This window comes from Micromonospora sp. NPDC051924, from assembly GCF_055586005.1.
This window is the reverse complement of record NZ_JBVJJA010000053.1, coordinates 1-40,416: the sequence shown is the minus strand read 5'-3', so window position 1 is coordinate 40,416 and position 40,416 is coordinate 1. Positions and strand designations below refer to the sequence as shown.

The following is a 40,416-nucleotide window of genomic DNA, read 5'->3' as shown; positions in this document are numbered from 1 at the left end:
CGTGTTGGCCCAGGGACGCTGGGACAACTCAAACGCCTGTGGAGCGCAGGTAAGACCGGCACTCGTGCCGGCACCGCGCGGGGAAGCAGGAATCCCCCCGGACGCCGCGTGCTCCACGCGCAGCGCGGAGGGAATCTCCGTCCTTTAGGGCGGAGAGATCGTCAATGGGCCGTGATCATTCAGGCGTCCCGCGCCTGCAGCAACACACCCCCGGCGAGCAGCGCCCCCGCCGCCCACGTCGCCAGCACCGCGACGCCCTTCCACGGGCTGATCGGCAGCGTGTCCAGGTGCAGGGTGGCCTGGATGGCCAGGCCAGCCGTCGGGGATCCCTGCTGGACATGGCGCTTCCAGTCGGGGTCGGACAGCGCCTGGGTGATGATCGGCACGAGGTACAGCAGTGCCAGCATCACGCCGATGGACACGCCGGTGTCGCGTACGACGGTGGCGATGCCGAGGGCGAGCAAGGCGACCAGGCAGAGGTAGAGCACGGATCCGGCGGCCGCGCGCAGGGTCGGCCCGTCCGCCACCGACAGCCGGGCGAACCCGTGCGCGGCCGTGTATCCGCTGCCTGGCAGTAGAAGCCGCCCGGTCAGGACCGACGAGCCGATCGCCAGCGTCGCCGTCACCAAGGTCACGGAGGTGACCACCACCGCCTTGGCTGTCAGCACCGTGAGACGGCGGGGCACCGCGGTCAGACTCGTCCGGATCATGCCGGTGCCGTACTCACCGCTGATCACCAGCACCGCGAGGATCGTGACCACGGCCTGGCCCAGCTGCACGCCGGTGAGGCTGATCTTCGCCGGGTCGCCGAGGCAGGCGGAGGAGCGGCAGTATATGGTCGCCGCCGCCGCAGCGCTGACGCCGGCGGTCAAAGCGACCGCGGCCAGCAGGAGCCATGGTGTACCCGGCGAGGTCCGCAGTTTGGTCCATTCTGCATGCAATGCCGCCCTCATGCGTCCCTCCGGCGCAGCAGCGTCGCGGCCACCCCGAGTGCCAGCGCGGTCCAACCGCACAGCACGGCCAGGCCGGCCCACGGCGGCAGCGGGAAGTAGCCGTTGACCGGCGTGTAGATGTTGATCACCTGCGGGTACTCCAGCGTGCTCTGCTGCAGCGAGAAGGCGGCGGCCGGAGTCACCCTCAGCAGCCACTGTCCTGCTCCGGCCGGCAGCACCGTCATGGCCAGCAGATACGGCAGGACGATACCGAGGACAGCGGTGGTGACGGCGGCCGCGCTGCGGCGCAGGATCACGCCGAGCGCGAGGGCCAGCACCGACGCCAGCGCGAGCAGCGCCGCCGTGCCGACGATCACCCGGGCCTGCGTGAACGCCGACACGGAGTGCATGTACACGCCGTTGGCCTCCAGAACGTGCTGTCCGAGCGTCACCACCACCGCCGCGGACACCAGGCCCGTGACAAAGGTGACAGCGCCGATCACCAACGCCTTCGCGGCCAGGATCCGGCCCCGCTTGGGGCTTGCCGTCATGGTGGTACGCATCAAGCCGCGCCCGTATTCGACGGTCACGAACATCGTGCCGATCACGACGACGACGATCAGCCCGGCGAACGTGCCGACGAGGGTCTGCGTGATGGTGGTGCCCAGACCGGCCGCGCCGGACACGGCCGGTGCGATATCGCCGGACCCGGTGACCGTGACGCGGCCGTCTTCCTGGGTGACCTGGCTCTGCGGGCCGTTGTCGTCACCGCCGATCGCCTCGCCCTTCCACCTTTCCGTCGATGCGCCCGCCGACCAGCCGCCCTGCCGTTCGATCCGGTCGAAGACGCCGGTCGCCTGGGTGGGACCGCCCATCGCCCCGGTGATGCCGAACGCCTCGCTCGTCGACTCCGCGTACTGCGGCGACGTGACGAACATGCCGGCTTCCACTGTGGAGGGCAGGTTGGGCAGCCGCACGGTCGCGACCTTGGTCCAGGTGGCGCCGTCGGCCGACGCCTCACCCGTGACATCGTCGCCGGCCCGAGTCAGCCGGAGCCATTGCGGCGACTGGGCCGAGGCGGCCGGTCCGGCGACGTCGTGCGTGTAGTCGTACTGCATGCGTACGCCGTTGGTGCCGGTGAGCATGACCGCCGCGTAGCTCGCGCCCTGAGCGGTCCCGGCCTTCACGATGAGCCCGGCCTTGGTCCACGGCACCAGACCCGGACGTCCTTGCGCGCCCGAGGCCTGGGCTTTCGCCGGGCCGTTGCCCGAGCCCTGGTCGTCGCCCGGTTCCTGCGGCAGCAGCCCGGTCAGCGAGCTGAGCCGTGCCGTGATGCTGCCGTCGCCGGTCAGCGTCTGATGGGCGAACGTGAAGCTGTCGGTCACCTCGGTGCCGTCCGGACTGGTCGGCAGCTTGCATGTGTTGTCGTGACAGGTGCCCTGCATGCCCGGCATCACGCCGAATCCGATGACTGCCGCGGCGGCGACGGCCACCCCGATGACCCAACCGCGTACGGTGCGGAACTTGGTCCATTCCGCGTGGAGCAGCTGCCCGAAACCCGCGCTCATCGGATCGCCTCCCCGGAGCCGGCGGCCCGGTACTCCACCGCGTCGCGGGTGAGCTCGACGTACGCCTCCTCCAGGCTCGCCCGATGCGCCGACACCTCGGAGAACGGCACCCCGTTCGCGGCGAGCACCCGGGTCACGTCCTGTGCGGCGAGGCCGACGACGGTGACCGTGTCGCCGTGGATGCCGGCGACGGTCGCGCCGGCCCGGGTCAGCACGGCACCCGCGCTTTCGGACGGCGTACGCACGGTGACCCGGCCGTCGGAGGCGGAGGCACGCAGTTCGGCGACGGTGCCGTCGGCGATGACGCGGCCTCGGCCGACCACAACGACGTGGTCGGCGGTGTCTTGCAGTTCGCTCATCAGATGGCTGGAGACGAGTACGGCACGTCCCTCGGTGGCCAGCCCTCGCAGAAAGCCACGCATCCAGATGATTCCCTCGGGGTCCATCCCGTTGAACGGCTCGTCCAGCATCAGCCCACGCGGATCGCCCAGGAGGGCCGCGGCGATTCCGAGCCGCTGGCGCATGCCGAGGGAGAACCCGCCGACCCGCCGTCGGGCGGCCGCGCTCAGCCCGACGCGTTCGAGCACCTCGTCGACCCGGCGCCAGCCCAGGCCCTGCGAGTGAGCCAGCCACAGCAGGTGGTTGCGGCCGGTCCGGCTCGGCTGCAGCGCCGAGGCGTCCAGCAGCGAGCCGATGCGGGTCAGCGGCCGGCGCAGGCTGCGGTAGGCCCGCCCGTCGATCAGCGCCGTGCCCTCGTCGGCCGCGTCCAGGCCGAGAATGACACGCATGGTGGTGGACTTGCCGGCGCCGTTGGGACCGATGAAACCGGTGACCTGCCCCGGCGTCACCGTGAGGGACATCCCGTCCAGGGCGGTCTTCGGGCCGAACCGCTTCCGCAGCCCGCTCACGACGATCATCTTGCGTCTCCCTTTCTCCACATCCGTTCGTTTGCGGGCTCAGGTCTACGCGCCGGCCGGTGCCAGCCCGGTGTCGCCGGATGACACCTGGCTGACACCCGGGGACCTGGCAAGGTAGGAGCATGCGGGTGCTGGTGGTGGAGGACTTCGAGATCCTGGCGCGCACGATCGGGACCGGCCTGCGCCGAGAGGGCATGGCGGTCGATGTCGTCCTCGACGGCGCCGACGCGCTGGAACGGCTCGCGGTCAACCGCTACGACGTGGTGGTCCTCGACCGTGATGTGCCCACCGTGCACGGCGACGACGTGTGCCGACAGATCGTCGCGGGACACGGCCACAGTCGGGTGCTGATGCTCACCGCCGCCGGATCGGTCGCGCAGCGCGTGGACGGGCTCAGCCTCGGCGCCGACGACTACCTGCCCAAGCCGTTCGACTTCACCGAGCTGGTCGCCCGCGTACGTGCTCTCGGCCGGCGCAGCGCCCCCGCCGTGCCGCCCACGCTGGCGTACGGGGACCTCAGCCTCGACCCCGCCCGCCGGGTCGCCACCCGGGCCGGCCGCCGCCTCGACCTGAGCCCGAAGGAATTCGCGCTGTTGGAATGCCTGCTGGCCGCCGACGGCCGGCTCGTCTCCGCCGAACAGCTGCTGGAAAGCGTCTGGGACGAGGCGGCCGACCCGTTCACGACGGCGGTGAAGACGACCGTACGCCGATTGCGGGCCAAGCTCGCTGATCCGCCGATCGTCCACACCGTCCGCGAGGGCGGCTACCGGATCGGTGAGCCGTGATCCGGCACCGGACCCTGCAACTGCAGCTCACCCTGCTCTACGCCGTCCCGTTCATGATTTCCGGCGCACTGCTTCTGGCGATTCCGCTGCTCGGCTTCAACGAGACCGTCCCGGCGGACGGAACCGGCGGCGCCGCGCCCCTGGCGCAGGAGGGGTCGGCCGTGCACCCGCTGATCGGCTGGACCGCGTCCGGGTACGCCGCAATGGTCGTGGTGTCGCTGATCCTCGGCTGGTTCATCGCGGGCCGGTTCCTGCGGCCGCTGCGGGTGATCACGGCGACCGCGCGGGACATCTCGGCCTCGAACCTGCACCGCCGCCTCGGGATCGAGGGCCGCAAGGACGAGTTCGCCGAGCTCGCGCACACCCTGGACGACTTGTTCGAGCGGTTGCAGCAGTCGTTCGACTCGCAGCGGCACTTCGTCGCCAACGCCTCGCACGAGCTGCGTACGCCGTTGACGGCCGAACGCGCGCTGCTGCAGGTCGCGCTGGCCGATCCGGACGCCGATGCCGAGACGCTTCGGGCGGTATGCCAGGAGACGCTGGCCCTCGGCCGGCATCAGGAGCGGCTGATCGCGGGCCTGCTCACGCTCGCCACCAGCGAACAGGGCGTCCAGCACCGGGAACCCGTCGATCTCGCCGACGTCGGGGCGCGAGTCGTGCGGGAGCGGCGCGCCGAGGCCGACCGGCTCGGCCTGCGGCTCGAGGCTGATCTCGCGGCGGCGCCCGTCTCCGGGGACTCCTCACTGGTGGAGAGCCTGATCGCCAACCTGATCGACAACGCGGTGCGCTACAACACGCCCAGCGGCCACGTCCTGGTGACCACCGGCGTCGACGAGACGCAGGCGCGGGTCACCGTGGAGAACAGCGGGCCGGTGATCGCTCCGGAGCAGGTCGAGCGGCTGTTCGAGCCGTTCCAGCGGCTGGGCGCCGAACGCCTACGCCACGACGGGCACGGCCTCGGGCTGGCGATCGTGCGGGCGATCGCGACCGCGCACGGCGCGACGGTCCTCCCCGCGGCGCGCCCCGACGGCGGCCTGCTCATCTCGGTCGCCTTCCCGCTGTCTTGATCACACCGCGAGCAGCAGCCGGACGATAAACGGGGTATGCCTGGGCTCGCTGGGTTTGGGACTGCGTATCGGCGGTGGGCAGGGTGACCGTGACGCGGAGACCGCCCCCGGCGTTCGGTGCTGCGGTGACGGTGCCGGCGTGGGCGTGCACGATGGACTTGACGATGGCCAGGCCCAGGCCGGTCGACTTGGGGCCGGCGTGGCGGCCGGATGCCAGCCGTTGGAACGGCTCGAACAGCCGGTCGACCTCCGTCGGGGGGATCACCTCACCGCTGTTGCAGATGATGACGACCGCACGACCTTCGCGACCGGTGGTCGTCACGTCGATCCAGCCGCCCGGATGGTTGTACCGGATCGCGTTCTCCACGAGGTTGCGCACCAGGTGTTCGAGCAGAACCGGATCGCCGTTGACCGGTGCCGAGCGCAGGTCGGTGGTGATGTCCAGGCCGGCGCGCTCCGCTTCGCCGTCGGCCTGGCTCACCGCCGCGCCGGTCGCGAGCGCCAGGTCGTGCGGTTCGTGGGTGATGACGCCGCCGTCACTGCGGGCCAGGGCGAGCAGGCCGTCGAGTAGCTGTTCGGTGCGGCCGGTCGCGGTCAGGATGCGATGACCGAGGGCCTGCCATTGCGCGATCGTGGTGCCCCGTTTGGACAGCAGCACCTCGGTGCCGGTCCGTACGATCGCCAGGGGTGTGCGCAGCTCGTGGGAGGCGTCGGCGACGAAGCGCCGCTGGCTGTTGAACGACGCTTCGAGCCGGGCGATCATCTCGTCGAAGGTGTCGGCGAGTTCTTTGAGTTCGTCGTGAGGCCCGGCGAGCGATATCCGCTCGTGGAGCCGGTCCTGGGAGATCTGCCGGGTGGCGGTGGTGAGCGCGCGCAGCGGCCGCAGCATGCGCCCGGCGACGATCCAGGAGACGCTGAACGCGAGCACGGCGGCGCCGGCCAGCCCGACGGCGGAGGTCCCGGCGGCGTGCAGCAGCGCGTCGGTGCGCAGCCGGGCGATCTCGGCCTGCTGCTCGCGGTATAGCCTAATCTTCTCGTCCGTCTGCGGGTTCCGCCCGACGCTGGCCCCGAACCCGGCCTCAAACTCGGCCATGCTGGGCGCGCCGGGTCTGGTGTAGAGGCTCCGGTACAGCAACGCGTAGTTGAGTCCGAGCAGTGCGGTGCAGATCCCGACCAGCACGACCGTGTACACGAGCGTCAGCCGCAGCCGGATCGACGGATGCTTCCAGCGCGGCCTCATAGCCGGTATCCCGCGCCGACGACGGTCTCGATCAGCGGCGGCTCGCCGAGTTTGCGTCGCAGCCGGGCGACGGTGACCCGCACGGTCGCGGTGAACGGGTCGGCGTGTTCGTCCCACGCCCGTTCCAGCAGGTCCTCGCTGCTGACGACGGCGCCGTCCGACCCCATCAGGATTTCCAGCACAGCTAACTCCTTCGTGGTCAGCGGGACCACGCGGCCGTCGCGGGTGACGACACGCCGGGCGGTGTCGAACGTCAGACCGGCACGCTGCAGCACCCGCGGGGCGTTGCTGGCCCGGCGGGCCAGCGCCCGGATCCGCAACACCAGTTCGTCGAAGACGAACGGCTTGGGCAGGTAGTCATCAGCGCCCAGCGTCAGGCCGGAGACCCGGTCCGCTGCCTCGCCGGCCGCGGTGAGCATGAGGATCCGGGCGTCGCCGCCGCTCGCGGTCAGCGTGGTGCACACCTGGTCGCCGTGCACGAGGGGCAGGTCCCGGTCGAGCACGATCACGTCGTAGCGGTTGGTGCCGGCCTTGTGCAGCCCGTCGAGGCCGTCGGCGGCGAGATCGACAGCGATGCCCTGGTCCCGCAGCCCGTCGGCGACCTGTTCGGCCAGCACCACTTCGTCCTCGATCAGCAACACGCGCACCGCGACATTCCCCTCCCACCTCGCCGCCCAGTCTCCGGTTTCCGGGGTTACAGCGGTGTTACACACGCTGTAACGGTGGTGTTGCGGGCCTGCTGTTTCACTCGAGCCGAACCGAACCGGAGGAGACAAAGCATGAGGAAGCGTGTTCTGGCAGTCTACGTGCCGTTGCTGGTGCTGGTCGCGGTAACCGGCTGCGCGAAAGGCCGAGCCAACGACGGTAACGGCGTTGCCTCGGTGCAAGGCACCGCCGCGCCCACCGCGACACACAACGTGAGCGTTGTGGAGCGAGGAAGGCAGCACGCGCAATGCATGCGCAGCCACGGCGTCCCGGAAGCCGACCCGCGGATCAACGCCGACGGCAGCGTGCGGACCGGCGGCGGGTACGACAAGCACACGCTGGACGACAACGTGCTGAAAAATGCCATCGAGGCATGTAAACGATACGAACGGATCCTGACCCCCGACGAGCTGGCGGGGAAGCTCCCGGGGGCGCGCCAACTCGCGAAGTGCATGCGGGATCACGGCGTGGAGGGCTACCCCGACCCGGACCCGAACGACCTCGGCAAGTCGCTGCCCGACGCGGTCCGCGACGACCCGCAGTACGACGCGGCGAAGGAGGCCTGCGACACGCCACAGACCTCCACGACCACGGCAAAGTGATGACCCCACCCATGACGAACCGGGCAGAGCGCCGTCGGCGCCGCGGCGGGCGGACCGTCGCCGTCACCGCGGGCGTCGTGGTCGCCGCGGGGGCGGTGACCGCCGCGGCCATCGGCTTCGGCGGCAACGGCGGCGACACCCCCACGGCCAGCAACCTCCCGCCGGGCACCACACAGATCACCCGTCAGACCGTCCTGGACACCGACGACGTCACCGGCCACCTGGGCTACAGCGCCCAAACCACCCTCGCCGGGCGGATCGACGGCATCATCACCAAGGTGCCGCTCGCCGGTGACGTCATCCGCCGAGGTAAGCCGATCTACCGGGTGAACAACCAGCCGATCGTGCTGATGTTCGGCGACGTCGCCGCGTACCGCACGCTCGGCCCGGGCGTCACCGGCCCGGACGTGCGGCAGCTCGAGGACAACCTGAAGGCCCTCGGCTACGGCTCCTTCGGCACCGGCACCGCCTACACGGCGACCACCGCGAACGCGGTGAACCAGTGGCAGAAGGACCAGGGCCTGCCACAGACCGGTCAGGTCGAGCTGGGACGGATCGTGTTCGCGCCGGGCGTGATCCGGATCGACTCCATGGCCGTCGGGGTGAACCAGTCCACCGGCGGCGGGGAGGAGGTGTTGCAGTACACCGGCACCGGACGTCAGGTGACCGCCGAGCTGCAAGTGTCCCAGCAGCGACTGGCCCACGAGGGGGCCGAGGTGAAAATCCAGATGCCGGACGGCAAGACGGTGGCCGGCCGCGTCGAACGGGTCTACACCGTCGTCGAGGAGCCGCAGGAGTCCGGCGCCCAGCCCCAGACCATGATCAATGCGGTCATTTCGCTCAGCGACCCCGCGGCCGCTGCCGGGGTCGAGGCGGCCGTTGTCACCGTGGTCTTCACCGCGGAAGAGCACAAGGACGTGCTCACCGTCCCCATCGCGGCGCTCGTGGCGCTGGCCGAGGGCGGCTACGGCGTCGAGGTCGTCGACGACGACGCCACCCACTACGTCAGGGTGCAGACCGGGCTCTTCGCGAACGGCCGGGTCGAAATCAGCGGCGACGGGCTGCGCGAGGGGATGACGGTAGGGATGCCGGGATGATCGAACTGACGGATGCAACGAAGGTGTACCCCGGCGACGTCCACGCGCTCGCCGGCGTCACCCTGAGCATCAGCGCCGGCGAACTGGTCGCGGTGGTCGGCCCGTCCGGATCCGGCAAGTCCACCATGCTGCACATGCTGGGGACACTCGACCGGCCCACCTCCGGCCGGGTGGCCGTCGACGGCTACGACGTGTCGCGGTTGTCCGACCGGCAGCTGTCCGCACTGCGCGCGAGCCGGATCGGCTTCGTCTTTCAGCAGTTCCACCTCGCCTCCGGCGTCCCAGCGCTGGACAACGTCGCCGACGGGCTGCTCTATGCCGGAGTCGGCCTGCGAGAGCGGCGACGGCGGGCCGCGGCCACGCTCGAGCGGGTCGGGCTCGACCACCGGCTCGACCACGAACCGCACGAGCTGTCCGGCGGCGAGCGACAACGGGTGGCCATCGCCCGGGCGGTGGTCGGCGACCCCGCCCTGCTGCTCGCCGACGAGCCCACCGGCAACCTCGACTCCGCCTCGGGCGACGGCGTCATGGAAGTCCTTCGAGAGCTGCATGCCGGCGGTACCACGGTCGTGGTCATCACGCACGACCGTGAGCTCTCCGCCGGGCTCGACCGGCAAATCCACATGCGCGACGGCCGGGTGGTCGGCGACAGCTTCAGCACGCCGCAGGACGCGGGGGTGGCCCGGTGGTGACGGTGCAGCAGGTCGGCCGCCGGCTCGCGCCGGCCCGGATGGCCCCACGGGACGTGGTCCGGGTCGGCGCGGCCGGGCTGCGCACTCGGCCCACTCGGGCGCTGCTCTCCGCGCTGGGCATCGCGATCGGCATCGCCGCGATGGTCGCGGTCGTGGGCATCTCGTCGTCCTCCCGCGAACAGCTCGATCGCCAGCTCGCCGCGCTCGGTACCAACCTGCTGACCGTGGCTCCCGGGCGGAACATCGAGGGCGACAACGCAAAGCTGCCCGCCGAGGCCGAGTCGATGATCGCGCGGATCGGCCCGGTCACTGCCGTCTCGGCCACCGGGGTCGTGCCCGACGCCAAGGCGTATCGCTCGGACCGGATTCCCAAGCCCGAGACCAACAGCCTCAGCGTCCTGACCACCCGGACAACCCTGCCGCAGACCGTCGGCGCGTCTCTGCGCAACGGCGCCTGGCTCAACGGCGTCACGAGCCAGTACCCGGCCGCGGTGCTCGGTGCCGACGCGGCCAACAAGCTCGGCGTCGGCCGGCCCAGCCCCGAGACCGAGATTCTGGTCGGCAACAAGCGCTTCAGCGTCATCGGCGTGCTCAACCCCGTACCGCTCGCACCCGAACTGGACTCGGCCGTCCTGGTCGGCTGGGACGTCGCCGTGCGCATGTTCCACTTCGACGGGCGGACGACCACCATCTATGCCCGGTCCCGGGACAGCCAGGTCGAAGCAGTCCACTCCGTGCTGGCCGCCACCGCCAACCCACACTCGCCCGGCAGCGTGGTCGTCTCCAAGCCGTCGGACGTCCTGAGCGCGCGCCGGGCCGCCGACGCGACCCTCAACGCGCTGCTGCTCGGCCTGGGCGCGGTCGCCCTGCTGGTCGGCGGCGTCGGGGTGGCGAACACGATGGTGATCTCGGTGCTCGAGCGCCGGGCCGAGATAGGCCTGCGCCGCTCGCTCGGCGCCACCCGCGGTCAGGTCAGGCTGCAGTTCCTCGCCGAGTCGCTGCTGCTGTCCGCGCTCGGCGGCGTCGGCGGCGTCGTGCTCGGCGTCGCCGTCACCACCGGCTACGCCGCCTACCAGGCCTGGCCGACCGTCGTACCGGCCTGGGCGACGGCCGGAGCCCTCGCCGCCACGGTACTCATCGGCGGCATCGCCGGGCTCTACCCCGCCATCCGCGCGGCCCGGCTGTCCCCGACCGAAGCGCTGGCGACACCCTGATCGGCCCAACGACGAGGATCTTGGCGACAGGTGCAATAAATGCCGAGTGGGCGCCCGAGGCCGGCTAGGATGCGTCCTGCCGATCTTGTAGTGGTTGAGCGGCCTTCACGTCTTTACCGCAGGTCGGCGGCGATCCGGTCGGCATCGGCGGTCAGGGCGTCGTAGCCGTCGGCGGTGAGCTTGCCGTCGCGTCGTAGCTCGCCGAGCTTGTCGCGCAGCTTCTTGAGCTGTTCCTCGGCCTGGTCCGGGTCGTTCTCGGCGATCTCCTTCGCGATTGCGTCCACCTTGGTGTGCAGGTCTCTCGCAGCATCTGGGTTCAACCGGCCGGCTTCCACCTGCTTCCGAATCGACTGGCGCATGCCGGCGATCGGGTCAGTAGGTGGAGTGGGGCTCGGCCGACGCGAGGTGGCCCGAGGGCTCGGTGTGGGTCCCGGACCAGCCGGCAGGAACGGTGTCCCTATGCCCGGGTTTGGTCGGCCCGAGTGCGGGGAGTCGGGGGCATGCTCGAGATGACCCGGGAGCAGGCCATCGCGCAGTTTTGGGAAGGGATGCGGGAGGTATCCTCTGCCGCCAGCGTGCACAAGGACGAGGAGCTGTTCCGGGCGGTACGCAAGGTCGGCAGGGCGATCCTGTCCAGAGGTATCCAGGTACCGGAGGGTGGGCAGTTCGTTCCGTGCCCGGTGTGCCATACCGTGCCTGGCCGGCGCTGCATCAGCACGCCACGCCACGTCCTCCAGAACGATTACCACCCAGAGCGGGTCGAGTTGGCCGACAAGGTTCGGGAGGGAGATGTGCCGATCCCGGACTGAGAGTCTCTGACTGCCAGCTGCTCGGTGGCAGCCGCATGGCCCGACGGGGGCACCTGGGCTGCTGTCGGACGGCTGTTCACCGCTCAACGTGGCGTGCGCAGTTCTTTGGAGGATCATCGCCGGCGATGACGAAGTCCTCACACGTCATGTAGCGGTTGTTGGCGTGGCCGGCCAGGAAGCCGATCAGCGCCACGATCGCGATGATGGCGATTACGGTGACCCTGGTGCGGCGGCCGGGCAGGTGAAAGTAGTCGGGCGCGAGTAGCCCGCCGACTATTCGCACGACGATCGGCACCACAACGAGGGCAGCGATACTCAGAATGCGCTCAGCGGCCCGTGCCACGACGCCCGGGTGGACCACGACCAACTCTTGCACCACGAGCGCTATCGGGGGCAGGAGTAGGAGCACCAACCACGGATGGGTGTGAACCCGGTCGCGCAGGAGGACGGCGCTGAGGACCACGACAAGGCACAGTACGAACAGCTCGTGTCGGCGGTAGTAGAAGATGGTCCCGTGGGTGCCGAGCGAGAAGGCGATGTCCCAGGCATACAGCGACCCGCCGAACGCGATCGCATAGAAGCCCTGTAGCTTCCGTTCCGCCTTCGCCCGTAAGAGGTCGTCCTGCTTGGCAACCTCCTGTGCCTTCTTGGCGGTTCGCGCGGCCGGGCGCTCCCACTTCATGTCCCTTCCCTACCGTGCTCGGCGTCCCGCCGTGGCGGTTTGCCATCTTTTTGCGGAACGGCGACCAGGCGGCGTGACAGCCGAGCGACCGGCCCGGTCTGCGCTACCTCTATGCCCGCAAGGAGGAGAGCCGCCATGCCCCTGCGGTCTGCGCATCCTCAGCGGTTGTGCGACGGCCAATCCCATCGAGCGATCTGACCGGTGCCCGCTGACGCGGATCGGGCGTGTCCACCGATACCCAATAGAGCCGGCAGCAGCACGGCCCCGCCCGCCGGGGGTGGCCGGTGGCGGACGTGGTCCTGCCCGGGACCATCGACGTGGTCCCGGGCACCTGGTGACCGGCCGGCTGGTCGGGTCCTGCCGGACCGGTCGCGGCCCTGCGGTTCGGTTGTCGCACCTCGGCGTCCCCACAACCGCCACGCTGAGGTCGCGACCCCGTCGTGGGGTCTTTCTCGCGGCCACCCCCAAGAGGTTTTCCTCAGGGCTGGGAGCCGCTTTCCAACGGTTCACAGGTGTGGCCGTGGGTCGGCGGTCACCTCGCGGTGGGTGTCGTGTGATCGGGACCCGCCGACGCATGGTTGACGGTCGGCGGGTCCCGGTCGTTCGACGATCCTCAGCGCACGTCGTAGGCGCGCGTGATGGTCTGGGAGACCTTGGCCCCCTTGGCGTCCGTGAACTCGACGCGCAGGCTGACCTGCTTGCCGGAGTCACCGGAGTGGTTAACGACGAGCTCTGCGCCTCCGGGCGTGAGGCTCGTCGTGCCCTCGACCCAGGTCGTGCCGTTGTCGGTCGAGGTCCACACGTGGGCCTCCACGATGGCGCCGGCCGGGTAGCCCGGGTTCGCCTGGACGCGTGCCGGGATGGTGACGGACCCGGCCGCGACCGTTTTGAGCCCGTCAGCGGGGATGTCCAGACGCGGCATGAGCATCGGCAGCGGGCGGCTGTAGACGTCGGGCTCCTCGTGCGAAGAGAACGTCCACGTGGTCCGGATCGCCGTCGAGCGCTTCCAGAACTTGGCCGGAGCCCCGATCTTTGCCGTATTCAGCGTCAGCTCGTAGGTGGCGCCCTCGGACGGGATCGTGAACACGTCGTACGGGTAGGCGCTCGTGGCGATGGTGACCCCGTTGCGCTTGAGCACCATGTTGCCCAGGTCGCCGAAGGAACCGCCGTCGGTCCAGTGACCGGCGCTGTCGGCCCAGATCGTCGGGGCGACCCCGATGAGGTCACCTTGACGCTCTCCGATCATCTGCGGTGTCCCGTCGTAGCTGTTGCGGACGCCAGGGGTGACCGACCCGCCGTACCACGAGTCGGTGACCGCCTGTCCCGGGGAGAAGGTCCGGAAGCGGTCGTTCATGACCTCGCCGAAGGGGAAGCTCGAGATGATGGACTTGAACCACTGCGTCCCGTCGGCGGTCAGGTACTCCGTCCGGGTGTTCGGCACCGCGAGAGCGTCGATGCCGCCGACGGCGAACGCGACCGTGCTCGGGCGTTGGGCCGCAGTCATGTCACCGAAGTCGGTCGTGGCACCCATGCTGGAGTACGTCGCCTGGATCCGACCGAGGGAGGCGTCGGCCACGTCGTGCTTCTGGGCCGCGACGAGCTGGCCGTCGGAGAAGAAGCCGAGCGTGTAGGCGTACGGGCTCTTGGCCTGCGCCGACCACGTGAGCGTCACCGGACCGGCTGCGAGCTCGGAGCCGAGCGAGGATCCCTCGGCCGCGGACAGGGTGTAGACCGGCAGGGGCGCCGCGTTGGTCCCGACCTGCGCGAGCCAGGTCCCGGGGTCGTCGCGGTAGAGAAGCAGCGCCTTGGCTCCGGCGCTCGCAGCCCTCGTCTGGATCGAGTAGTCGCTGCCGCCCGGGACGTGCGCCACCGCAACCTTGCCCTTGACGTCGACTGCGGCGAAGTCGGCAGCGGTGCCCGCCCCGACCGAGACGGCCTCGGCTGTGCCGTGGCCGTCGAGGTTGCCGACGCCGGCGCGTGGCGAGAGCGGGTGCAGCGCGAGGCCACCGGACGTCGTCATCGACGAGACGAGGGGGGTGATCCGGCGGCTCCAGTGCCCGAACTCGAACGAGCCGTCACCCTTGGCCACCTTGCCCGTGATCTGGGCGTAGATCTCGCGGGTGCCAGGACCTGTGCTCATGGATCCTGAGTGCAGCCACGAGGTCGGCCACTGCCGCTCGAAGGTGAGCGTCGTCGAGCGGAGTTCGCTGGGCTGTTCGGTCGAGACCGTGAGCGGGTTCGCCTGTCGGGCGTCGAGCACGATCGAGGTATCCTTGTCGATCGTCACCTCGGGACGGGCGAGGTAGGCCAGCGACTGCGGGGTCGACGGGTTGGCCGCGCCCGGGGTCGGCGTGAGCGCGAACGACGTCAGGAAGTAGTGGCCCGGGCGGACGGCGTAGGTCTGCACCTTGCCGCCAACGTATCGGCGCTCGCCCGTGGACGTGTCCGTGTTGACGACGTCGACCGACGACGAACCGGTGGCGGGGTTGCCGTTGCGGTCGAGGACGGTCACCGTGAGCGTCACCGACGGGGCGGTGGCGTAGAGGTTGAACGCGGTCGAGACCCGCTGGCCGCCGCCGCCGGTTGCGACGATGCGGGCGGTGATGTCCCCGAGCGCGCTGTCGGGGATGTTCGCGCCGAGCTGGACCGTCACCGGGACCTCGACGGTGCCGTGCGCTGGCACGACCACGTGCTGGGGGAGCCTGACCAGCGGCGTGTTGACCGGGCGACCGTCGTTGCCGGTGACCTTCTCGACGGAGAGACGAAGGTCGACGGGCGCATCGCCGGAGTTCGCGTAGGTGAGGCTCTTCGCGTTGTACTCCTTGGTCTGCGGGTACGCGAACTCGCCTCCGTAGACGCTCGACTGTCCGGTGACCGTCTGGGAGAGCATCCGCGCGATGTCGAGGCGACCGGTGCCGACCTCCTGGGCAGCGCCCGCGACTGTCGGGTCCGCCGAGGAGGTGAGGAGCTCCTTCAACTGCTCACCGGTGAGGGCGGGGTTGGCCTCCTTGGCGATGGCGGCAGCCCCCGCGACGTGCGGGGCCGCCATCGAGGTGCCTGACATCGGACGGTAGGCGTACACGCCGCGGCCGCCGGCGGCCGCGGCGAGGATCCCCACGCCTGGCGCGGCGATCTCCGGCTTGAGCGCGTGGGTGCCGCCGACCGGTCCGCGGCTGGAGAAGTACGCGGTCGTGTCGGTGGAGTCCACCGCGCCGACGGTGAGCGCCGACGTGGCGCACCCGGGGCTCGACACCGTGTTCTGGGCCGCGCCGATGTTGCCGGCCGCGATGACGAACAGGCTGCGGCTGGAGCCCGAGAGTTCGTTGACGGCCTGTGCGATCGGGTCGTCGCACGTTGTCGTCGGCCGCATGCTACCGAGGCTCATGGAGACGACGTCGGCGTTGTTCGCGACGGCCCACTGCATACCCGCGATGATCTGCGACTCGTAGCCGGCGCCCGAGTCGTCGAGGACCTTGCCGATGAGCAGCTCGGCGCCAGGCGCGACACCACGCTCCTTGCCGCCGCTCTCGGCTCCGGTGCCGGCGACCGTCGACGCGACGTGGGTGCCGTGGCCGACCTTGTCGTCGGTGCCGTACTTGGACCCGGTGAAGTCCTTGGTCTGACCGATCCGGCCGGCTAGGTCGGGGTGACCGGCGTCGACGCCGGTGTCGAGGACGGCGACCTTGCTGCCCTTGCCGTCGAGGCCGGCCGTCCAGGCCACGGGGGCGCCGACCTGGGCGGTCGAGTCGGCGAGCGACGCGCGCAGGGCACGGTCGAGCCAGAGCTTGGCGAGGTCCCTTCCGGCGCCTGAGCTCGCATCGGTCAGCTCCGACCACGCCGCCGTGACGTCCGACTTGTCCACGGCGTACGACAGCGAGTTGACCGAGGCGAGAGTGCTGCTCTCGCTGGCCCCCGTCGGCGCGGGCGTCGTGTCCGAGACCGTGCGGTTGCCCTCGTCGTACTGGGCGATGAGGCGGATCGCATCGGCGTGGGCGTCGTCGAATCCCTCGGCGACGAGGCCGGTCACGTTGAAGAGCTCGCGGTCGACGAGGTCTGTCGCGAGAGCCTGGGCCGTCGTGGTGGGGAAGACGTAGAGGTTGTCGCCGTCGCGGAGGGTCTCGTAGTCCGGGACGGTGCCGTCGACTCCGGGCAGCATCTGGGCGAGCGGCTGGCCGTCCGCAGTGCGCGTGACCCGGACCCGGTCGCCCGAGATGAGAGTGACAGTCGCCGACTGCTGGCCCTGTGCCTGGTCGGCCGACCCGACGATGGGCCGTGACTCGCCGGCGGCCGAAGCGCCGACGGCTGATGGGGAGAGGGCGGTCGCGGCGATGGCGAGTATGCCGGCCGACGCGAGGGTATGACGTCGCCAGGTGCGGCGCATGAGACCTCCGTGAGGATGGAGCCGGGCACGAGACCCGGTGGGTGGGACGGGGCGGAGCCGGGGGCGTCCTCGCCGCTGTCGGCTCCGGAAGTGGGGCCGGTACCGTCGAGCAGAGTGCCAATGACGTCCGCCTCGCGGAACCGGTGCGGGCAGGCGGGGAATCGACATGTCGTGTTCTCGACAGCTCAGCGTGCGCGACGGCCGGACCGAACGGCGTGAAGGGAGGCCCATGGCCATGGAGGTCGATCTCAGCGCCATCGGCCTGACCGCGGCACAGGAGCGCGACTACCAGTCCCTCGTCGTCGATGGTGGCGGGACCTCGGAAGCGCTCGCGGCACGATGGCGTCGCCCCGTCCAGGAGGTCGACGCGGTTCTCGTGTCGCTGCGCGACCTCGGGCTCGTCGAGGTGGCGACGTTCGAGCCGGGCGTGTGCCGGTGGTTCCCCACGGCTCCGGAGGTCTCGCTGCAGGGGCTGCTCAACTCGCGTCGGCACGCCCTGTCCGTGGCGGAGACGTCGGTGGCCCGGCTGACCGAGATGTTTCGCCGCGACCTCAGCCATGCCGACGTCGGCGACCTCGTCGAGGTCGTGCTCGGAGCAGAAGCGGTCGGGGGACGGTTCCTCCAGCTCGAGCTGAGCGCGAGGGACGAGGTCTGCGCCTTCGTCGATGCCCGACCCGTCGCCCTGAACCCGCAGGACAACCGCGCGGAGGAGCAGGCCCTCGACCGCGGCGTCAGGTTCCGGGTCGTCATCGAGCGGGCGGCGTTCGAGGACGATGCGACGGTCGCCGAAGCGCGGACGGCCCTCGTCTCCAACGCCCAGGTCCGTGCCGTGGCTAAGGTCCCGACCAAGCTGCTGGTGACCGACGGAGTCGTGGCGATGGTGCCGCTCTCGGTCCGCGGATACGACGCGGCTGCCGTCGTCATCCGGGCCCCGAGCCTCGTCCATTCGCTGGTGACGCTCTTCGAGTCCGTCTGGGCAGCGGGCGTCCCCCTTGTCCTGAGCCCCGACAGCTCGCTCGTTGACGGTCCCGCCGCGGGGCCGGACTCGCTCGACGTAGCCCTCTTGTCGCTGATGCTCGGCGGGCTCACCGACGATGCCGTCGGCAAACAGCTCAGGATGAGTGGGCGGACCGTGCAGCGCCGAATCCGCGTGCTCATGGGCCTCACGGGATCGACGACTCGTATGCAACTCGGCTGGGAGGCGTCCGAGCGCGGTTGGGTCACTCGTCGCTCCGATGACGCGTACCCGTCCTGATCTCGTGCGCGGAGCTGGATGGGCCGGTCCCGTCGACGATGCCTTGACGTGGGCATGCGCGCACGTCATACGGACCAGGCTTTGCTCTGCCCAAAGCCCCAAACGGACCCACCTAGAACGCCAGACAGGACGGGACGTGGGGGTTGCTCGTCGGACGAGCAGCCACACCGCCGGGGGCACGCTCGCCGAGCAGATCGTGATCATCTACGCCGAGTCTGGCGGCACCTATGGCTCGCCGCGGGTGAGCGTCGAACTACGCGACCAGGGTGTGCGGGCCAACCGCGAACAAGCCTCACACCCACTACGCCGCACCAGATCGCGGCATAACTCGGTGTCCACATCCCGGGGCGGAACCTCACGGTTCGGCAACGGACGTATAGTTCGCGCCATGGCCGGCCCCAGTCGCCCCTCCCCACAGAGCTCGCTCATCGGGGTCGATGTCGACGCGACGGCCGAGCGGGTCTATCGGGCGTTGGTCTCCGGCGGACCGGCGCTCGGGCCGGATCTCGCCGGCCTGCTGGGGATCTCGGTCGAGGACATCGAAACGGCGATCGGTGCGTTGCGGCAGGTGGGCCTCGTTGACACGGCCGACGGCGGAGGAAACTCGGCGGTGTCGCCGTCGCTGGCGCTTGAGGGGATGGTCGCGCAGCGCGAGCAGCAGGTCAGGGCCGCCCGAACGGCACTCGACGAACTCGCGGAAGAGTACCGGAGGGCGCGCGAGGTGCGGCTGTCGAACGGCATCGAGATCGTTCGGGGTCGCAGCGAGATCGGCAGCTGGCTCAATGGCCTGTTGCTGTCCGCCAAGGAGCAGTTCCGGATGTTCGCGAAACCACCGTTCGCGGTTTTCGGGATCTCCGAGACTGACACCGAACGGAAGGTCGCCGGCCGTGGTCTGCGGGAGCGGATCATCATCGAGCGGACCGTACTGGATGAGCCCGCCGCGGAGAAGGACGTGTTCGCCTCCCTGGATCGGGGACAGGAGATCCGCATGGTGCAGTCGTTACCGGCGAAGCTGCTGATCGCCGACGATTCGATTGCGATCGTGCAGCTCGACGAGGGTGGGCACGCGCACTCCGAGATCGCGGTGGTGCGAGCTGGGGGGCTGCTGGACTGTCTGGTGTTCAGCTTCGAGAGCCTGTGGCGGTCGGCCCTGCAACTGCGGGAGGCCCACGGCCGTAGGGTCGATCCGAACTTGGCATCGCCGAAGGACCTCGCCGACCCGGCGGACCGGGAGGTCCTGATGCTGTTGCTGGCTGGGTACACCGATGCCGCGGCCGCTGCCCGGCTGGGGATCGGCCTGCGGACCATGCAGCGCAGGGTCCGCCGGCTGATGGATCTGGCCGGCACCGATTCCCGGGTGTTGCTTGGCTGGCACGCGCGGGACCGGGGCTGGCTTTGAACGCCTTCGTCCCGTCGAGCCACCGACTGCGGTGGCTCGACGGAACGAGGTGGCGCCGGGGCCTAGTGGCCCAGACCTGCCGGGATGCTCAGCATCACCGAGCTGGACCAGGCGCCGTTCGGGCCGCCCTCGCCGTAGACCATCAGCTGGTGGTGATCGTTGATGTCGAAGCTGTAGGTCGGCGTGAATCGGTCACCGGCAGACAGCGGCACCATGCCGGACAGATCCCAGAGCCGTCCCTGCGGGTCCCACATCGCCGACACCGCGACGTCCGGGAAGAGTTCGACAGTTCCGAGGATCCACCCGTCGTCGGTGACTTTCTCGCCGGTCGCGTTGTATCCGTAGTCGGCAAGACGCTGCATTCCGCCGGCCTTGGTCCACACGAACGCGTCGTCACCGCTGGTCCCCACGATGGTCCCGGAGGCGTTCACATCGTTCGCCTGGGCCGAATACTGCCCAGGAAGCGTGCCGAGATGCTGAATAGCACCTGACGTCGCATCCCAGGCGACCGCGTGCGGCACATGGTCATCGGTGCGCGAGGCACCGACGATCATTCCGGCGTCGTTGATGGCGCGCGGCTGGGTTCCCGTCAGATCCGAAGACAGGTGGGCCAGCTTGCTGAAAGTCCCATCCGGCGTCCGCACGAACCCGTCGCTGTAGCTGTGGTTCTTGCCGTCAGACTCTTTGACGATTGCTTCGGAAAATCCGGTGACCACCCCCTTGTTATTCACGGCGGTCGCGTAGCCGCTGGAATAGGGCCGCCAATCCGGGACGCCGAGCACGGTGAGCGATCCGTCCTTGGCCCATTGGGCGGGAAGATAGTGCAATGCACTGTCTGTCGCGACACCGACGGCGATCTGGCCGTCATTCAGGTCCAGAGCCGATCCGTACCTGCCCCCGGCGAGATCCAGGTTGGTGAACCCGTCGGCGGCCGTCCAGATGGTCGGCGTCATCCTGGCGTTGTACTGGCGATCTCCCGCGACTACGCCGCTTTCATTGAGAGCCGCGCCGACGAACGGCGGGGCCCACGCGACCAGATCGAGTTTGGGGACATCGACAGTGGCGACCGTGACGTCCGCCGCCCCGATGATCGTGCCGTACGCGTTGGCCACCCGGACCCGGCCGACCATGGGATCCTTGGTCAACTGCCGGGCGCTGACGATCACTGCCCCGTCGACCGGCATCGACTGGCCCGTGGCAACCGTGTACTTCGCATCGGATTTCGGCGTGATCGTGCCGAGACCCTTCGAGTACATCTCTTGGTGGTAGTCGAACGTGACGTTGTCTCCGGCCACGGTGACTCCCGCGACCACGATGAAGTACGTACCCGGTTGTGGATCATCGATGACGATGTGCTCGGGCGAGTCCCCGGTCGTGGTGCTCTGGCCTATCGGCCTGCCGTTGAAATACACATAGAAGTCCAGATCGGCAGCGGCTCTGGGCGTCAGCGTCACGTCGAGCCGGGTCGCCTGACGCGGAACATAGAGCATGTTGGACGTGATTTCGCCCTGCGAGACCGTCGAGAACAAATTGCGGACATCGCCGATCTCGCCAGTTGCGACGTGGGCGATCGCGGGGCCAAAGGTGTTCGTCCCCGTCGAGCCGACATCCGTCGGCGAGTTCATCGTCACCTTGTCGACTGTGACGGTCCCCGGATCGAACGACATGCCCTGCAGCGAAACCGTTGCGGTGTACGGGTTCTGTTCGACCGGAGACGTCCTGCGAGACTCGATCGCGAACTCCCAAATGCCGGGCTTAGGCCGGTACACCGGTCGTGCGGTGGCGTTGCAGTTCGCCGGGTCGGTGTAGTTGGTGTAGCAGTGGTAACTGGCGTTGGAGTCCGCGGGCATGCCGTCGGGGTCGATGGGCAACGCGCGGACCTGGCTGCCGTCGGCGAGCCCGCCCAGGGTCAGCTGCAGTGCTTCGACGCCCTCGGGGACGGGCACCAGCAGCGAGGTGGTTCCGGTTCGGCCGAGCGTGCCGGAACTGGTGACCGCGTAGTCGGGTTTGGCCAGCGGCTTGGTCGCCAGCACGGTGACGGCGACGAACTGGTCGATGCCGCCCGTCGCCGGGTCATCAATGGTCAGGATCGCGCTATGCACGCCGGAGGTCGTCGCGGTCGCGGTGACCGTGATATCGGCTGCCTTTCCGAGCTGCAGGGACATTGCCGTGCGGGCGCTGAACGTGCCGTCGTTGCCGATCCAACCGATCCGGTGCACGACGTTCCCGGCGGCACCGCTGGTCCGGGTGACGCTGACCTTGTAGGTCTTCTGCGCACCGGTCACCTGGCCGCCTTCGGTTGGCAGACAACGGTTGTAGATGCCGACGCCGGTGTTCGGAGTCGCGAGCAGGCCGGACAGCGAACTACAAACAGGAGCCGACACAGTGAGCTCATTGGTGTTGATGCCAGCGCTGAGCTGCTTCCAGGCCGCGACGGTGTCGATGATGCCCGCGCCCTGCGCGGCGGTCGGGACGTCGGGGATCGGGTCGGCGGTGCCGGTCAGGGCGGTCTTCAGCGCCGCCGAGCTGACCGTCAGCGAACGGGCCTTGGCGGCCGACAGCAGCAGCGCCGCCGCTCCGGCGACCTGAGGGGCCGCCATGGAGGTGCCGTTGGCCATGCCGTACCCGGCCGGCAGCGAATACCCGGCCTCGGGGACGGCCTCACCGGACAGCCACATCGGGATCGAGGAGATGGCGGCGCCGGGCGCGGACACCTGCGGCGCCAGCGCGCCGTTCTCAGCGGGGCCGCGGGAGGCGAAGCCGAAGATGCCCTGCTTGGTGGCGACCTTCGACCCGTAGCCGGCCCACCAGGTGTCGGAGCTGACGGATGCGGCGACCGAGATGGCCCTGCCCGCCACGGACGGCGAGCTGACGGTGTTGGTGCCGAGGCCGTCGTTGCCGGCGGCGATGATGATCTGCACGCCATAGCTGTCGATCAGCTCGTCGTAGAGCGCGGCGATCACGTCGGAGCCGTCGTTCAACGCGGGAAGCCCACCGATGGACAGGTTGACGACGTCGACATGGCGATTGGTGACCAGGTCGATCATGCCCTCGGTCAGTGCCGCCTGGGTGCAGCCACCGCCCCAAGTGCAGGCGCGGGCGGACACGATCTGCGCGCCCGGTGCGGCGCCGTGCATCTGGCCGCCGAACATCGACGTGCCGGCGATGATCCCCGTCACATGGGTGGCGTGCGAAGCGACCGGCAACCCGATAGACACGTAGTTCGCGGTCTTGCCGACGTTGCTGCCGCCGAGCGGGGAGAGATCGACGTTGTCGCGGTACTCGACGACGAACGGGATGCGCTCATTCTGCGGTGTTGCGGGGTCGTCACGCCCGAGGTGGCCGACCTGGCGATCGACCGCGAACGGGGCCATCGGCGCCTCGTCGGTGAGGTCCTGGTTGTTGTTGCCGTCGACCCAGATCCTGTGTGTGGTCGGGTCGTACAGAACCCCGTAGAAGTCCAGGGTGTCGCCGTCCCGGTTGAGGTCGCCCTCGAAGTCGCTCCCGGCCGTCGCACCCTCGTAGAACAGGCCGAATTGGAACGTGCCCTCCGGGATCGTCCAGGTCTTGCCCAGGTAGCTGAACGTCGGACCCGTCTTGGTGGTGGACATCCGCACCCAGCTGCCGTCGCGGTCGGTGACCGGATCGGTCTCGGTTACCCAATCGACAATCTTGGGCTTGCCGTCGCTGGTCTTCTGTAGCGCGGGATGCTCGACGTCGACGCCGGTGTCTAGCACGCCGACGACCGTGCCGCGCCCGTCCCAGGCCGGGTTGTTCTTGACGAAGGCTTCGGCGCCGGTCTCGTTGATCGGCAGGTACGGGTTGTCGGCGGGCGTGTTCGCGCCGGGCGCGGTCGGCCCCGCGGCCTCAGTTGCCGCCGTCCTCGCACCCGCGGCGCCCAGATCCGGGCCTGGGATCTTGTACGTCCGGTTCAGGTCGATCGCCGCGACCGACCGAAGGCCGGCCAAGGTGGTCACGCTGTCGGTAGGGACGGTCGCCCGGACGTAGCCGACCTTTCCGGTCACCGACCCGACGGTCCCACCGGCCTTCTTCACCGCGGCGACGACGTCCTCGGTCGCGCCTTTCCGGGCCAGCATCAACACCGTGACAGACTTCTTCTTTGACGCCTGCGCCTGCTGCAACAGCTTGGTGTCGGCGTTGCCCAGTTTCTCGGCCGCAGTATCCGACAGCGAATCGTCGGTCAGCGGCTGGAACCCGTCGGTCTTCCCCGCCCTGTAGATCGAATCCGGGTTGTCGCGCCCGGCCCGGTCGTCGAGCGCAGCTACGGGCGACCGACCCGGACGCTGTGGCCCGTCGGGATCAGCGGTTTCGACCTTGCTCGCACCAGCACTCTCGGAGCCAGTCGGGCTGGTCGCGTCGGCGGCCGCGGCCGCAGGCGCAATCAGCGCCGCGGCGATCAACACGGCCGACGCTGCGGCAATCACACCTGTTCGTTGTTTCATCGTGCTCCTAACCAAGGGGTGAAACATCACCGTGCGGTCAAGCCCGCAGACACGAGAACACCTGAGCCGCCTGGCCAATCTCGCAGTTGGGTCCGGGCAGGATCAACGGATCGAGTGGGGCGGATGCTGGCCATGGCTGGATACCGCCACACTGCCGGCACGCCACCCCACAGTCGCCGTCTACTCGCGGTCGTTCAGATCCGACTGTTCGCTGGTGAGGACGCGCACGGCAGTGCTCAAGGCGATCGGCGCGTCTTCAGGGCCTTTGAGGAAGGGGTGGATGTAGACGGGGCGGCGCAGCGATCGGCCTGGCCCGTGGGCTTGGTTGCGCCAGTGGCCGGATACCCAGAAACCGGCTGTGCTGAGAACGCTGCGTGCCCTCCGTCGACAGCCCGTCGGCCGATGGCAGGTGCCGCCCTCGGATGCGTACGACGCGTACCTCGGGTGTGAGCCCGATTCATGCGGGTGTAGCCCTTGGCCAGGCCCTTGTCTGGCCTGGCCAAGGCGACTTCTGCGGCCTTCTGAGTGATGAGAACCGACGTCGCGAGAAGGGCTGCCGCCGGATGGCCACTGCCTATCGGCTCCTGCTCGCCGAGGCCAGCGGCATTCATCGGTGCGAGCCAGCCGACCTGTTCGCGGAGCCGCTGCAGGGGTCTGGGCTCGAGGCCGGCGCCGATCGTGCGGTAGAGGACGAACTGCAGGCCGTTGTTGGTGGCGGTCCAGAATGCGGCGGTGAGCTGACGGGGTGCGATTGGCCGGGCCCAGATGACCAGCCCGTCGGTCGATGGCAGGGCGTCGCGGCCGATGGGGATGTCTGGGAGCTGGGCTGCGGCGTGTTCGGCAAGGTCGGTGAAGTCGTTGTCGATCCAGTACAGGTGCGACCGGTCCAGGCCAGTGGCGATTTCCGCGCGCGTATTGGTGATCTCGAGCGCGGCAGGCAGTTGGTCGTTGCCCCGGTAGAAGCGGCTGAGCCTGTCACGGACCTTGGGCACCTCGGCGGCGGTGATGGTGGTCGCCGGCCACGCGGTGGTGGCGATGAGGGTGCGGCCGGGCAGTCGGGCGTCAAGAAACGCCCGGTGCAGTTCTTCAACGCGCTGTCGCGCCTGCGGGTGGTCGCTGAGGCCGAGTGCCCGGGCGGCACGGTCGGCAAGCTTGTCGTGGCGGCCGACGTCGATGTGGGTGTGGCAGGTGGCGCAGGCTGCCCAGGCGTGGCCGAATTTCTGGATGAGTCCTGCGGTGGGGCCGACGGCGATGGCGGTGACGTCGCCGCCGTGCAGGGTCCAGATCGGGTACGGGTCGCCGCAGAAGTCGCAGCTGCGGCGGACGGTGTCGAGCCCGCTGACCGGTACCGGGGCCGGGTCGTGGCCCTCGGTGGCCAGGTGGGCGGGGTGTACGTAGGCGGGCGGCAGGCCGAGGGTGTTCAGCGGGGCGAGGCAAATCTGGCAGGCCATCTCCTCCTGTGCGGCTCTCATGCCGTCACCTCGCCGGTGTTCCGGCGCCGGTCGCGCAAGCGCGGTCCGCGGCGGTGCCGGGCGGGTGGCATGGTCATGCCCGGGCGGTAGACCGCGTAGCGGCTGCGGCCGTTGCGTTTGGCGTGGTACATCGCGATGTCGGCCCGGTGCAGGCCCACCTCGGTGAGGCAGTCGGTGGTGTCGGCCAAGGCGAGGCCGATACTGGCGGCGACGGTGAGCCCGACGGCGTCGTCGCCGGCCGCGAGGGTGACGGGTTGGGCGATGATCGTGGCGAAGGTGTCGGCGACGCGCTCGAGGTCGTCGGTGCGGGCCCGTAGGAGGGCTGCGTACTCATCGCCGGCGAGCCGGGCGGCGGCATGGCTGCCGTCGTGCTGGGGTGGGGCAGCCGGTGCGGGCCGCTCGGGGGCCGTTGATGGCTGGGCTGCCCGGGGTGTTGGCGCTGCCGACCTGGAGGGGCATCGAGTGGCCGCCGCAGGCACTCCCCCACCAACGACCTGGGAGCGCCCAGCGCGTTGAGAGCGCAGGACGGGCAGCGCGAGCGGCGCCGGGCCGAAGCGTCTGGGCGCGAAACCCGCCCGGTTTGATGCTCTATGCCGGTCGGCGTCGGGCGCGTTCCTCAGCGGCTTCGATGATCTTGTCGCGCTCTAGGTGTCTCAAAGTCCGGCTCATTTGATCTTGTGGCAAGATCGCGGGATGCTTCGACTAACCGACTTCATCATCGATTGCCCGGACACGATGAAGCTGGCAGCCTTCTACTCTGGGGTGATGGGGCTCCCGGTCAAGGAGGGCAGCAACGAGAACTGGGCCGGTATCCAGTTCGGCGAAATCGAACTGGCCTTCATCCAGGTGGAGAACTACCGCGCCCCGCAGTGGCCCGACAGCGAGCACCCCAAGCAGTTCCACCTCGACTTCGAAGTCGACGACATCGAGGCCGAACAGCGCCGCGTCCTGGCCCTCGGCGCGACCCTGCAGCGGGACTGCATCGGCCCCGACGGCTACGGCTTCCGCGTCTACGCCGACCCCATTGGCCACCCCTTCTGCCTCTGCCGCAACAAGGGTGTCATTTGGACCGAACAGGGCCTCATCTGGCCCAAGCGCGACTAGTAGCCCTGGTCAACGCCGACCCCGACGCCGCACCGGTGCACGTCGTCCGCTTCGGAAGGCAGGTGGATGCCCAAGCGTGTGCTCGCTGGCACCCAGGACGCGGACAGGTGCGACCGCCTCGACCGGGCGGCGGCTCGTGCCGCAGCGAACCCAGTACGGACTGCGAGCGTTGGTCCCGATCTTGGCGCCGTTCGCCCGGGTCGCCGCCAGCATGGCTGGCCAGGGGTTTACGTGGTGGGGCGGGCGGGACTCGAACCCGCGACCGGGGGATTATGAGCGTGTTCCGGCAGCGTGGCTCCGCCCGCCCGTGCCTCCTGTCAGGCTCAGGCCCCCTGAGCCTGACAGGGGTCTAGCAGCGACGCAGGATCAGCACGTCCTCGTGCGCCACCAGGTGCACGGGGATGCCTTCGTCCCTGGCTCGGCGAACGGCTAGGAGACCGAACATGTTGGCCCGGTGCACGATCTGCCCGTCGCGGACGGCTGCCAGCATCGCCGCGCACCGCTGCACCGGAATCAGCCCCACCGACTGTGCGACAGCGAGGAACTCGCCGCCCTACGGGCACCCGGACCTGCTGCTCGGCCGGGCAGCCGCCGCCGGCCTGATCACCGCCGACGCCGCCGAGCTGATCAGCGCGACCCGCTTCGGCGACGCACTGATCGAGCACCTGGCCGCTGAACAGGGCGTGACCGCGTCGGTCCTGCGGATGCGCCGCCGCCGCTCCGTACGGGCCGTCGCCGCCGCCGTCGCGCGAGGCGACCTGCCCGATCCGCTCCGCTCGCCCGGGCACCCGAAGCCGCCATGGTGACCACTACCCGCACCCCTGGCGGCGGACCCGCCACCCCACGCGGTCACGCTGCCCGGGTGGTCACGCACCGTCGAGCCGGGTGCACCCACCCGGCGGCGTGGTGCCACATCGTTCAGTGTCACGGTCATGACGGCGCGCTCCTCGCCGAGCACGACGCCCGGCGGGTCGGGCCGGAAACACCGTTAGATCAGAGTCCCCCAAGTCCCCAGACCACGGCCGGCCGCAGGCCTACGCGATCGCGTGCGTGCAGCGCATCGACTCGTCGGGTGTGGCCTGGCCGTGGGTGCGCTGAAGGTGCGCCTCGCCCCAGACCCGGACGCCTTCCACGACGGGTAAAACCGTGAGGCCGTAGGAGGTGAGCCTGTAGATGACCGGCTCCGGGATGGGTCCGGTCACGACGCGCTCGACGAGCCCGTCAGCCTCGAGCTCGCGCAGCTGTTCGGCCAGCACCTTGGGCGTGATCGGCGCGCCCAGACGTCGGAGGCCGGCGAAGTGGCAGTCGCCATGGGCTAGCCAGTACAGAAGGGTCAGCTTCCACTTCCCACCGATCGCGGCGAACGCCGCGGCCATCGGGCAGCCGGGTAGAGGATTGGGGCGCGAAGGTGAGGGGTTACCTGAAGGTGCCTTCTTGTTCATGGGCGTGCTCCGTTCAGATAGTCGAGTCATGAACCTTCACACCAAGATCACCGTGCCATACAAGCAGATCCTGGTCCCGTGCCTCTCGCTCCTCATGCTGACCGCGATGGCGGCGTCGGGCGACGCGGCGGCGGCTCCCCTCAGGGCTTCGGCGGCTGTCGAGGATGGCCAACGTGACTTCGACTGGGAGATCGGTGACTGGCATACCAAGGTGCGGGTGCTCGCCGATCCGCTCTCGGGATCCGAGGATGAATGGCTCCACTTCGAGGGTACGAGCGTCGTGCGTCCGCTGCTGGACCGGCGTGCGAATGTCGTCGAACTTAAGGTCTCGGGGCCGAACGGACGGATTGAGGGCCTCAATCTGCGGCTCTATGAGCCCCAGGCGGGGCGCTGGAGCCTGACCTTCGTGAACGTCCGCGATGGACTGCTCACCCCGTCCGTGTACGGCGGGTTCCACGACGGTGTGGGCGAGTTCTACGGCGACGACCAGCTCGGGGGACGCGCGATCAAGGTGCGCTTCCTCATCTTCCGGCAGGGCCCGGACAAGGCGAGGTTCGAACAGGCCTTCTCAGACGACGGCGGGGAGACGTGGGAGACGAACTGGATCGCCGTGGACAGTCGAATTGACAACGCCAGCTGAGCTTTTTCCGGCGCCCGGGCGTGGCGCTGGTCCTGTGCGATGGGCATCATCGCGTTGGTCGCGACGATGTTCCTGGTCATCGGCGGCCTGCGCTACATGGCCACCGGCGGCGACCCGGCGCAGGTCGAGCAGGCGAAGGGCAATTCGCCGACGCGGGTGAGGCTAGGGGACGCGACATGTGTTGCCCGCTGTGGGAGCGGCCAGCCGCTCGCGCAGCGGCTGCGCTGATGAGGACTACACCCGCGCAGCGGACTCCCTGCCGGCGTGCCGGTATCTGATGCAGAGACCAGGTACCGCTTGATGAATAGACCCCTATCGGTCCGTCCAGTCGCCGCTGAGGGCCGCCTTGACGGGGCCGCGAGATCGGCCGCCGCCGGTCGCGTCCTTGCGCGGAGCCGAGACCCACGCGGGCTGGTACTGCTGCGGGCTGATTGTGCGGTACCCGTCGACGCTAGTACTAGCGGAAACGGGTTTGCTATGGAAACCTATTGGCATGACCACTGATTCGGTACCCGCCAGCGGCGATCCCCGCCGGCTACTGTCGGAGGCGCGCGGCCTCGCCCGCCGGGTGCGGGTCGACCAGCGGGTGACCTGGTTCGCGCTACTCGTGCTGGCCGCGGTGACGTTCGTGGGGATCCCGTTCGACTGGTATTTCCTCGTCCTCCACTGCGTCGGCGACGGCACCGTGTGCCAGTTCTCGCGTCAAGGTGTGCTGTACTACTGGCCGCCGGCGCTGCTGCTGGCGTACGCGGCGATCGCCGTCTGCTACGTGCGGGTCGTCCGGGCGCGGGGGCTGGGCGCCCGGGTGCTGCCGTACGCGATCACCGGTGTCGCGCTGACCGTCCTGTTCACCGCCGCGTGGGTGGCGGCGCGCCTGTACTTCCCGAGCCACCCGCACCAGTTCCCGTACTGGATGCTCGTGCTGGACCGGCTGATCGCACCGTGGGGCACGATCGGGGTGGCGCTGCTGGTGCTGGCCCGGCTGGAGCGCAACGTCGGGCTGCTGGTGTTCACCCTCGGCTACCTGACGGTGGCGCTAGTGCCGATCGACTTCGGCTGGCACTGGCAGGGCCAGGACAGCACGGCGTTCCTGCCGCAGCAGATCATCAACGGCACCGCGCTGCTGCTGGGCGCGATCGGCTTCCGGCTGGCCGGCCGGCGGCGCCGGTGACCGCCGAGAACGGGGCCCCGGACCCGCACGAGCCGTCCGCCCACCCGGTCAATGGGCTGGACGAGGTGGTGCACCAGCGGGTCCGGCTGGGCATCCTCACCATCGCGCACGAGGCCCGCCGGGCGGAGTTCGGCTACCTGCGCACCCAGCTGGCCCTGACCGCCGGGAACCTCTCCAAACACCTGAGCGTGCTAGAAGCGGCCGGCCTGATCGAGGTTGAGAAGGGGTACGCCGGCCGGCGGGGCCGTACCTGGATCACGCTCACCGCCGCCGGCAGCACCGCGCTCACCGACGAGATCGCGCGACTCAAGCAGCTCATCGCCCGCGTCGAAACCACCGACACCCCGAGGACCGATGACCATCGGAGCTAGCCTCTGAGTCGAGCGGGCATCCTGAACTGCCGAGAAGCGGACGCGTGGACTTGCACGAGGGCGTCATGGCGGGTCCGACTCCGGAGCACTACGAGCCCTACGTGCGAATGTCGCGCGGTTGAGGGAGGTTTCACTGCGGTCCGTTACAGCGCCGTCCGTCAGGGCGAAGCGATCACGAGTGGGCCCCGACGTCCCAGCGCCCACACGGTGAGCGCGAAGCAGCAGAGCGCCGTTCCCGTGATCGTGACCGCTGTCCAGCCGCCCGCGGACCAGAGCGTGGTCGCGGCGGCGGACCCGATAGCAGCGCCGATGAAGTTGCCGGTGGCTAGCGCCGTGTTGAGCCGGCTGCGGGCCTCGTGGGAGAGGGCGAACAGCCGCGCCCGATTGAGGAGGGCCTGCGTCTGGAGGGCGACATCGATCATGACGATCGCGATGATGATAAGTACGACAGACCGGCCGGCGAACGCCGCGACGACGAAGGCACCGAGGGCCAGTACCCAGGCCGTGCCGGTGGCCGGAAGCGACCAACCTCGGTCGTGCAGACGACCGCCGTGCAGGCCGGAAAGGACACCAGCGAGGCCAGCCAACCCGAACAACCCGATCACCGCTACCGGGTACCGGAACGGTGGGCCGCTGAGCAGGAACGTCAGCGCGGTCCAGAACAGCGAGAACGTGGCGAACCCTGTGGCGGCCAGGACCAGCGTCCATCGGGCCGCCCGCTCGCGCATGACCACCGCGCCGACCGAGGCGATCAGCTGCGAGTATGGCATGCGCGTCCGCGGTGCCAGCGGTGGAATCGCGCGGTAGAGCAGGACCGCGAGCAGGACGGCGACGACCGCGGCGAGGGCGAAGATCGTACGCCACCCGGCGGCGCCGGTGACGAACCCGCTGATCGTGCGGGAGGCCAAGATACCGGTGAGGGTCCCGGACCCGACGGCGCCGACGATCCGACCGCGGTGGGCGTCGCCGGCCAGGTCCCCGGCGAGCGGTGTGAGGACCTGCCCGGAAATCGTCGTCACGCCGAGCACGCCCAGTGCGAGCAGGAGTACGCCGAACGACGGCGCCAGCGCGCACAGCAGCAGTGCGGCGGCCGAGGTCAGCAGCATCACCGGGACGAACCGGCGGCGGTCCAGGACGTCGCCGAGCGGCACGAGCAACAGCACGCCGACGGCGTACCCGACCTGCGTCGCCGTGACGAGCCAGCCGGCCGTCGCGGTCGCGGCGCGTAGATCGCCTGCAATGAAGCCCAGTAGCGGCTGCGCCCAGTAAAGGTTGCCGATGGCCACTCCCGCCGCCAACGCGAACAGGAACGTCAGCCGACGGCTCATCTCCGACTGCGGTGCCATACGGGGTGCTGCCACCCTGCCACCCTAGGGCGCAGGATCAAGGCGCGAGGCCCAGCGAGGGCCTGAGCGTGGCAGGGCCGCACCCGCCGGGATGTCCAGATCTCTCCAGGCACCCTTCAGGCGCCACGAACCACCATGCGCTACGACCGGCCCGCAAGAACCTCGACCGGCACCCCAACTACATCCTGGCCGCGTACATGGCCTCCGGGACATAGCCAGCTGCTCGCACCGTTGCCGAAGTGTGTGCAGATCCGCGCTCGGTCAGGCGGTCGTTCCCGACCACTCGCCAACGACTGCGGCACCGGGAATCCGGTCATCGAAGAGCAGACCGACGAACTCATCGAGCAATGCTTCGAGATCACCCTGGCCGGCAAGTTCGTAGTGCTTGTTGACGATCCGGTCGTCGGTAAGGCGGATCGTTGCTGGCCCTGCCTCGCCGGCGATCCAGATCATGACCTCGGCGAGCCACGCCGAAGGCTCGAACTGGACGCTCGCGACGGTCTTGCCGTAGTTCGGTTCGATCGAGCGGGTTTGCCAGCGCATCTCAAGCTTCGTCCAGGTCTCGCCGCGGGCCGTGAGGGCAGCGGAGAGCGCCTCCAACGGAAACCTCACGTCCGCGACTATTGCACGCCGCTTATTGGCAGCGCGACGACGTCCGCATCCAGCCGCGAAGCGCTCGTGACCGAAGGTGAGGCCAGCGCCGGTGCTGGCGTCCGATCGTGCCGAGAAGAGTGCATCCCACCTCGAGGCGTTGCCACGTTCCGGTACCCCTGGGGGTCACTGTTCAGCGTTCAGGGACGGCCGGGCCGACTGTGCCGAGCGGTATGCGCGTGCGACCGTGGACGAAGTGGCGACCAGCTGCGGACGGGACGGCATCCAGACGGTCTGAATGCCGAGTTGCTCGTTCATCGCAGCGAGCTGGTACTCGTGGCGAAGGTCCGCGGCCGTGCGTAGGCCGCGGACAATGACCGTGGCGCCGCGGCGCATGCAGTAGGCGGCGGTCAGGCCGGTCCAGGTGTCCACCTCGACATTGCCCCAGGCTGCCGGCATGGCGTCGCGCACGCGTACGGCCCTGGTCGTGGCCTCGGCGGTTGGTCGCTTGTCGGCGTTTACCGCCAGCAACACAATGATCTGGTCGAACATCACCCGGGCACGGGCCACCAGGTCTCGGTGCCCCGGGGTGAACGGATCGAACGTACCGGGATAGACCGCCAACGAACCGTTTACCGGCACCACTCTACGATCCGACGTAGCCGTCACCGCGACTCCAACCACATGGCCACGATCATCTCAGCCGTACATTTGCCGACCCGACTTCGGGCCTTGTCGTCACCGCCGACCACCGCCGACATCCTGATCTGCCGCGGTCAGGGCGCCCGGGTTCAGCGCGTCGAAGTCTGCGGCTGACCGCTGTAGGCGCTGTGGTCGCCGGCAGGTGACGTAGCGGGGCGGGTCTCGGTCGCAAGCGGTGGTCGAAGTTCACGTGGTCCCAGCGGGACTGCGTTCACTGGCGCTGTCGCCGCCGCGTTCGGCGCCCGCGAACCCGCGGACCTCGCGCAGGTGCTGGTCGCCCGGGAGATCTTCGGCCGCTGGCTCGCCGTAGACCATCCGCCGCCTGCGCGCCCGATGGCATGCGCGACAGCTCACGTGGACTGACTGCCCGGAACGCTCGCTCGCCTACGGGACGCGGCTGTCTTCGGCGGGCGTTGTTGGCCGGATGCCTCCCTGGCCCCCCGCGTTTGCTGGCTTCTGCTCGTTCGGCGATACGGCGCTCAGGTCTGCGGATCTGGGCACGCGCTTGCCGAGGTTGACGAAGAGCAGGATCAGGCCGACGGTCAGCGCGATGTGGCCAAGCCCGGCGAGGCCCGCGATGGCGTCGCCGCTGTCACGGCCGTACACCGTCAGCGCCCCGTGGACGATCATGGCGGTGATCGTGACGGCGAGTCCGGCGTTGTAGACCCAGAAGAACCCGGCGAACAGCCGGCGGTTGGCGGTCAGCGTAAACAGCTTCTCCAGCGCCAGCACGATCAGGAAGAACAGCATGCCAAGCGCGAGCAGGTGAGTGTGCACCAGAGCGAGTTGCGTGTCACCGCTGTAGTGCTCGATTTTCGTGATCTCGCGGTATGCCAGACCGCTGACCAGGCCGAGGATCATGTAGACGTGCGCTGCGACGTAGAGCTTTCTCACCGGCTCAGCATGCGCCCTGGCCACCGAGATGATCAAGGGCGAATTCAAAAACCCGCCATCAATACTGCAACGGCTGGTCGTAGCCTCGGCTGCTGATCGCTGGGCTGGTTGTTGGGGATGCGCAACTGGTCGGGTCGCGGGATGCCGGGTTCGCGGAGTTGCTTGCGGTTTGCGCGTCGGTTTGATCGGGTCGGGCCGATACCGGAGCTGCCCGAGCCGGATCACGGTGGCGGCGCAGGTATCCGGTTCTGCCGCTGACCGCTCGCTAGGGGAAGTAACAGGAAACGAGTGGCCGGTGCCCGGACTGCGGAGATGAGTGCACCGATCGCCCCGACCGCCAGCTCGCGCCCGACTGAACCGGCAACGGGTGCCGAAGTTGGTCGCCGCGGGCGCGAGGGTCGTCCGTGACGAGTGGTATGGCGACGTGTTTTGGTCATGTCGTCATGCAAGACACCGAGGGCAACAAGTTCTGTGTCGCCTGATGCCGGATTGACGCCACATCGCGGGATGATCTCGTGCGGGAGAACGGGGTCGCCGTTGGCAGGGCGTCCGTCTTGCCTTCGATGTTAGTTTCGCCTGCATGACTGGGCAGATCACGGCTGGGCAGTTCCACGCGGCCGACGGTGTCGAGGACTGGCGCTGCCTCTACCATGTGGTCTCGGCCTATTTCCCGACCGGTTCGTTGAACAAAGGCATCGAGCTCGTCGCCGAGATCGGCCGGCTCGCCGACGAGCACGAACAGCAGCACCTCACTATCGATCTGCGTCGCGCCGGCGTTACCGTGAGCCTGGGAGTGCGCCACATCGCGCTGGCCCGGCGGATATCGGCCGCGGCCAGGCAACTGGACATCCCGGCCGACCCGAGCGCCGTGCAGCTCATCAACGTCACCCTTGACGCGCTCGTCGGTGCGGATGTGCTGCCGTTCTGGCGAGCGCTGCTCGGTTATCGCCAGCTCGGCGAGGACTACCTGTTCGACCCAGCGCGTCGCGGCCCCGGCTTCGGTTTGCAGCACATGGATGCGGCACGCCCACAACGCAACCGCCTGCACCTCGATGTCGCCGTCCCACACGATCAGGCTGAGGCCCGCATCGCCGCCGCCTTGGCTGCGGGCGGCCGCCTAGTCTCCGACGCGCACGCGCCGATGTGGTGGATCCTGGCCGACGCCGAGGGCAATGAGGCCTGCGTCGCCACCTGGGTCGGACGCGAATAAGGGACCGACTCCGGGCAGCGAAGACTAATGGCGCATCGCTATCACTTCCGCGTCGACCGGCGAACGGAGCATCTGTCGCTGTCCGCGGGATGGCCGCGCCGGGCAGTTGCTCGTGTCATGGGGCCGCTCGTCCGGCTGGTCTAACCGTACTGATCGGCCGGGCGGGATAGGTGGACCTGATCTCCCGGGCCACCAGCGGACCGACATCCTCAGGTGACAGGTAGTGCACCGCCAGGCCCAGCGGTTCGATCAACCCGAAGTACGCCGCGTTCCTGAACAGCATTTCCTCGTCCGCCAAGAGTTCCTCGGCGGCCCGGTGCACCTTGCGGACCACGTCCGTCGCGCACTTGTGCCGGTTCAGCTCCGGCATGAGGAACCCGGCACCAAACGCGGAGAGCAGGAGGGTGACGCCGATAACGCCGTCGTCCCTCCAGTGCTCGTGGATCGCACGCAGCGATTCAGCACTCTCGGGTTCGTACGCCAAGAGGACCTGCTCCACCAACGCCTGGTCGGCTGCGACGCGCGCTTCCAACTCCTCGTCGTCCCATTCATCGTTCGGCCCATCACCGGCTACTCCCACGGCGCCAAGCCTTACCACCACACTGGCATCGCTGATACAGCGGTCACTCCCGGCCCTGCCGCCGCAAGCCTTACAGGGCGCGCAGCTTGCGGTGGCCGACGAGGGCCCTGGCCAGCAACGTTTCCTGCACTCGATCATGCCAATGCTGATTCACTGTTGAGTGCACTGGAGCATCCCGAGCTCCCGGCGTCCTGCGGACTTCTCGAGCCGGGGTGTGGGGGTGAGTCGGTGGCTGCTCTGGGGAGCCGGCTCCGACAAACCTGTTGCGCAGGGACCTGCCGTCCTGCTTGCCTGAGGCCCGTCAACGACACCTTCATCCCAGGAGAGCTGTGGCCACCACTCCGCTCGGAATCGCCTACGACCACGTTGCAGACGCCAACGACATGCCAATCGTCCTGATCCACGCCGGTGTTGCCGACCGTAGGATGTGGGATCCCCAATGGGAGCGTCTCAGCAGCGAACACGACGTCGTACGGCTTGACCTACGCGGCTTCGGGGAATCGACAGCTCCGCCAAAAGGGCCGCTTTCGCACGTCGACGACGTCTTGTCGACCCTCTCCCATCTCGGCATCAGGCGATGCCACCTCGTCGGCTCGTCGTTCGGCGCCGGCGTCGCATGCGAAGTGGCGCTGACGGCGCCGCAGCTCGTTCAATCCCTCCTGCTGTGCCCGCCAGGTGGCAGCCTGCTGGCCGCACTGACGGACGACCTCAAGGCCTTCTTCGACGCGGAGAAGAGCGCGCTCGCTGTTGGTGACATCGATGCTGCCGTCGAGGCCAACATCGCCTTCTGGGTCGTCGGTCCCGGCCGGGAGGCCTCACAGGTCGACCCCGGCTTCCAAGACTTCGTGCGACGCATGCAGCGCCAGGCGTTCGAGGTGACCGCGTCCTGGTCAGACGTCGACGAGGTCGAGCTGGATCCGCCTGCGCTGGAACGGCTGGACGACATCAAGGCTCCGACGCTGGTGCTGGTCGGCGGTCACGACCTCGCCACGACCCGAGACGCCGCCGACCGGGTATGCGGAGGGCTTATCGACGTTCGCCGCGTCGACTGGCCGGACGTCGCCCACTTGCCGTCGCTGGAACAGCCCGACCGATTCCTCACCCTGCTCCGCGGCTGGATTGCCGACCACAGGGGCTGACGGACCAGCGGTGACCTACGCCGATCAGCAATCAAGCACTCTGGCGCCTGAACACGCAACCCAACATCCGGATCTGCCGCCGTTGGCTCGCGTCACCCCCGGCTCAGTAGTGGGTGTGGATCTGCGTCACTGGATGTCCCAGGATGTCGCCTGCCGTAGTGAGTTCCTCGTCGCTGAGCTCCCAGGCGCTCCGGGCCCAGTTCATGGCGCTCACCTCGAACCGTGCGAAGCCGACCGGTGCCTCGAAGCGCAGTTCGGGCAACGTGAGCGCGGTACCACAGCACGGGACTATCACGCCGAGGTCGTCGATGGTCGGTTCGCCGACCGTCCGACCGCCGTTTCGTCCGATCAGGAGATCCCAGAACCAGTCCAGCCCGATCGCGACGCCGCACCGGGGGCAGTAGACGTCCTCCATGTACTCGCCACCGTCAATCAGCGTGATGTGCTCGTAGAACACCGGCTCAACGGTCTCGACGTGGTCGCCCGGCCTGCCGAAGAGTCCAGCCATGTACTTCACCGCACCGGCGGCCGCCTGGACTGTCGGCTGCCACTCAGGATCGGTGGGAATGACCCGGATATAGAGGTCGCTCATCTCATCCTCTGCGTCACACTCGAACGGTACGGGATGACCTGCCGCCTGGTCTTCCGTCCCGGTAGCACGCATGCCTGAGCCGGAGAAGCACCACCGGCGAGATGGTCAGGGGCGAGACCGATCCGGGCGAGGGAGGCGGTGAACTGTTCTGCCGCTCCGGGTGTGCTGGCGTCCATCGCCGCTGGTGACGCACGGTGATGTATAGCTGCTCTTCCTGCTCCCGCTTCCAGTTTCATAGGACCGGCACGCCGCCACCCGCCGGCTCAAGCACCTGGCACAGGCCGCAGGAATCCGGATGCCGAGGATGCATCCCCACATGCCGCGCCACACGTTCGTCACGACAATGCTCGACGCCGGAGTCAGCCTGCGCGACGTGCAGATCGCCGCCCGCCACGCCGATCCGCGTACCACCAACCGTTACGACCGCGCCCGCAACAACCTCGACCGGCACCCCAACTACATCCTGGCCGCCTACATGGCTTCAGGGACTTAGCCAGCCGCCCGCGGCTTTGCCGAATTGAGCGCGGTCAGTGTGTTTGGTCTCCCAGACCGGCAGCTGGGGTTCGTCGTTGTACACGATGATGTTGGCGTGATGGGTCGGGCGGACCGTAGCGAAGTATAGCTGTTGGGAGGGGATGTAACGCTCGCGCCAGCGCCGTTCGACTTCGGCCCGAGATGACACTCGGCGCTCTCGGATCACGGCACGATCCACGGTCTTCTCGAGCGCGGTCGACACGAAGATGCGCAGGTCCCACCGATCAATCAGTTCCGGGCGCATGAGGAAGACGCCGTCGAAGACCAGCACGGCGTCGGCTGGGGCAGTCGTGAGCGGCGGGGACAGGGCAGTATCCGCGGTGCGGTCGTACACCGCGTGTTGGAAGCGTCGATCTCCGCCTGGTCCGAGCGGATCGAGCAGAACCCGGTTCAGCGCGTCGTAGTCGTGGGTGTCGAAGTAGCAGCCTTCGGCCGAATACTCGCCTCGCGGATAGCGCTGTGCCCGGGGGAAGAGGAAATCGTCGATCGTCGCGCGGATGACCTCGCGGCCCTGTTCGCGCAAGGCGACGGCCAGTTCGTCGGCGAGGGTGGTCTTGCCGGCGGCGGGCGGTCCGTCGATGGCAACCCGCGTCGGGTGCGCGACTGCGACGGACCCGACTGCCTCAGCCAGGCGGCCGAGCAACTCGTCGCGGGTGCCTTGGTCCATGTCCTAACCCGTTCTAGTCTCGCGCCGTTCAAACGCCGCCGCCACCGACCCGGCTGTCCCGGCGGCAGAAGACCGTCAACCGTCACCACGCCAAGATCCGCGCTGTCGGCGAACGCGCTGTCGCGACCCTGAAGGGCTGGAAGGCGCTCGCCAAACTCCGCTGCTGCCCCGCCGCGCCACAGCGGTCGTGCAGGCCATCCTCGTCCTGCAGGCCGCCGATGACGCCCGCTACCCACGATGAGAATGGCTCAATCTACCCTGACAGGATGCAGACCGCGCCGCGCGGCACGATGCACGGGTGGATCTGGCGCGCCAATCTTCTGCCGTTCGTCGAGACGATCGCTGATCTTGTGCGCTGCCGGCTCGACGAGAGTGGGCTTACCGCCGGAGTCGAAGACTCCGACGCCGGCAACGACCGCTGGTTCACCTTGGTGCTGGACGGGCAGCCCCGCGTCGAGATGCACTTCGCGGGTACTGACGACCAGATGCTGGTCGACGTGGAATTGGAAGGCACTGACGAGTCGTTCGAGATCAGGGCCGCTCTACTGCTCGACGTCTGCAGCAGCTACCGCCTGACTCCCGAGGCCGGCTGACTCGAACCGGCATCCACGCTCTGGCGACACCTACCGACGGCGGGCGATGATCCCTCCCTGCCGCACCGTCGACGACCAACACCATCACGATGAAAATAGCTCAGTGTGTGCGGGATGCGGCGCGTTGGGAAGCTTCGATGATTCGTCGCTCGCTTGTTGGAGGCGGCCGTCCGGCACGCACTCGGCGCGGCGGGTTCGGGTCCGGCCCGTAGCAGCGGGTGAAGGGGATAAATGGCTTGCACAGGCGCCGGGCTGAGAGTTTGACTGCTCGCCATGCCTTTCCCCTCACCGATCTTCGTTGCGGGTACGGGTCGTTCGGGAACGTCACGGATCGCCGACATCATCGGCGAACATCCGCTGATCCATCGGATTCCCATGGAGACCCGGTTTCTCATCGACCCGGGTGGCCTGCGGGACCTGGCTGACGCGCTCACCGATCGATACGACCCCACCGTCGGTGAGGACGCCCTGCACCGGCTGAGCGACTTCCTCACCGTACGAGTGCCCGGCCGGCGCGACGATCGCGGCAAAACCGTTCCCGAGCTGGTCGGCGAGCGGCGCTACCGGGACGCGGTGCAACAGCTCTGGCCGCAGTTGATCGCGTACACATACGACGAACCTGCGCCCGCGGAAGGCTTCGGGAACGCCGACCGGCCTGCCGGGCCGTTCGAGCCGCTGAGCCGCCGGCGGGTACTTCCCAGGTATTTCAGCGACCGGGGCGAACTGCTCGGAATCTTGCGGGGCCTGATCGAGGCCATGTTCGGCGGAGCAGCCGCCGACGCGGGCAAGCCGACCTGGTGCGAGAAGACACCGTTCAACCTGCTGTGCATGGAGTTTCTCTGGGAACTGGTCCCCGAAGCGACCATCGTGCACATCAAGCGTCACCCGGTCTCAGTGCTCGCATCCCACCTGGCCCAGCCATGGGCACCGCCCACCGTCGACGGCGCGCTCGCCTACCTCAAGCCGGTCTACCACCGATGGCTCAACTGGAAGAACACGGTCGACCTGACGGGCAGGCGATACGTCGAGGTGAAAGCAGAAGATCTCGCAGCCGACTGGCCCGGGCAGCGCCGCGCCCTGTTCGAACGGCTCGACGTCGACGACTTCGCCACCCCTTCAACGTTTCAGTCGCACAAGCTGACGAACCGCAACGACCAATTCGACGACGAAACCCGCGAGTTCATCGAAGAAGCACTCGGCAAGGTCATCCCGGCCATGGGATATGAGTGACGGCTCTGGCTCTCCACCTTGACGACGCCGCGTCGCGCCCCTCGAACGCCCGGTAAACGCTGCTTCAGCCGAACCGCATCGCTGACCACTCGTTCCTAACCTTTCCGGCCGTCTTTTGGGCCCGCGCTTACGGTGCGGCTGCACGCTTCTGCCGCGGAGCGGTCGCTACGAACGACCGGATCTGCCGATGAGGGCTCTTCGAAATTGGTGGGGCTTTGAGCGCCGGACGGGGCTCCCAGGGCGATTGCATAGTCGGCGGGCGGGTTGCTGGCCAGGAGTTTCGAGACGAGTTCGGCCTCTGTGGAGGCGTCAGGAGCGGGTGAGGCCGCA

The 40,416-nt window shown here is 68.9% G+C and carries 37 protein-coding genes and 4 pseudogenes; 22 read left to right on the top strand and 19 right to left on the bottom strand.

Features of this window, described 5'->3' with window-relative positions; translation table 11 throughout:
• Window positions 1–179: 179 nt before the first annotated feature.
• Genes ACZ6S5_RS29915 through ACZ6S5_RS29905 form a run of 3 tightly spaced genes read right to left on the bottom strand, consistent with a single transcriptional unit; the run spans window position 180 to window position 3,417 of the window.
• Window positions 180–953, bottom strand: coding sequence for an ABC transporter permease (locus ACZ6S5_RS29915; protein ID WP_466005569.1), 774 nt, complete (start codon window positions 951–953; stop codon window positions 180–182).
• Window positions 950–2,500: an ABC transporter permease subunit gene (locus ACZ6S5_RS29910; RefSeq protein ID WP_466005568.1), complete on the bottom strand. Its 1,551-nt coding sequence runs from the start codon at window positions 2,498–2,500 to the stop codon at window positions 950–952. Before ACZ6S5_RS29910 ends, ACZ6S5_RS29915 begins: the two co-directional genes overlap by 4 nt.
• Window positions 2,497–3,417: an ATP-binding cassette domain-containing protein gene (locus tag ACZ6S5_RS29905; protein WP_466005567.1), complete on the bottom strand. Its 921-nt coding sequence runs from the start codon at window positions 3,415–3,417 to the stop codon at window positions 2,497–2,499. The genes ACZ6S5_RS29910 and ACZ6S5_RS29905 overlap by 4 nt, the downstream gene beginning before the upstream one ends.
• 122 nt (window positions 3,418–3,539) lie before the next feature.
• Between ACZ6S5_RS29905 and ACZ6S5_RS29900 the strand changes: the two genes are divergently transcribed.
• The gene (locus ACZ6S5_RS29900; RefSeq protein WP_466005566.1) at window positions 3,540–4,202 is read left to right on the top strand and encodes a response regulator transcription factor; all 663 of its coding nucleotides are present in this window, start codon (window positions 3,540–3,542) and stop codon (window positions 4,200–4,202) included.
• The gene (locus ACZ6S5_RS29895; RefSeq protein WP_466005565.1) at window positions 4,199–5,269 is read left to right on the top strand and encodes a sensor histidine kinase; all 1,071 of its coding nucleotides are present in this window, start codon (window positions 4,199–4,201) and stop codon (window positions 5,267–5,269) included. The genes ACZ6S5_RS29900 and ACZ6S5_RS29895 overlap by 4 nt, the downstream gene beginning before the upstream one ends.
• On the opposite strand, the gene ACZ6S5_RS29890 is transcribed toward ACZ6S5_RS29895, so the two are convergent.
• Window positions 5,241–6,509, bottom strand: a complete 1,269-nt coding sequence (locus ACZ6S5_RS29890; RefSeq protein ID WP_466005564.1) for a sensor histidine kinase — start codon at window positions 6,507–6,509, stop codon at window positions 5,241–5,243. The genes ACZ6S5_RS29895 and ACZ6S5_RS29890 overlap by 29 nt on opposite strands.
• Window positions 6,506–7,156 (bottom strand): response regulator transcription factor, encoded by a 651-nt coding sequence (locus ACZ6S5_RS29885; protein WP_466005563.1) that lies wholly within the window; start codon window positions 7,154–7,156, stop codon window positions 6,506–6,508. The genes ACZ6S5_RS29890 and ACZ6S5_RS29885 overlap by 4 nt, the downstream gene beginning before the upstream one ends.
• Before the next feature lie 132 nt (window positions 7,157–7,288).
• Here ACZ6S5_RS29885 and ACZ6S5_RS29880 point away from each other — a divergent pair, with 132 nt between their 5' ends.
• The 4 genes from ACZ6S5_RS29880 to ACZ6S5_RS29865 are packed head-to-tail and all read left to right on the top strand — an operon-like array spanning window position 7,289 to window position 10,819.
• The gene (locus ACZ6S5_RS29880; RefSeq protein ID WP_466005562.1) at window positions 7,289–7,816 is read left to right on the top strand and encodes a hypothetical protein; all 528 of its coding nucleotides are present in this window, start codon (window positions 7,289–7,291) and stop codon (window positions 7,814–7,816) included.
• 11 nt (window positions 7,817–7,827) lie between these two features.
• Window positions 7,828–8,913 (top strand): peptidoglycan-binding protein, encoded by a 1,086-nt coding sequence (locus tag ACZ6S5_RS29875; protein ID WP_466005561.1) that lies wholly within the window; start codon window positions 7,828–7,830, stop codon window positions 8,911–8,913.
• Entirely contained in the window at window positions 8,910–9,605 is a 696-nt protein-coding gene (locus ACZ6S5_RS29870; RefSeq protein ID WP_466005560.1) for an ABC transporter ATP-binding protein, read from the top strand. The genes ACZ6S5_RS29875 and ACZ6S5_RS29870 overlap by 4 nt, the downstream gene beginning before the upstream one ends.
• Before the next feature lie 38 nt (window positions 9,606–9,643).
• Window positions 9,644–10,819, top strand: a complete 1,176-nt coding sequence (locus tag ACZ6S5_RS29865; protein WP_466005570.1) for an ABC transporter permease — start codon at window positions 9,644–9,646, stop codon at window positions 10,817–10,819.
• A gap of 113 nt (window positions 10,820–10,932) precedes the next feature.
• Here the strand turns inward: ACZ6S5_RS29865 and ACZ6S5_RS29860 are convergent, their stop codons facing one another.
• Entirely contained in the window at window positions 10,933–11,178 is a 246-nt protein-coding gene (locus ACZ6S5_RS29860) for an FIMAH domain-containing protein (RefSeq protein ID WP_466005559.1), read from the bottom strand.
• Window positions 11,179–11,319: 141 nt separating this feature from the next.
• On the opposite strand from ACZ6S5_RS29860, the gene ACZ6S5_RS29855 reads away from it, so the two are divergent.
• Window positions 11,320–11,628 (top strand): zinc finger domain-containing protein, encoded by a 309-nt coding sequence (locus tag ACZ6S5_RS29855; RefSeq protein ID WP_466005558.1) that lies wholly within the window; start codon window positions 11,320–11,322, stop codon window positions 11,626–11,628.
• A gap of 76 nt (window positions 11,629–11,704) precedes the next feature.
• Here ACZ6S5_RS29855 and ACZ6S5_RS29850 read toward each other — a convergent pair whose 3' ends face one another.
• Window positions 11,705–12,310 carry a hypothetical protein gene (locus tag ACZ6S5_RS29850; RefSeq protein ID WP_466005557.1) on the bottom strand — a complete coding sequence of 202 codons (606 nt, stop codon included), beginning with the start codon at window positions 12,308–12,310 and terminating at the stop codon, window positions 11,705–11,707.
• 613 nt (window positions 12,311–12,923) lie between these two features.
• Window positions 12,924–16,691, bottom strand: a complete 3,768-nt coding sequence (locus ACZ6S5_RS29845; protein ID WP_466005556.1) for a S8 family serine peptidase — start codon at window positions 16,689–16,691, stop codon at window positions 12,924–12,926.
• A 229-nt stretch (window positions 16,692–16,920) separates the two neighbouring features.
• Between ACZ6S5_RS29845 and ACZ6S5_RS29840 the strand changes: the two genes are divergently transcribed.
• The 3 genes and pseudogenes from ACZ6S5_RS29840 to ACZ6S5_RS29830 all read left to right on the top strand — a co-directional run bounded on the left by ACZ6S5_RS29840 (window position 16,921) and on the right by ACZ6S5_RS29830 (window position 19,345).
• Window positions 16,921–17,946: a TrmB family transcriptional regulator gene (locus ACZ6S5_RS29840; RefSeq protein WP_466005555.1), complete on the top strand. Its 1,026-nt coding sequence runs from the start codon at window positions 16,921–16,923 to the stop codon at window positions 17,944–17,946.
• Window positions 17,927–18,220, top strand: a pseudogene (locus ACZ6S5_RS29835) (transposase); the annotation flags it as partial. The gene ACZ6S5_RS29840 and the pseudogene ACZ6S5_RS29835, both read left to right, overlap by 20 nt.
• 114 nt (window positions 18,221–18,334) lie before the next feature.
• Window positions 18,335–19,345, top strand: coding sequence for a hypothetical protein (locus ACZ6S5_RS29830; RefSeq protein WP_466005571.1), 1,011 nt, complete (start codon window positions 18,335–18,337; stop codon window positions 19,343–19,345).
• A 62-nt stretch (window positions 19,346–19,407) separates the two neighbouring features.
• Here the strand turns inward: ACZ6S5_RS29830 and ACZ6S5_RS29825 are convergent, their stop codons facing one another.
• The 3 genes from ACZ6S5_RS29825 to ACZ6S5_RS29815 all read right to left on the bottom strand — a co-directional run bounded on the left by ACZ6S5_RS29825 (window position 19,408) and on the right by ACZ6S5_RS29815 (window position 25,759).
• Entirely contained in the window at window positions 19,408–23,808 is a 4,401-nt protein-coding gene (locus ACZ6S5_RS29825; protein ID WP_466005554.1) for a S8 family serine peptidase, read from the bottom strand.
• Window positions 23,809–24,044: 236 nt separating this feature from the next.
• The gene (locus tag ACZ6S5_RS29820; RefSeq protein WP_466005553.1) at window positions 24,045–25,280 is read right to left on the bottom strand and encodes a hypothetical protein; all 1,236 of its coding nucleotides are present in this window, start codon (window positions 25,278–25,280) and stop codon (window positions 24,045–24,047) included.
• Window positions 25,277–25,759 carry a diguanylate cyclase domain-containing protein gene (locus ACZ6S5_RS29815; protein WP_466005552.1) on the bottom strand — a complete coding sequence of 161 codons (483 nt, stop codon included), beginning with the start codon at window positions 25,757–25,759 and terminating at the stop codon, window positions 25,277–25,279. Before ACZ6S5_RS29815 ends, ACZ6S5_RS29820 begins: the two co-directional genes overlap by 4 nt.
• 214 nt (window positions 25,760–25,973) lie before the next feature.
• On the opposite strand from ACZ6S5_RS29815, the gene ACZ6S5_RS29810 reads away from it, so the two are divergent.
• Window positions 25,974–26,384, top strand: a complete 411-nt coding sequence (locus ACZ6S5_RS29810; protein ID WP_466005551.1) for a VOC family protein — start codon at window positions 25,974–25,976, stop codon at window positions 26,382–26,384.
• A gap of 443 nt (window positions 26,385–26,827) precedes the next feature.
• Window positions 26,828–27,190, top strand: a complete 363-nt coding sequence (locus tag ACZ6S5_RS29805; RefSeq protein WP_466005550.1) for a hypothetical protein — start codon at window positions 26,828–26,830, stop codon at window positions 27,188–27,190.
• A gap of 228 nt (window positions 27,191–27,418) precedes the next feature.
• Here ACZ6S5_RS29805 and ACZ6S5_RS29800 read toward each other — a convergent pair whose 3' ends face one another.
• Window positions 27,419–27,760 (bottom strand): winged helix-turn-helix transcriptional regulator, encoded by a 342-nt coding sequence (locus ACZ6S5_RS29800; RefSeq protein ID WP_466005549.1) that lies wholly within the window; start codon window positions 27,758–27,760, stop codon window positions 27,419–27,421.
• 94 nt (window positions 27,761–27,854) lie between these two features.
• Between ACZ6S5_RS29800 and ACZ6S5_RS29795 the strand changes: the two genes are divergently transcribed.
• The 4 genes and pseudogenes from ACZ6S5_RS29795 (at window position 27,855) to ACZ6S5_RS29780 (ending at window position 30,008) form a co-directional block, all read left to right on the top strand.
• Window positions 27,855–28,466 carry a hypothetical protein gene (locus ACZ6S5_RS29795; RefSeq protein ID WP_466005548.1) on the top strand — a complete coding sequence of 204 codons (612 nt, stop codon included), beginning with the start codon at window positions 27,855–27,857 and terminating at the stop codon, window positions 28,464–28,466.
• A 39-nt stretch (window positions 28,467–28,505) separates the two neighbouring features.
• A pseudogene (locus ACZ6S5_RS29790) lies at window positions 28,506–28,604 on the top strand (pilin); the annotation flags it as partial.
• A 355-nt stretch (window positions 28,605–28,959) separates the two neighbouring features.
• The gene (locus tag ACZ6S5_RS29785; protein WP_466005547.1) at window positions 28,960–29,637 is read left to right on the top strand and encodes a hypothetical protein; all 678 of its coding nucleotides are present in this window, start codon (window positions 28,960–28,962) and stop codon (window positions 29,635–29,637) included.
• Window positions 29,634–30,008: a transcriptional regulator gene (locus ACZ6S5_RS29780; protein WP_466005546.1), complete on the top strand. Its 375-nt coding sequence runs from the start codon at window positions 29,634–29,636 to the stop codon at window positions 30,006–30,008. The genes ACZ6S5_RS29785 and ACZ6S5_RS29780 overlap by 4 nt, the downstream gene beginning before the upstream one ends.
• Before the next feature lie 158 nt (window positions 30,009–30,166).
• On the opposite strand, the gene ACZ6S5_RS29775 is transcribed toward ACZ6S5_RS29780, so the two are convergent.
• The 4 genes from ACZ6S5_RS29775 to ACZ6S5_RS29760 form a co-directional block, all read right to left on the bottom strand.
• A complete protein-coding gene (locus tag ACZ6S5_RS29775) occupies window positions 30,167–31,369 on the bottom strand; it encodes an MFS transporter (protein ID WP_466005545.1) in 1,203 nt (400 codons plus the stop codon).
• Between the two features lie 246 nt (window positions 31,370–31,615).
• Window positions 31,616–31,966 carry a hypothetical protein gene (locus tag ACZ6S5_RS29770; protein WP_466005544.1) on the bottom strand — a complete coding sequence of 117 codons (351 nt, stop codon included), beginning with the start codon at window positions 31,964–31,966 and terminating at the stop codon, window positions 31,616–31,618.
• Window positions 31,967–32,131: 165 nt separating this feature from the next.
• Window positions 32,132–32,590 (bottom strand): pantetheine-phosphate adenylyltransferase, encoded by a 459-nt coding sequence (gene coaD, locus ACZ6S5_RS29765; protein ID WP_466005543.1) that lies wholly within the window; start codon window positions 32,588–32,590, stop codon window positions 32,132–32,134.
• A 441-nt stretch (window positions 32,591–33,031) separates the two neighbouring features.
• The gene (locus tag ACZ6S5_RS29760; protein WP_466005542.1) at window positions 33,032–33,577 is read right to left on the bottom strand and encodes a DUF2871 domain-containing protein; all 546 of its coding nucleotides are present in this window, start codon (window positions 33,575–33,577) and stop codon (window positions 33,032–33,034) included.
• A 544-nt stretch (window positions 33,578–34,121) separates the two neighbouring features.
• On the opposite strand from ACZ6S5_RS29760, the gene ACZ6S5_RS29755 reads away from it, so the two are divergent.
• The gene (locus ACZ6S5_RS29755; RefSeq protein ID WP_466005541.1) at window positions 34,122–34,751 is read left to right on the top strand and encodes a VOC family protein; all 630 of its coding nucleotides are present in this window, start codon (window positions 34,122–34,124) and stop codon (window positions 34,749–34,751) included.
• Between the two features lie 115 nt (window positions 34,752–34,866).
• On the opposite strand, the gene ACZ6S5_RS29750 is transcribed toward ACZ6S5_RS29755, so the two are convergent.
• Window positions 34,867–35,331, bottom strand: coding sequence for a hypothetical protein (locus tag ACZ6S5_RS29750; RefSeq protein ID WP_466005540.1), 465 nt, complete (start codon window positions 35,329–35,331; stop codon window positions 34,867–34,869).
• A 329-nt stretch (window positions 35,332–35,660) separates the two neighbouring features.
• On the opposite strand from ACZ6S5_RS29750, the gene ACZ6S5_RS29745 reads away from it, so the two are divergent.
• Entirely contained in the window at window positions 35,661–36,470 is an 810-nt protein-coding gene (locus ACZ6S5_RS29745) for an alpha/beta fold hydrolase (RefSeq protein WP_466005539.1), read from the top strand.
• A gap of 103 nt (window positions 36,471–36,573) precedes the next feature.
• Here ACZ6S5_RS29745 and ACZ6S5_RS29740 read toward each other — a convergent pair whose 3' ends face one another.
• Entirely contained in the window at window positions 36,574–37,062 is a 489-nt protein-coding gene (locus tag ACZ6S5_RS29740; RefSeq protein ID WP_466005538.1) for a hypothetical protein, read from the bottom strand.
• Window positions 37,063–37,318: 256 nt separating this feature from the next.
• Between ACZ6S5_RS29740 and ACZ6S5_RS29735 the strand changes: the two are divergent.
• A pseudogene (locus ACZ6S5_RS29735) lies at window positions 37,319–37,555 on the top strand (tyrosine-type recombinase/integrase); the annotation flags it as partial.
• Here ACZ6S5_RS29735 and ACZ6S5_RS29730 read toward each other — a convergent pair.
• Window positions 37,544–38,263, bottom strand: a complete 720-nt coding sequence (locus ACZ6S5_RS29730; protein WP_466005537.1) for a cytidylate kinase family protein — start codon at window positions 38,261–38,263, stop codon at window positions 37,544–37,546. The pseudogene ACZ6S5_RS29735 and the gene ACZ6S5_RS29730 overlap by 12 nt on opposite strands.
• Here ACZ6S5_RS29730 and ACZ6S5_RS29725 point away from each other — a divergent pair.
• The 3 genes and pseudogenes from ACZ6S5_RS29725 to ACZ6S5_RS29715 all read left to right on the top strand — a co-directional run.
• Window positions 38,246–38,504 (top strand): annotated as a pseudogene (locus tag ACZ6S5_RS29725) (transposase family protein); the annotation flags it as partial. The gene ACZ6S5_RS29730 and the pseudogene ACZ6S5_RS29725 overlap by 18 nt on opposite strands.
• A 25-nt stretch (window positions 38,505–38,529) precedes the next feature.
• Window positions 38,530–38,856 carry a hypothetical protein gene (locus ACZ6S5_RS29720; RefSeq protein ID WP_466005536.1) on the top strand — a complete coding sequence of 109 codons (327 nt, stop codon included), beginning with the start codon at window positions 38,530–38,532 and terminating at the stop codon, window positions 38,854–38,856.
• A gap of 273 nt (window positions 38,857–39,129) precedes the next feature.
• Entirely contained in the window at window positions 39,130–40,086 is a 957-nt protein-coding gene (locus tag ACZ6S5_RS29715; RefSeq protein WP_466005535.1) for a sulfotransferase family protein, read from the top strand.
• Window positions 40,087–40,416: the final 330 nt, after the last annotated feature.

Coding starts and splice junctions, on each gene's coding strand:
- ACZ6S5_RS29915 (WP_466005569.1), bottom strand. CDS start 953: ATGAGGGCGGCATTGCATGCAGAATGGACCAAACTGCGGACCTCGCCG.
- ACZ6S5_RS29910 (WP_466005568.1), bottom strand. CDS start 2,500: ATGAGCGCGGGTTTCGGGCAGCTGCTCCACGCGGAATGGACCAAGTTC.
- ACZ6S5_RS29905 (WP_466005567.1), bottom strand. CDS start 3,417: ATGATCGTCGTGAGCGGGCTGCGGAAGCGGTTCGGCCCGAAGACCGCC.
- ACZ6S5_RS29900 (WP_466005566.1), top strand. CDS start 3,540: ATGCGGGTGCTGGTGGTGGAGGACTTCGAGATCCTGGCGCGCACGATC.
- ACZ6S5_RS29890 (WP_466005564.1), bottom strand. CDS start 6,509: ATGAGGCCGCGCTGGAAGCATCCGTCGATCCGGCTGCGGCTGACGCTC.
- ACZ6S5_RS29880 (WP_466005562.1), top strand. CDS start 7,289: ATGAGGAAGCGTGTTCTGGCAGTCTACGTGCCGTTGCTGGTGCTGGTC.
- ACZ6S5_RS29875 (WP_466005561.1), top strand. CDS start 7,828: ATGACGAACCGGGCAGAGCGCCGTCGGCGCCGCGGCGGGCGGACCGTC.
- ACZ6S5_RS29870 (WP_466005560.1), top strand. CDS start 8,910: ATGATCGAACTGACGGATGCAACGAAGGTGTACCCCGGCGACGTCCAC.
- ACZ6S5_RS29865 (WP_466005570.1), top strand. CDS start 9,644: ATGGCCCCACGGGACGTGGTCCGGGTCGGCGCGGCCGGGCTGCGCACT.
- ACZ6S5_RS29860 (WP_466005559.1), bottom strand. CDS start 11,178: ATGCGCCAGTCGATTCGGAAGCAGGTGGAAGCCGGCCGGTTGAACCCA.
- ACZ6S5_RS29855 (WP_466005558.1), top strand. CDS start 11,320: ATGCTCGAGATGACCCGGGAGCAGGCCATCGCGCAGTTTTGGGAAGGG.
- ACZ6S5_RS29850 (WP_466005557.1), bottom strand. CDS start 12,310: ATGAAGTGGGAGCGCCCGGCCGCGCGAACCGCCAAGAAGGCACAGGAG.
- ACZ6S5_RS29845 (WP_466005556.1), bottom strand. CDS start 16,691: ATGCGCCGCACCTGGCGACGTCATACCCTCGCGTCGGCCGGCATACTC.
- ACZ6S5_RS29840 (WP_466005555.1), top strand. CDS start 16,921: ATGGCCATGGAGGTCGATCTCAGCGCCATCGGCCTGACCGCGGCACAG.
- ACZ6S5_RS29830 (WP_466005571.1), top strand. CDS start 18,335: ATGGCCGGCCCCAGTCGCCCCTCCCCACAGAGCTCGCTCATCGGGGTC.
- ACZ6S5_RS29825 (WP_466005554.1), bottom strand. CDS start 23,808: ATGAAACAACGAACAGGTGTGATTGCCGCAGCGTCGGCCGTGTTGATC.
- ACZ6S5_RS29820 (WP_466005553.1), bottom strand. CDS start 25,280: ATGAGAGCCGCACAGGAGGAGATGGCCTGCCAGATTTGCCTCGCCCCG.
- ACZ6S5_RS29810 (WP_466005551.1), top strand. CDS start 25,974: ATGCTTCGACTAACCGACTTCATCATCGATTGCCCGGACACGATGAAG.
- ACZ6S5_RS29805 (WP_466005550.1), top strand. CDS start 26,828: ATGTTGGCCCGGTGCACGATCTGCCCGTCGCGGACGGCTGCCAGCATC.
- ACZ6S5_RS29800 (WP_466005549.1), bottom strand. CDS start 27,760: ATGGCCGCGGCGTTCGCCGCGATCGGTGGGAAGTGGAAGCTGACCCTT.
- ACZ6S5_RS29795 (WP_466005548.1), top strand. CDS start 27,855: ATGAACCTTCACACCAAGATCACCGTGCCATACAAGCAGATCCTGGTC.
- ACZ6S5_RS29785 (WP_466005547.1), top strand. CDS start 28,960: ATGACCACTGATTCGGTACCCGCCAGCGGCGATCCCCGCCGGCTACTG.
- ACZ6S5_RS29755 (WP_466005541.1), top strand. CDS start 34,122: ATGACTGGGCAGATCACGGCTGGGCAGTTCCACGCGGCCGACGGTGTC.
- ACZ6S5_RS29740 (WP_466005538.1), bottom strand. CDS start 37,062: ATGAGCGACCTCTATATCCGGGTCATTCCCACCGATCCTGAGTGGCAG.
- ACZ6S5_RS29730 (WP_466005537.1), bottom strand. CDS start 38,263: ATGGACCAAGGCACCCGCGACGAGTTGCTCGGCCGCCTGGCTGAGGCA.
- ACZ6S5_RS29720 (WP_466005536.1), top strand. CDS start 38,530: ATGCAGACCGCGCCGCGCGGCACGATGCACGGGTGGATCTGGCGCGCC.
- ACZ6S5_RS29715 (WP_466005535.1), top strand. CDS start 39,130: ATGCCTTTCCCCTCACCGATCTTCGTTGCGGGTACGGGTCGTTCGGGA.